The 56,990-nt window shown below is 59.0% G+C and carries 54 protein-coding genes and 1 tRNA gene (2 of these 55 only partly in view); 32 read left to right on the forward strand and 23 right to left on the reverse strand.

Features of this window, described 5'->3' with window-relative positions:
- The 9 genes from NYR50_RS13240 to NYR50_RS13280 form a co-directional block, all read left to right on the forward strand.
- Positions 1-320 carry the final stretch of a DUF1868 domain-containing protein gene (locus tag NYR50_RS13240; RefSeq protein WP_418136242.1) on the forward strand. The gene continues 400 nt to the left of window position 1, outside the view, so the window shows 320 of its 720 coding nt (coding positions 401-720); its start codon lies off the left edge, out of view; it ends in the stop codon at positions 318-320.
- 193 nt (positions 321-513) lie between these two features.
- Positions 514-699, forward strand: coding sequence for a 50S ribosomal protein L32 (gene rpmF / locus NYR50_RS13245; RefSeq protein WP_003507205.1), 186 nt, complete (start codon positions 514-516; stop codon positions 697-699).
- Between the two features lie 185 nt (positions 700-884).
- Entirely contained in the window at positions 885-2,687 is a 1,803-nt protein-coding gene (locus tag NYR50_RS13250) for a sensor histidine kinase (protein WP_418137305.1), read from the forward strand.
- Complete coding sequence (locus NYR50_RS13255; RefSeq protein ID WP_418136243.1) at positions 2,684-4,030, forward strand: sigma-54-dependent transcriptional regulator; 1,347 nt, start codon at positions 2,684-2,686, stop codon at positions 4,028-4,030. Before NYR50_RS13250 ends, NYR50_RS13255 begins: the two co-directional genes overlap by 4 nt.
- A gap of 199 nt (positions 4,031-4,229) precedes the next feature.
- On the forward strand, positions 4,230-5,213 hold the full coding sequence (locus NYR50_RS13260) for a tripartite tricarboxylate transporter substrate-binding protein (RefSeq protein ID WP_174006316.1): 984 nt from the start codon (positions 4,230-4,232) through the stop codon (positions 5,211-5,213).
- A 99-nt stretch (positions 5,214-5,312) separates the two neighbouring features.
- The gene (locus NYR50_RS13265) at positions 5,313-5,774 is read left to right on the forward strand and encodes a tripartite tricarboxylate transporter TctB family protein (RefSeq protein WP_418136244.1); all 462 of its coding nucleotides are present in this window, start codon (positions 5,313-5,315) and stop codon (positions 5,772-5,774) included.
- A 9-nt stretch (positions 5,775-5,783) separates the two neighbouring features.
- Positions 5,784-7,289 (forward strand): tripartite tricarboxylate transporter permease, encoded by a 1,506-nt coding sequence (locus NYR50_RS13270; protein WP_418136245.1) that lies wholly within the window; start codon positions 5,784-5,786, stop codon positions 7,287-7,289.
- A gap of 148 nt (positions 7,290-7,437) precedes the next feature.
- Positions 7,438-7,650 (forward strand): SlyX family protein, encoded by a 213-nt coding sequence (locus NYR50_RS13275; RefSeq protein ID WP_013635242.1) that lies wholly within the window; start codon positions 7,438-7,440, stop codon positions 7,648-7,650.
- 13 nt (positions 7,651-7,663) lie between these two features.
- Positions 7,664-8,215: a DUF924 family protein gene (locus tag NYR50_RS13280; protein ID WP_418136246.1), complete on the forward strand. Its 552-nt coding sequence runs from the start codon at positions 7,664-7,666 to the stop codon at positions 8,213-8,215.
- A 67-nt stretch (positions 8,216-8,282) separates the two neighbouring features.
- Here NYR50_RS13280 and dnaJ read toward each other — a convergent pair whose 3' ends face one another.
- The 3 genes from dnaJ to NYR50_RS13295 all read right to left on the reverse strand — a co-directional run bounded on the left by dnaJ (position 8,283) and on the right by NYR50_RS13295 (position 11,804).
- Positions 8,283-9,416 (reverse strand): molecular chaperone DnaJ, encoded by a 1,134-nt coding sequence (dnaJ, locus tag NYR50_RS13285; RefSeq protein WP_006309945.1) that lies wholly within the window; start codon positions 9,414-9,416, stop codon positions 8,283-8,285.
- 90 nt (positions 9,417-9,506) lie between these two features.
- Positions 9,507-11,408, reverse strand: coding sequence for a molecular chaperone DnaK (dnaK, locus tag NYR50_RS13290; protein WP_418136247.1), 1,902 nt, complete (start codon positions 11,406-11,408; stop codon positions 9,507-9,509).
- A 306-nt stretch (positions 11,409-11,714) separates the two neighbouring features.
- A tRNA-Ser gene (locus NYR50_RS13295) sits at positions 11,715-11,804 on the reverse strand.
- Positions 11,805-12,026: 222 nt separating this feature from the next.
- Here NYR50_RS13295 and NYR50_RS13300 point away from each other — a divergent pair.
- From NYR50_RS13300 to deoA, 10 genes are all read left to right on the forward strand, one after another.
- Complete coding sequence (locus tag NYR50_RS13300) at positions 12,027-12,344, forward strand: hypothetical protein (RefSeq protein ID WP_418136248.1); 318 nt, start codon at positions 12,027-12,029, stop codon at positions 12,342-12,344.
- Positions 12,345-12,416: 72 nt separating this feature from the next.
- Positions 12,417-13,067 carry a peptide-methionine (S)-S-oxide reductase MsrA gene (gene msrA / locus NYR50_RS13305; RefSeq protein WP_174006334.1) on the forward strand — a complete coding sequence of 217 codons (651 nt, stop codon included), beginning with the start codon at positions 12,417-12,419 and terminating at the stop codon, positions 13,065-13,067.
- A 214-nt stretch (positions 13,068-13,281) separates the two neighbouring features.
- Positions 13,282-14,274 carry a BMP family lipoprotein gene (locus NYR50_RS13310; RefSeq protein ID WP_006309949.1) on the forward strand — a complete coding sequence of 331 codons (993 nt, stop codon included), beginning with the start codon at positions 13,282-13,284 and terminating at the stop codon, positions 14,272-14,274.
- Positions 14,275-14,356: 82 nt separating this feature from the next.
- The gene (locus tag NYR50_RS13315) at positions 14,357-15,862 is read left to right on the forward strand and encodes an ABC transporter ATP-binding protein (protein ID WP_418137306.1); all 1,506 of its coding nucleotides are present in this window, start codon (positions 14,357-14,359) and stop codon (positions 15,860-15,862) included.
- Between the two features lie 7 nt (positions 15,863-15,869).
- Positions 15,870-16,973, forward strand: a complete 1,104-nt coding sequence (locus NYR50_RS13320; RefSeq protein ID WP_418136249.1) for an ABC transporter permease — start codon at positions 15,870-15,872, stop codon at positions 16,971-16,973.
- A gap of 6 nt (positions 16,974-16,979) precedes the next feature.
- Positions 16,980-17,951 (forward strand): ABC transporter permease, encoded by a 972-nt coding sequence (locus NYR50_RS13325; protein ID WP_006309952.1) that lies wholly within the window; start codon positions 16,980-16,982, stop codon positions 17,949-17,951.
- Positions 17,952-17,955: 4 nt separating this feature from the next.
- Positions 17,956-18,360, forward strand: coding sequence for a cytidine deaminase (locus NYR50_RS13330; protein ID WP_418136250.1), 405 nt, complete (start codon positions 17,956-17,958; stop codon positions 18,358-18,360).
- Positions 18,360-19,160: a purine-nucleoside phosphorylase gene (locus tag NYR50_RS13335; protein ID WP_174006342.1), complete on the forward strand. Its 801-nt coding sequence runs from the start codon at positions 18,360-18,362 to the stop codon at positions 19,158-19,160. Before NYR50_RS13330 ends, NYR50_RS13335 begins: the two co-directional genes overlap by 1 nt.
- A gap of 2 nt (positions 19,161-19,162) precedes the next feature.
- The gene (gene deoC, locus NYR50_RS13340) at positions 19,163-19,936 is read left to right on the forward strand and encodes a deoxyribose-phosphate aldolase (protein ID WP_418136251.1); all 774 of its coding nucleotides are present in this window, start codon (positions 19,163-19,165) and stop codon (positions 19,934-19,936) included.
- The gene (deoA, locus tag NYR50_RS13345) at positions 19,933-21,249 is read left to right on the forward strand and encodes a thymidine phosphorylase (RefSeq protein WP_418136252.1); all 1,317 of its coding nucleotides are present in this window, start codon (positions 19,933-19,935) and stop codon (positions 21,247-21,249) included. The genes deoC and deoA overlap by 4 nt, the downstream gene beginning before the upstream one ends.
- On the opposite strand, the gene NYR50_RS13350 is transcribed toward deoA, so the two are convergent.
- The 9 genes from NYR50_RS13350 to cyoA all read right to left on the reverse strand — a co-directional run bounded on the left by NYR50_RS13350 (position 21,242) and on the right by cyoA (position 30,044).
- Positions 21,242-21,763, reverse strand: coding sequence for a TIGR02281 family clan AA aspartic protease (locus tag NYR50_RS13350; RefSeq protein WP_418136253.1), 522 nt, complete (start codon positions 21,761-21,763; stop codon positions 21,242-21,244). The two genes, deoA and NYR50_RS13350, sit on opposite strands and share 8 nt — an antisense overlap.
- A 134-nt stretch (positions 21,764-21,897) precedes the next feature.
- Complete coding sequence (gene upp / locus NYR50_RS13355) at positions 21,898-22,527, reverse strand: uracil phosphoribosyltransferase (protein ID WP_004439188.1); 630 nt, start codon at positions 22,525-22,527, stop codon at positions 21,898-21,900.
- Between the two features lie 95 nt (positions 22,528-22,622).
- Positions 22,623-23,600, reverse strand: coding sequence for an adenosine deaminase (locus NYR50_RS13360; RefSeq protein WP_418136254.1), 978 nt, complete (start codon positions 23,598-23,600; stop codon positions 22,623-22,625).
- Positions 23,597-24,817, reverse strand: a complete 1,221-nt coding sequence (locus NYR50_RS13365; RefSeq protein ID WP_418136255.1) for a phosphopentomutase — start codon at positions 24,815-24,817, stop codon at positions 23,597-23,599. Before NYR50_RS13365 ends, NYR50_RS13360 begins: the two co-directional genes overlap by 4 nt.
- A gap of 113 nt (positions 24,818-24,930) precedes the next feature.
- The gene (locus NYR50_RS13370) at positions 24,931-25,692 is read right to left on the reverse strand and encodes an SURF1 family protein (RefSeq protein WP_418136256.1); all 762 of its coding nucleotides are present in this window, start codon (positions 25,690-25,692) and stop codon (positions 24,931-24,933) included.
- Positions 25,693-25,869: 177 nt separating this feature from the next.
- Complete coding sequence (cyoD, locus tag NYR50_RS13375) at positions 25,870-26,262, reverse strand: cytochrome o ubiquinol oxidase subunit IV (RefSeq protein WP_418136257.1); 393 nt, start codon at positions 26,260-26,262, stop codon at positions 25,870-25,872.
- Positions 26,262-26,888: a cytochrome o ubiquinol oxidase subunit III gene (cyoC, locus tag NYR50_RS13380; RefSeq protein ID WP_174006369.1), complete on the reverse strand. Its 627-nt coding sequence runs from the start codon at positions 26,886-26,888 to the stop codon at positions 26,262-26,264. Before cyoC ends, cyoD begins: the two co-directional genes overlap by 1 nt.
- Before the next feature lie 5 nt (positions 26,889-26,893).
- Positions 26,894-28,897, reverse strand: a complete 2,004-nt coding sequence (cyoB, locus tag NYR50_RS13385) for a cytochrome o ubiquinol oxidase subunit I (RefSeq protein ID WP_174006372.1) — start codon at positions 28,895-28,897, stop codon at positions 26,894-26,896.
- 73 nt (positions 28,898-28,970) lie between these two features.
- Positions 28,971-30,044 (reverse strand): ubiquinol oxidase subunit II, encoded by a 1,074-nt coding sequence (gene cyoA, locus NYR50_RS13390; protein ID WP_174006375.1) that lies wholly within the window; start codon positions 30,042-30,044, stop codon positions 28,971-28,973.
- A gap of 305 nt (positions 30,045-30,349) precedes the next feature.
- On the opposite strand from cyoA, the gene NYR50_RS13395 reads away from it, so the two are divergent.
- The 3 genes from NYR50_RS13395 (at position 30,350) to NYR50_RS13405 (ending at position 39,348) form a co-directional block, all read left to right on the forward strand.
- Positions 30,350-31,672, forward strand: a complete 1,323-nt coding sequence (locus tag NYR50_RS13395) for an MFS transporter (RefSeq protein ID WP_174006378.1) — start codon at positions 30,350-30,352, stop codon at positions 31,670-31,672.
- Positions 31,673-32,077: 405 nt separating this feature from the next.
- A complete protein-coding gene (locus NYR50_RS13400) occupies positions 32,078-37,582 on the forward strand; it encodes a glutamate synthase-related protein (RefSeq protein WP_418136258.1) in 5,505 nt (1,834 codons plus the stop codon).
- Positions 37,579-39,348, forward strand: a complete 1,770-nt coding sequence (locus tag NYR50_RS13405) for a sulfite reductase subunit alpha (RefSeq protein WP_418136259.1) — start codon at positions 37,579-37,581, stop codon at positions 39,346-39,348. The genes NYR50_RS13400 and NYR50_RS13405 overlap by 4 nt, the downstream gene beginning before the upstream one ends.
- Positions 39,349-39,386: 38 nt before the next feature.
- Here the strand turns inward: NYR50_RS13405 and NYR50_RS13410 are convergent, their stop codons facing one another.
- The 5 genes from NYR50_RS13410 to fabA form a co-directional block, all read right to left on the reverse strand.
- Positions 39,387-39,980 (reverse strand): TadE/TadG family type IV pilus assembly protein, encoded by a 594-nt coding sequence (locus tag NYR50_RS13410; RefSeq protein WP_418136260.1) that lies wholly within the window; start codon positions 39,978-39,980, stop codon positions 39,387-39,389.
- Entirely contained in the window at positions 39,977-40,573 is a 597-nt protein-coding gene (locus NYR50_RS13415) for a TadE/TadG family type IV pilus assembly protein (protein WP_092770224.1), read from the reverse strand. The genes NYR50_RS13410 and NYR50_RS13415 overlap by 4 nt, the downstream gene beginning before the upstream one ends.
- 184 nt (positions 40,574-40,757) lie before the next feature.
- Complete coding sequence (gene fabI, locus NYR50_RS13420) at positions 40,758-41,564, reverse strand: enoyl-ACP reductase FabI (RefSeq protein WP_174006393.1); 807 nt, start codon at positions 41,562-41,564, stop codon at positions 40,758-40,760.
- Between the two features lie 6 nt (positions 41,565-41,570).
- Complete coding sequence (gene fabB / locus NYR50_RS13425; RefSeq protein ID WP_174006396.1) at positions 41,571-42,794, reverse strand: beta-ketoacyl-ACP synthase I; 1,224 nt, start codon at positions 42,792-42,794, stop codon at positions 41,571-41,573.
- Between the two features lie 75 nt (positions 42,795-42,869).
- Positions 42,870-43,385, reverse strand: a complete 516-nt coding sequence (gene fabA / locus NYR50_RS13430; RefSeq protein WP_035219583.1) for a 3-hydroxyacyl-[acyl-carrier-protein] dehydratase FabA — start codon at positions 43,383-43,385, stop codon at positions 42,870-42,872.
- Positions 43,386-43,702: 317 nt separating this feature from the next.
- Between fabA and irrA the strand changes: the two genes are divergently transcribed.
- Positions 43,703-44,122, forward strand: a complete 420-nt coding sequence (gene irrA, locus NYR50_RS13435) for an iron response transcriptional regulator IrrA (RefSeq protein ID WP_006309975.1) — start codon at positions 43,703-43,705, stop codon at positions 44,120-44,122.
- Positions 44,123-44,197: 75 nt separating this feature from the next.
- On the opposite strand, the gene NYR50_RS13440 is transcribed toward irrA, so the two are convergent.
- Positions 44,198-44,836 (reverse strand): trimeric intracellular cation channel family protein, encoded by a 639-nt coding sequence (locus NYR50_RS13440; RefSeq protein WP_006309976.1) that lies wholly within the window; start codon positions 44,834-44,836, stop codon positions 44,198-44,200.
- 78 nt (positions 44,837-44,914) lie between these two features.
- Here NYR50_RS13440 and NYR50_RS13445 point away from each other — a divergent pair, with 78 nt between their 5' ends.
- Positions 44,915-45,433, forward strand: coding sequence for a hypothetical protein (locus NYR50_RS13445; RefSeq protein WP_010972625.1), 519 nt, complete (start codon positions 44,915-44,917; stop codon positions 45,431-45,433).
- A gap of 12 nt (positions 45,434-45,445) precedes the next feature.
- Here NYR50_RS13445 and NYR50_RS13450 read toward each other — a convergent pair whose 3' ends face one another.
- Positions 45,446-46,156 carry a YoaK family protein gene (locus NYR50_RS13450; RefSeq protein ID WP_080811218.1) on the reverse strand — a complete coding sequence of 237 codons (711 nt, stop codon included), beginning with the start codon at positions 46,154-46,156 and terminating at the stop codon, positions 45,446-45,448.
- A 206-nt stretch (positions 46,157-46,362) separates the two neighbouring features.
- On the opposite strand from NYR50_RS13450, the gene NYR50_RS13455 reads away from it, so the two are divergent.
- The 8 genes from NYR50_RS13455 to NYR50_RS13490 all read left to right on the forward strand — a co-directional run bounded on the left by NYR50_RS13455 (position 46,363) and on the right by NYR50_RS13490 (position 53,674).
- Positions 46,363-47,304 carry an ABC transporter substrate-binding protein gene (locus NYR50_RS13455; RefSeq protein ID WP_418136261.1) on the forward strand — a complete coding sequence of 314 codons (942 nt, stop codon included), beginning with the start codon at positions 46,363-46,365 and terminating at the stop codon, positions 47,302-47,304.
- Positions 47,305-47,426: 122 nt separating this feature from the next.
- On the forward strand, positions 47,427-48,200 hold the full coding sequence (locus NYR50_RS13460; protein WP_006309981.1) for an ABC transporter permease: 774 nt from the start codon (positions 47,427-47,429) through the stop codon (positions 48,198-48,200).
- Positions 48,200-48,985 (forward strand): ABC transporter ATP-binding protein, encoded by a 786-nt coding sequence (locus NYR50_RS13465; protein ID WP_418136262.1) that lies wholly within the window; start codon positions 48,200-48,202, stop codon positions 48,983-48,985. Before NYR50_RS13460 ends, NYR50_RS13465 begins: the two co-directional genes overlap by 1 nt.
- Before the next feature lie 34 nt (positions 48,986-49,019).
- Positions 49,020-49,757 (forward strand): histidine utilization repressor, encoded by a 738-nt coding sequence (gene hutC / locus NYR50_RS13470; protein ID WP_418136263.1) that lies wholly within the window; start codon positions 49,020-49,022, stop codon positions 49,755-49,757.
- A 193-nt stretch (positions 49,758-49,950) separates the two neighbouring features.
- Positions 49,951-51,105, forward strand: a complete 1,155-nt coding sequence (gene exbB, locus NYR50_RS13475; RefSeq protein ID WP_418136264.1) for a tonB-system energizer ExbB — start codon at positions 49,951-49,953, stop codon at positions 51,103-51,105.
- Between the two features lie 6 nt (positions 51,106-51,111).
- Positions 51,112-51,621 carry a TonB system transport protein ExbD gene (gene exbD, locus NYR50_RS13480; protein WP_174006429.1) on the forward strand — a complete coding sequence of 170 codons (510 nt, stop codon included), beginning with the start codon at positions 51,112-51,114 and terminating at the stop codon, positions 51,619-51,621.
- Positions 51,618-52,541 carry an energy transducer TonB family protein gene (locus NYR50_RS13485; RefSeq protein WP_418136265.1) on the forward strand — a complete coding sequence of 308 codons (924 nt, stop codon included), beginning with the start codon at positions 51,618-51,620 and terminating at the stop codon, positions 52,539-52,541. Before exbD ends, NYR50_RS13485 begins: the two co-directional genes overlap by 4 nt.
- Before the next feature lie 143 nt (positions 52,542-52,684).
- Positions 52,685-53,674: an Ldh family oxidoreductase gene (locus tag NYR50_RS13490; RefSeq protein WP_174006436.1), complete on the forward strand. Its 990-nt coding sequence runs from the start codon at positions 52,685-52,687 to the stop codon at positions 53,672-53,674.
- A gap of 220 nt (positions 53,675-53,894) precedes the next feature.
- Here the strand turns inward: NYR50_RS13490 and NYR50_RS13495 are convergent, their stop codons facing one another.
- From NYR50_RS13495 to NYR50_RS13510, 4 genes are all read right to left on the reverse strand, one after another.
- Positions 53,895-54,140, reverse strand: a complete 246-nt coding sequence (locus NYR50_RS13495; RefSeq protein WP_418136266.1) for a transcriptional regulator — start codon at positions 54,138-54,140, stop codon at positions 53,895-53,897.
- Between the two features lie 466 nt (positions 54,141-54,606).
- Entirely contained in the window at positions 54,607-55,647 is a 1,041-nt protein-coding gene (locus tag NYR50_RS13500; protein WP_418136267.1) for an AraC family transcriptional regulator ligand-binding domain-containing protein, read from the reverse strand.
- Positions 55,648-55,734: 87 nt separating this feature from the next.
- Positions 55,735-56,334: a phosphonate metabolism protein/1,5-bisphosphokinase (PRPP-forming) PhnN gene (gene phnN, locus NYR50_RS13505; RefSeq protein WP_418136268.1), complete on the reverse strand. Its 600-nt coding sequence runs from the start codon at positions 56,332-56,334 to the stop codon at positions 55,735-55,737.
- Positions 56,331-56,990: the 3' portion of an alpha-D-ribose 1-methylphosphonate 5-triphosphate diphosphatase gene (locus NYR50_RS13510; protein ID WP_006309991.1), read on the reverse strand. The gene runs 477 nt beyond the window's last position; 660 of the gene's 1,137 nt are visible here — the last part of the coding sequence; the start codon falls outside the window, past its right edge; its stop codon occupies positions 56,331-56,333. Before NYR50_RS13510 ends, phnN begins: the two co-directional genes overlap by 4 nt.

Below are 56,990 nucleotides of genomic sequence, written 5' to 3' on the forward strand. Positions count from 1 at the left end.
CGGGTCTGCGCCCGGTCGGACTGGTCATGAAGGGAGCGACTGCTGAGGACGATAGCATCGTGGCTCTTTGGCGCGATACATTCGCCGATTTTTTCGGCTACCGTCATCCCGATCATGACACCTATGAGTTCCATATCACCCTGTCCTACATTGTCAGTTGGTTTGAACCCGAGTGTCTGTCGCGCTGGCAGGCGATGCTCGATGAGGAACTGGAAAAACTGCGCGTCGCAGCGCCCGTTATACAGATGCGCCCGCCGGCTTTTTGTGAATTCAAGGATATGAACCACTTCAAGGAACTTGTCGTTTTCGATAAGAGATGAGGTGTGATTTGCAGCAACCCGATGCGGTTCTGCATATCGATTCCGCTGAATCGGAAAAAGATGCGCGGCAGGGCTGGTCAAAGCCCGTTTGGGCATGTATAAGCGCGCCAAATTTCCGATATCGAGACATCCGACATTCGGCCTTTGGTTCTGGCCGGTTCCGTTGTTTCGCCGCTTAAGTGGAGTAACAAAAATGGCTGTACCAAAAAGAAAAACAAGCCCGTCCAAGCGTGGCATGCGCCGCTCGGCTGACGGTCTCAAGTCTGCAACCTACGTTGAAGACAAGAACTCCGGCGAACTGCGCCGTCCGCACCATATCGATCTGAAGACCGGTATGTATCGCGGCCGTCAGGTTCTGACGCCGAAGGAAAGCGCATAAGCTTTTCCGACATTATCTTTGCAAAAAACCGGTCCTCGTGGCCGGTTTTTTGTTTTCAGGACTGTCCGGCTGCCTTTCCGTTCACTTGGAAAATTCCGCCACTCCTCCTACACTCGTTTAGGGAGTGCGGGTTTGAGACCTGCGGCAGGAGGGGAGTTTCGGTGAAATATCGCTGGATTTTGTTGATGTTTCTCGGCCTCGGTCTCGGTTATGGCGCCGTGACCAGAGGTGGCGGCATCATCGCGGAAAGCTATTTCGGCGAAATGTCCGATCAGGGCCACACGACGCTCCGGCTCGCCGTCTCGGCACTTGGCGGGCTCCTGAGCCGCTATGAGCCGCTTCCCGCGCTGATTGCCGATCACGACGACATCGAGGAACTGGTCGCGCATCCCAAGGATGAAGCCCTGCGCCAGCGTGCCAATGTCTACCTCAAATCCATCAACACCCTGCTGGAATCCTCCGATATCTATATCATCACGCTGGATGGGGAGACGATCGCGGCCAGCAACTACGATGGGCCAACGAGCTTCGTCGGCGAGAATTTCAGTTACCGGCCCTATTTTCAGGATGCCGCCAAGGGCCTCAAGTCCCGCTTTTTCGCGCTCGGCACCACCTCCCACAAGCGCGGTTATTATTTCTCCGCGCCGATTCTGTTCAATGAAGAAATCAAGGGCGTCATCGTCTTCAAGGTCGATATTGAAGGCATAGAGGCGTCATTCGGGGATGGCGAAAACCGTATTCTGGTTTCGGACCCGGAAGGCATCATCTTCATGACCGGCACGCCGCAATGGCTTTATTCCGGCCTGATGCCGCTGACGCCGGAGAGGCTGGCCCGCACCGAAGCCTCCCGTCGTTATGCCAATGCGACCCTCACGGAACTACCGCTTAAAAACGGCAATTTCGGCGCACACCAGCTGATGACGATCGCCCAGAATGATGGTGATAGGGAATATATGGTCCTGTCGCAGCCGATGCAGGATGCCGGCTGGACCGTCAGCGTGCTGATGGATACGGGCTCGCTGCGCACGCAGGTCAAGACCGCGATGATTGCGATCATCCTCTGTCTGTGCCTCGCTGCGGCGCTGATTGCCGCCATGCTGCAGAGACGGCGGCGTCTGCGCGAACGCCTGACCCATCAGGCGGAAGCGCAGGCGGAGCTGGAGCGCCGGGTGGAGGAGCGCACGGCCGATCTGGCACGGGTCAATCAGGAAATCAAACACGAGATCGCCGAGCGACGCCAGACCGAAAAGCAGCTGCGCAAGATGCAGAATGATCTGGTACAGGCGGGCAAGCTGGCGGCACTTGGGCAGATGTCGGCGGCCCTGTCTCACGAATTCAACCAGCCGCTGGCAGCCGCCAAGAACTATGCCGAAAACGCCTCACTTCTGGTGGAGCGCGGGCGTCTGGAAGAGGTGACGGAAAATCTCAGGCGTATTTCCGGCCTGATCGACCGTATGGCGTCGATCAGCAAACATCTCAGAAACTTTGCCCGCAAACCCAACGAGAAAACGGCAGCGGTGGGTCTGGAAACCGTCCTTCGCGATACGCTCGAAATCGTCGGCCCGCGGCTGAAGGCCGCCGATGCAATGCTGGATGTCGATCTTGGCCCGGTGCCGCTTGCGGTGAAAGCTGGTCCGGTGCGCCTGCAGCAGGTCCTCGTCAACATCATCTCCAATGCTGCCGATGCCGTGGAAGGGCGCGAAGATCGCCGCATCTCGCTACAGGCGGTACAGCACGGTCAGGCGGTATCGATTTTCATCCGCGACCATGGTCCCGGCGTGCCGGCGGCGATTTCGGAGCGCATCTTCGATCCGTTCTTCACCACCAAGGGTGTGGGTCGTGGCCTCGGTCTCGGCCTCTCCATCTCCTACAACATCATCAAGGATTTCGGCGGCCAGCTGCGGGTGCGAAACCATGAAGAGGGCGGGGCGGAATTCGAGATCGAATTGCCAGCCGCCACCTGGCGCGTGGAGGTCGCTGCGGAATGACCATGTCGCGGGTTCTGTTGATCGATGACGAGGAGGAACTGCGCTTTTCTACCGCGCAGGCACTGGAACTTTCCGGTTTTGCCGTCACCATGCTGGCTAGCGCCGAACACGCGCTCGAACTGATCGGCTACAGCTTCGATGGCGTCGTGGTCAGCGATATCCGCATGCCCGGCATGGATGGCATGACGCTGCTGCAGAAGGTGCGGGAGCTTGACCCGGAAATACCCGTTATCCTGATGACGGGCCATGGCGATGTGCAGCTTGCCGTCAACGCCATGCGCAACGGCGCTTATGACTTCATCGAGAAACCCTTCACCCCGCAATATCTCGCCGGCATCATCAAGAGGGCAAATGACCGGCGCGCACTGGTACTGGAAAATCGCCGCCTGAAGGCGGTGGCCGGCAAACATGACGATCTCGAAACACGCCTGCCCGGCAGAACCCAGGTCATGGTCGATCTGCGCTATCGCATCCGCGCCATCGGCGCGACAGACGCCGATACGTTGATCGTGGGTGACACTGGCGCCGGCAAGGAGGTGGTGGCGCGGGCGCTGCATGATATCAGCACCAGAGCCAACCGGCCCTTCGTCGCGATCAATTGCGCCGCCCTTCCGCAGACGCTGATCGAAAGCGAACTGTTCGGCCATGAGGCCGGTGCTTTTCCGGGCGCACTGCGCTCCCGTTATGGAAAGTTCGAACATGCCCGCGGCGGCACCATCCTGCTGGATGAGATTGGCTCCATGCCCTTCGAATTGCAGGGGCGCTTCCTGCGCGTCTTGCAGGAGCGGGTGATTACCCGTCTCGGCTCCAATGAAACCGTCGAACTCGATGTCCGCTTCATCGCCACCAGCAAGGTCGATCTGGAGCAGGAAGTCGCGGCTGGCCGGTTCCGCGCTGACCTTCTTTATCGCCTGAATGTGGCGACGCTTCTCGTGCCTTCGCTTTCGCAGCGGAGTGCGGACATACCGCTGCTCTTCCTGCATCTGGTGCGGGAAGCCGCTGCCCGTTACGGGCGGGAAGATATGGACGTGCCGCAGCATCTGCTTTCCGCTGTTTCGCTGCGGGAATGGCCGGGCAACGTGCGGGAATTGCGCAATGCCGCGGATCGTTTCGTGCTCGGTCTGGAAAGCGATGTGTCTGAGGCGTCGCTGGCGTTTCATGATGACGGCACCTCGACGCTGGCGCCACGGGTTGCCGCTTATGAAAAAAGCCTGATCGCGCATGCCATCGCCGCACATGGTGGAAATTTGAAATCCGTCTATGAGAGCCTCGGCATTTCACGCAAAACGCTTTACGAAAAAATGCAGAAATACGGGTTGCATCGGCACATGACTGAGGTCTGATGGGTGGTTTTCCACCCATGGAAGAAGCCCTATGGGTTGAAATCCACCCATTGCCATTCCACGACAGCGATAAAAGTGAACCTTGCGATGAGAGCACCGTTGCTGAACGGCGATCCCCGACCGCAAATATCGTCACCCCGGCCGCCATGGAGGAGCATGCGCGGCTGAAGTGGCGATCATTTTCATCCGGGAGGAATCGATGAAAATACTGAACACAGTTACCGGCCTTGCTGCCGCCGCTGCCGTTTCCCTTTTTGCGCTGTCCGCATCCGCTCAGAACTATCCCGAGCGTAATATCACTATGGTCGTGCCCTTTGCCGCCGGCGGCCCGACGGACACGGTCGCGCGCCTTGTCGCAGAATCCATGTCGAAGGATCTTGGCCAACAGATCATCGTCGAAAATGTCGGCGGCGCGGGCGGCACGCTCGGAGCAGGTCGCGTGGCATCGGCTGATCCGGACGGTTATACCGTCCTTCTGCATCACATCGGCATGGCCACCAGCGCCACGCTTTATCGCAAGCTCGCTTACGACACGACGAATGCATTCGAATATGTCGGTCTCGTCACCGAAGTGCCCATGACCATCCTGTCGCGCAAGAACCTCGAGACCACGGACCTCAAGGGCTTGATCGACTACGCCAAGGCGAACAAGGATAAAGTCACCGTCGCCAATGCTGGCATCGGCGCCGCCTCGCATCTGTGCGGCATGCTGTTCATGAGCGCCATCGAGACGCCGCTCGTCACAGTCCCTTACAAAGGCACAGGCCCGGCTATGACCGACCTGCTCGGCGGCCAGGTCGATATTATGTGCGACCAGACCACCAACACCACCAAGCAGATCCAGGGCGGAACCGTGAAAGCCTATGCCGTAACGACGGCCAAGCGGCTCGACGTCCTGCCGGATGTGCCGACGGTTGTCGAAGCGGGCTTGCCGAAGCTTGAGGTGGGTATCTGGCACGGTATCTACACGCCGAAGGGTACGCCTGCCGAAATCAACGAGAAGCTCTCCAAGTCGCTGCAGGTGGCGCTGAAGGACAAGAATGTCGCGGCCCGTTTTGCCGAACTCGGCACCACGCCCTCGTCGGAGAGCGATGCGACGCCGGCGGCGCTCAAGGCCAAGCTTGAAAGCGAAATTGCTCGCTGGAAGCCGGTCATCGAGTCCGCCGGCCAATATGCCGACTGATGAACGCGGAACGACCGGCGGTCTTTCGCCGCCGGTCTCCAGCGATCATTTCAACAGGCTGACCGGTGTTATGCCGGCCGTGATGGAGGGGCATCTTTCATGAAGTCTTTATTTAATGACCCTGCCGAGGCAATTTGCGGGGCAATTTTCATGGGGCTCGGCGTCTTTTTCGCCTTGCAGTCCTATGGGCTGGAAATCGGAACCGCCTTTCGTATGGGCCCCGGCTATTTCCCGATCGTTCTGGCAATCATCCTGATCGTGCTCGGCGGCATCATATTCCTGCGGTCGGCCCGCCCGGCCGGTGAGGGGATCGGAGCAATCGCCTGGCGCGGCATATTTTTTATTCTGCCAGCGCCGATCTTTTTCGGTTTCACTGTCCGGGGTCTTGGCTTTGTGCCCGCACTGTTTTTCAGCGCGCTCATCGCCTCCTTCGCCTCGCACAAGATGAGCCCGCTCATGGCGGTCATTCTTTCCGCGGCCATCACGGTCTTTTCCGTTGCTGTTTTCAATTATGGTCTCGGCCTGCCGTTCCAGCGCTTTGGCCCCTGGCTTAAATTTTGAGGTGCTGCGATGGATCTGCTCAATAATCTTGCTCTCGGTTTCACCACCGCCTCATCGCTGGCAAACCTGTTTTTCTGCTTGATCGGCGTGCTGCTTGGCACCCTGATCGGCGTGCTGCCCGGTATCGGCGCGACGGCGACCATCGCCATGCTGCTGCCGATCACGTTCCAGCTCGAACCCGTCTCGTCGCTGATCATGCTCGCCGGCATTTATTATGGCGCGCAATATGGCGGCTCCACCACCGCCATCCTGATCAATATGCCCGGTGAATCGTCCTCAGCCGTCACCGCCATCGATGGCTATCAGATGGCACGCAAGGGCAAGGCGGGTGCCGCACTTGCCATTGCCGCCATCGGCTCGTTCTTTGCCGGCACGGTCTCCACCTTCCTCGTGGCGATCTTCGCACCGCCCTTGACGGCGATTGCGCTGGAATTCGGCGCGGCGGAATATTTCTCGCTGATGGTCGTCGGCCTCGTGTCATCGATCGCCCTTGCCCATGGCTCCATCGTCAAGGCGCTGGCCATGGTCGTGCTTGGCCTGCTGCTCGGTCTTGTCGGCACGGATATTTATAGTGGCACGCCGCGCTTCACCCTCGGCATTCGCGAATATGCCGATGGCTTGAATTTCGTGGCGGTGGCGGTCGGTGTCTTCGGTATCGCCGAAATCCTGCGCAACCTCGAAAACGAGCGCACCCGCTCGGTGCTGATCGCCAAAGTCAGCAGCCTGATGCCGTCGAAGGAGGACTTCAAAGCCATGATCGGTCCGGTGCTGCGCGGCACCGCCATCGGTTCTGCACTCGGTATTCTGCCCGGTGGTGGCGCCATCCTCGCGGCATTTGCATCCTATACCGTCGAAAAACGTGTCTCCAAGAACCCGGAAGAATTCGGGCATGGCGCGGTGGCCGGTGTTGCCGGTCCGGAATCGGCCAACAATGCCGGTGCCCAGACGTCCTTCATTCCGCTGCTCACCCTCGGCATCCCCGCTAATCCGGTGATGGCGCTGATGATTGGTGCGATGATCATCCAGGGCATCGTACCGGGTCCGAACGTCGCGACGGAACAGCCGGCGCTGTTCTGGGGCATCATCGCCTCCATGTGGATCGGCAACCTGATGCTCGTCATCCTGAACCTACCGCTGATAGGACTGTGGGTTAAGCTCTTGACGGTGCCTTATTACGTGCTGTTCCCCATCATCATGGCCTTCTGCGCCATCGGGGTCTACAGCGTCAATTCCAACGTCTTTGATCTCTACGCCGTCGCCTTCTTCGGTTTCATCGGTTACGTGCTGGTGAAATTGCGCTGCGAACCTGCCCCGCTGCTCCTGGGCTTCGTGCTCGGGCCGCTGCTAGAGGAGAACCTGCGGCGCGCGATGATCCTGTCGCGCGGCGATGCGACCACTTTCGTCACCCGGCCGATCAGCGCCACTCTGCTTTTCATTGCGCTCGCGGTGCTGATCGTCGTCTTTCTGCCGAGCGTCAAGAAAAAACGCGAAGAGGTTTTCGTAGAAGAAGACTGAGAATTCCAGCAACTCCAGATGCCGGCGATGGAAACATCGCCGGCTTTTTTGTCTCTGCTTTGGCGGTGACGAATTCGCTTCACGAAAGCGACATATGGTTGACTCATGAGCCTTTAGGCCCAAGGAAGGGCGGGAAAGAGAGGTCGATATGACGTCGGAAACCGAAAAACGGATTATTGCGCTCGAGGAAACCATCGCGCATCAGGCAAAGACCATCGAGGAACTGTCCGACCAGTTGACGGAACAGTGGAAGGTCGTGGAGCAGACCCGCGCCAAGCTCGACCGCTTGACGGAGAGGTTCCTGAGCCTTGAGGAACAATCGCTGGACGCGCCTGCCATCACCCGCCCACCGCACTACTGACAGGGAGCACCCGATGAAAAACGACACAGCCGCACTGGCGGCCGAAATCGTCAATTTCTGGAAAAAGGCCGGGCCGGACAAATGGTTCGATAAAGATACCGCTTTCGACAATCACTTTCATGACCGTTTTCGAGACCCCCATTTCGCTGCCGCAAGGCGTGAACTGGATGGCTGGCTCGCGGGTGCAGAAAGCAGCCTCGCTTTGATGCTTCTGCTGGATCAGTTCCCGCGCAACTGCTTTCGCGGCACCGCTCATATGTATGCCACGGACCCGCTGGCGCGGTTCTTTGCCGACGAGGTCATCCGCCGTGGTCATGATCAGGCGGTGAGCGAGGATTTACGCGTTTTCTTCTATCTGCCGTTCTCGCATGCGGAAGATATCGCGGCTCAGCAGCGCGCCTGTGATCTTAACCAGCCGCTTGGCGGTCTTTATCTCCACCATGCCGAAGAACATCGCGATATCGTCGAGCGTTTCGGCCGCTTTCCGCATCGCAACGGGATATTGCTGCGGGAAACGACGCCGGAGGAACGGCAATATCTGGAAGAGGGCGGTTTTTCCGGCTGAACCCAAAACAAAAACGCCGCCAGTCCCGAAGGATGGCGGCGTTTCTGATGTTTAAGACCGGCGGCGATCAGCCGTCGAAGAATTCCTTCATCCGGGCAAAGAAGCCCGTCGATTCCGGATTATTCTCCTTGGAGGAAAGCTGCTCAAACTCCTGCAACAGCTCACGCTGGCGTTTGCTGAGCTTCTGTGGCGTCTCGATCTGAATCTGGATGTAGAGATCACCCGTCTGCGCTGAACGCAGCACCGGCATGCCCTTGCCCTTCAGACGGAACTGCTTGCCCGGCTGGGTGCCTTCCGGAACCGTGACGCGCGATTTCGTGCCATCAAGTGTCGTGACATCGAAAGTGCCGCCAAGCGCTGCCGTGGTCATCGAGATCGGCACGGTGCAATAAAGATCGGCGCCGTCGCGCTGGAAGAACTCATGCGGACGCACGGACAGGAAGATATAGAGATCGCCCGCCGGCCCGCCGCGCATACCGGCTTCGCCTTCGCCCTGCAGGCGAATGCGCGTGCCGTCCTCGATGCCCGAGGGAATGTTGACGGACAGCGAACGCTCTTCCGTCACACGACCCTGACCATGGCACTTGCCGCAGGGGTCGGAGATCGTCTGCCCGCGGCCGTGGCAGGTCGGGCAGGTGCGTTCCACCGAGAAGAAGCCCTGTGCCGCGCGCACGCGGCCGGAGCCCTGGCAGGTTGCGCATGTCTTGGGCTGCGTGCCAGGCTTGGCGCCCGAGCCGGAACAGACGTCGCAGGTAATCGAGGTCGGAACCCTGATCTGCGCCGTCTTGCCGGCAAAGGCTTCTTCCAGCGTGATTTCCATATTGTAGCGAAGGTCGGCGCCGCGCTCGCGTCCGCCGGAAGAGCGGCGCGCACGGCCACCGCCCATCATCTCGCCGAAGATGTCTTCGAAAATATCGGAGAAACCGCCATTGGCGAAACCGCCACCGCCCATTCCGCCGCCACCCATACCGCCATTTTCAAAGGCGGCGTGGCCGAAACGGTCATAGGCCGCGCGCTTCTGCGGGTCCTTCAGCGTTTCGTATGCTTCGTTGATTTCTTTGAATTTCCGTTCGGAATCGGCATCATCAGGGTTTTTGTCCGGATGGAACTTCATCGCGAGTTTGCGGAAGGCGCTTTTCAGCTCTTTTTCGTCCGCGGTCTTGCTGACGCCAAGTGTTTCGTAAAAGTCTGCTTTCGCCATTAAGATAACAAGCCCCGCAAATGGATTTCCGGCTGCACGTCGGCAGCCGGATGTCTTGCATATGGTGTGAGGATTAGGGAAGCCACGCGATTATGCGGACTTCTTGTCGTCCTTGATTTCTTCATAGTCGGCATCGACGACGTCATCCTTGCCTTCTGCGGAAGCATCACCGGCCTCGGCCTGCTGTGCTTCGTAGATGGCCTGACCGAGCTTCATGGAGACTTCCATGAGGGTCTGGGTCTTGGCCTGAATGTCGTCTGCGTCAGGCTCAGCGGCTTCGACAGCGGTCTTCAGGCTGGCAATGGCGTCTTCGATCGCCTTGCGGTCGCTCTCGGAAACCTTGTCGCCATATTCCTTCACCGACTTTTCGGTGGAGTGAATAAGGCTTTCGGCCTGGTTTTTCGCTTCGACACCCGCACGACGCTTCTTGTCGGCCTCGGCATTGGCTTCGGCATCCTTCACCATCTTTTCGATGTCGGCGTCGGAGAGACCACCGGAGGCCTGGATGCGGATCTGCTGCTCCTTGCCGGTGCCCTTGTCCTTGGCGGACACCTGCACGATGCCGTTGGCGTCAATATCGAAGGTCACTTCGATCTGCGGAACGCCACGCGGCGACGGCGGCAGGCCGACGAGGTCGAACTGGCCGAGCAGCTTGTTGTCCTGCGCCATTTCACGCTCGCCCTGCGAAACGCGGATGGTCACGGCCGACTGGTTATCTTCGGCGGTCGAGAAGGTCTGGCTCTTCTTCGTCGGGATCGTCGTGTTGCGATCGATCAGACGGGTGAAGACGCCACCCAGCGTTTCGATGCCGAGCGACAGCGGGGTCACGTCGAGCAGCAGAACGTCCTTGACGTCGCCCTGCAGGACGCCGGCCTGGATGGCGGCGCCCATGGCAACCACTTCATCCGGGTTCACACCCTTGTGCGGCTCCTTGCCGAACAGCTGCTTGACGACTTCTTGAACCTTCGGCATGCGGCTCATGCCCCCGACGAGAACGACTTCATCGATCTCGGCCGCGGTAACGCCGGCATCCTTCAGTGCCGCCTTGCAAGGAGCAACAGTGCGCTGCACCAGATCGTCAACCAGGCTTTCGAACTTGGCGCGGGTGAGTTTCAGCGTCAGATGCTTCGGACCGGAAGCGTCCGCCGTGATGAACGGCAGGTTGATTTCGGTCTGCTGCGAGGACGAAAGCTCGATTTTCGCCTTTTCGGCAGCTTCCTTGAGGCGCTGCAAAGCGAGCTTGTCGTTCTTCAGGTCGATGCCCTGATCTTTCTTGAACTCGCCGGCCAGATATTCGACCAGGCGCATGTCGAAGTCTTCACCGCCAAGGAAGGTATCACCATTGGTCGACTTCACTTCAAAGACGCCGTCGCCGATTTCCAGAACGGAAATATCGAACGTGCCGCCACCAAGGTCGTAAACGGCAATGGTCTTGCCTTCCTTCTTGTCGAGGCCGTAGGCGAGTGCAGCCGCTGTCGGCTCGTTGATGATACGCAGAACATCGAGACCGGCGATGCGGCCAGCATCCTTGGTGGCCTGACGCTGGGCGTCGTTAAAGTAGGCCGGAACGGTGATGACGGCCTTCTCGACCTTTTCGCCGAGATAGGATTCAGCCGTTTCCTTCATCTTCTGCAGGATCATCGCGGAAATCTGCGAAGGGGAATAATTCTTGTCCTGAGCCTTCACCCAGGCGTCGCCATTGTCGCCCTTGACGATTTCGAAGGGGACGAGTGCCTTGTCCTTCTCAACGGTCGGGTCTTCATAACGGCGGCCGATAAGGCGCTTGACCGCAAACAGGGTGTTGGTCGGGTTGGTGACTGCCTGACGCTTGGCCGGCTGGCCGACAAGGCGTTCGCCATCGTCGGAAAATGCCACCATCGACGGCGTGGTACGCGCGCCTTCTGCGTTTTCAATTACTTTCGTGTCCTTGCCATCCATCACTGCGACGCAGGAGTTGGTCGTGCCAAGGTCGATACCGATTACTTTTGCCATGCTCTTCTCTCCTTGAAGCGAGCTGTCTGAACCCCGTGAGGCATTCCTGTGACAGCACCTTGACTTGGATTTGCAGCCTTCGCTGCTGTTATGCGGCGTATATAAGGAGCGATTTTTCCTGCTGCAAGGCGCAAGAGAGGGGGAAGCGCAGCAAAAAGCGCAGGAAACCGTTGTCTGTGCAGAAGCATAGCCATCAAGGCCGATGGAAACGGGAAAACGCGGCGTGAGACGACGTTAAGTGAGGACCCTTGTCGCAACACATGGCAGAGACTTGCAATGGTCAGACTCGGCAATGGCAAGGAGAAATGGCGGACAGGGTGGGATTCGAACCCACGGTACGCTTTCACGCACACACGCGTTCCAGGCGTGCGCCTTAAACCACTCGGCCACCTGTCCTTTTTTCAAATCTGCATGTTTTGAAGAAATGCAAATCACTGGAACGGCGCGATATATACCGATGAATTCGCAGGGATCAACACGAATCTGACAGTTTTTTGAAATGTCGGCAATTTCCTGCCTTTCGATGCGGTTGCAAACCGGTTTTCCCGGCTTTATCGATGCATTATATGTTTTAAAACGTGGCTATCGAAACGATGGGCCGTAGCCGAGGTGCGCCTGATGAAAGCTTTTTTGCGGTTTTTGAGCTTTCTTCTCCTTATTGCGGCGATTTTTCTCGGCGTGCTTGACTCGATCCGCTCGGTTTCCACATCCTCGGTCAACATTACCGGCATCCTGTCGGTCTGGAACTATCTTCTTCCTGCCTCGCGCACCATGGTGGAAGCGGCCTTGGCTCACTATATTCACCCTGAAGCGTGGCGCTTCGTTGAAAATGCCCTGTCGGTAGTGCCTGCATTTGCCTTTTTCCTGGCGTTATCCCTGCTTTGCTGGATGGCCGGTTACAGGAAGCTCAAAGTGATGAGACGCTCGTCAGTCTGACAAGGTGAAAAGCCAGCGCCTCGTAGATGTGAACCCTTGAGACGCGGCGGAACCGGCCGCACGGAGGACCGAATGTTCCTGTTTGATACGCTTTCAAAAAAGACGACGATGCCGACCGAGGAAACGGCTCTGCCCGGCCGTGAAGAGGCACTTGCGGTGCCGGAAACCCATTTCGTGAACGGCCGGACTTTGAAGGGGCCTTATCCGGATGGTTCGGAAATCATCTATCTCGGCTTGGGCTGCTTCTGGGGCGCAGAGCGGCTGTTCTGGAAAACGCCGGGCGTGTGGGTGACGGCGGTGGGTTATGCCGGCGGCTTTACCCGCAACCCAACCTATCAGGAAACGACGACCGGCCAGACCGGCCACGCCGAAGTGGTGAAGGTGGTCTACGATCCGACCGTGATCTCGCTGTCGGGCTTGCTCAAGATATTCTTCGAGGAGCACGATCCGACTCAAGGCATGCGACAGGGCAACGATGTCGGCACGACCTATCGTTCCGCCATTTATGCGACGACGGAAGGCCAGTTGCAGCAGGCGCAGAAGGCTCGGGATGCTTTCCAGCAGGCTCTGGATGAGGCCGGCCACGGCCACGCCATCACCACCGAAATTGGCCCGCTTGAAACATTTTATTATGCCGAGGACTATCATCAGCAATATCTTGCCAAGAACCCGGGCGGCTACTGCGGCTTGAGGGGAACCGGCGTAAGCTGCAATATAGGCTAGATTTTTTGCAGCTAGCCCGGGTGGAAAGACTAAAAAAACGCCAGATCAAAGTTTTTCCACCGGGTCAAAAAAACCGGATGAATTTTTCATTGAGCCATGCAAGGATATCAGGCAAGCACAGCCGGGATAACGGCTGGCGGTTCCGCAGACATTCCCGGTTAAAGGGATTGCGGGAGGACCCTTAAAATATCAATTGCAACAACAGGGCTGCACAATGAAAAAATCCCTTCTGACGCTTTTTGCGCTTGCCGCAATGTCGGCTTCCGCGCTCGCCGCGGATATCAAGCCGGCGCTGGTTTATGGCACGGGCGGCAAGTTCGACAAGTCGTTCAACGAGGCCGCTGCGGCCGGCGCTGAAAAGTTCAAGGCGGAAACGGGCATCGATTTCCGTGACTTCGAACCGACCAGCGACACGCAGGGCGAACAGGCCATCCGCAACTTTGCCAGCAAGGGCTTCAACCCGGTCGTTGCCGTATCCTTCGCCTGGACCTCGGCCATGGAAAAGGTCGCAGCCGAGTTCCCCGATACCAAGTTCGTGATCGTTGATTCCGTCGTAGAGCTGCCGAATGTCCGCTCCGTCGTCTACAAGGAGCATGAAGGTTCCTACCTCGTTGGTCTTCTGGCCGGCATGGCGTCCAAGACCGGCAAGGTCGGCTTCATCGGCGGCATGGATATTCCGCTGATCCGCAAGTTCGCCTGTGGTTATGCGCAGGGCGCCAAGGCTGCCAACGACAAGATCGAAGTCTTCCAGAACATGACCGGCACCACCGGTGCTGCCTGGAACGATCCGGTGCGCGGCGGTGAACTCACCAAGAACCAGATCGACCAGGGCGCGGACGTGATCTACGCGGCAGCCGGCGCGACCGGTATCGGCGTGTTGCAGACCGCTGCCGACAACAAGAAGTTCTCGATCGGCGTCGATTCCAACCAGAACCATCTGCATCCGGGTTCCGTTCTGACCTCGATGGTCAAGCGCGTCGATCTGGCCGTCTACAACGCCTACAAGGACGCCAAAGACGACAAGTTCACCCCCGGCATCGTTGCGCTGGGCGTCAAGGAAGACGGCGTGGCTTACGCGCTTGATGACAACAACAAGGCCCTTATCACGCCGGAAATGACCGCCGCCGTGGACAAGGCTAAAGCCGACATCATCGCCGGCACCGTCAAGGTTCATGACTATATGGCGGACAATTCCTGCCCGAAATGATATGATATGTGTCTGGGGTGCATGATGAATTTTCATCTTGCGCCCTTTTCATATCCAGCCTTCGGAGAGGTTAGGTTTGAGTATGGACCCTGCAATCGAGCTCGTGGGCATCGACAAGAAATTCGGTGCCGTTCACGCCAATAAAAATATCAATCTGAGCGTTTCCAAGGGTACGATCCACGGCATCATCGGGGAAAACGGTGCTGGAAAATCGACCCTGATGTCGATCCTCTACGGTTTTTACCAGGCCGACGCGGGTGAAATCCGCGTGAATGGTAAGCCCGTTACGATCCGTGACAGTCAGGCCGCGATCAGTGCCGGCATCGGCATGGTGCATCAGCATTTCATGCTGGTGGAAAATTTCACCGTGCTGGAAAATGTCATGCTGGGTGCAGAAGGCGGCGCACTGCTGGCCAGGGGCCGGGCAGGAGCGCGCAGGGAACTGAAGCGTCTTGAAGACGACTACGGGCTGGAAGTCGATCCCGATGCGGTGATCGAGGAACTGCCGGTCGGTCTGCAGCAGCGCGTCGAAATCCTCAAAGCCATGTATCGTGGCGCCGAAATCCTGATCCTTGATGAGCCGACCGGTGTCCTGACCCCGGCTGAGGCGGATCACCTGTTCAAGATCCTTGGCGTTCTGCGCGAGCAGGGCAAGACCATCATTCTCATCACCCACAAGCTGCGTGAAATCATGGCGATCACGGATTCCGTCTCCGTCATGCGCCGCGGCGAAATGGTGGCGACCCGCAATACATCCGAAACGAGTGTCGAGGAACTGGCCGAACTGATGGTTGGCCGCCGCGTGCTGCTGCGGGTAGAAAAGGGCGAGACGACGCCGGGCGATGTGTTGCTGTCCATTCGCAATCTCACCGTCAAGGACAGCCGTGGCGTCACCATGGTGGATGATGTCTCGCTCGATGTCCGCGCCGGTGAAATCGTCGGCATTGCCGGTGTTGCCGGCAATGGTCAGTCAGAACTGCTGGAAGCTATCGCCGGCATCCGCAAGCCCCATTCCGGCGAAATCTGGGTGGACGGACAGAAGGTGGACCGCCCCGATCCGGCGATCCTGCGCAAGCTTGGCCTCGCCCATATCCCGGAAGACCGCCACCATATGGGGCTGGTGCTGAAATTCGAGGAATATGAAAACTCCATCCTCGGTTATCACCATGACGAGCGTTACGGCAAAGGACCCTTCCTTAACCCGGAGGCCATTCGCAAGGATGCGGTCGAGAAGATCGAGAAATACGATATCCGTCCGCCGAACCCGCAGCTGAAGACAGCCAATTTTTCCGGCGGCAACCAGCAGAAGATCGTCGTCGCCCGCGAAATCGAACGCGACCCGAAGATGCTGATCATCGGCCAGCCCACCCGCGGTGTCGATATCGGTGCGATCGAATTCATCCATCGCCGCATCATCGAGATGCGCGATGCCGGAAAGGCGATTTTGCTGGTCTCGGTCGAACTCGACGAAATCCGTTCCCTTTCAGACCGGATCATGGTCATGTTCGCGGGCCGTGTCGTTGGAGAAAAAACGGCGGAAGCCGAAGAACAGACGCTGGGCCTGATGATGGCCGGTATCGCCGCATGAGGCATGAATGAGCACCGCTTCCACCCCCCTGCCAAACTGGATCAGCTACGGCCTGTTGCCGCTGCTGAATGTCGTCACCGCCTTCCTGATTTCCGGCCTCGTCGTCTGGTCAATTGGGGAAAACCCGCTGGCGGCGCTTCGCCTGCTGATCGAAGGCGCGCTCGGCCGAGGTGACGCCATTGGCTTCACGCTATTTTACACGACGAGCTTCATCTTCACCGGCCTCTCCGTTGCCGTTGCCTTCCATGCCGGTCTGTTCAACATCGGCTCCGAAGGTCAGGCCTATGTTGGTGGTCTGGGTGCGGCGCTGGTGGCGCTGGCGCTTGACCGTTACGTGCCCTGGTATGTGACGATGCCCTTCGCCGTCATCGGTGCTGCGGTTTTTGGTGCCGCCTGGGCCTTTATTCCGGCCTGGCTTCAAGCCAAACGCGGTAGCCATGTCGTCATCACCACCATCATGTTCAACTTCATCGCTGCGGCCTTGATGGTTTATCTTTTGGTGAATGTGCTGATCGTGCCGGGCAAGATGGCGCCGGAAACGCGCACCTTCTTGCCCGGTGGCCAACTGCCGAAGCTCGACTGGCTGATAGCGTGGTTCGGCCTCAAGCTCGGGCCGGCCCCGTTCAACGTGTCCTTCCTCATAGCTTTGTTCATGTGTTTTCTTGTCTGGGTGCTGATCTGGCGCACCAAGCTCGGTTATGAAATGCGCACGCTGGGCGTCAGCCCGTCGGCAGCCATCTATGCCGGCATTCCCTATTCACGCACCGTCATCATCGCCATGCTCATTTCCGGCGGCTTGGCGGGCATGATGGCGCTGAACCCGGTCATGGGCGCGTCCGCCCGCCTGCAGGTGGAATTTGTCGGCGGTGCGGGCTTTGTCGGCATTGCTGTGTCGCTGATGGGGCGAAGTCATCCGCTCGGCATCATCTTCTCGGCATTGCTGTTCGGAATTCTTTATCAGGGCGGCGCAGACCTTTCCTTCGAGATGCCCAACATTACCCGCGAGATGATCGTGGTCATCCAGGGTCTGGTGATCCTGTTCGCCGGCGCGCTGGAATATATGTACCGACCCACGATCGTCCACATCTACCAGCGTCTGGCAAAAGGGTGAGCTGACATGGATTTCTTCGATATGCTGGTCAGCATTCTCGGCTCGACCGTCCGCCTCACCATTCCGCTGCTCTTCACCGCACTTGCCGGGCTGTTTTCCGAGCGCGCCGGCGTGTTCGATATCGGGCTTGAAGGCAAGATGCTGGCGGCGGCCTTTGCTTCCGCCTGCGTCGCGTATCTGACCGCAAACCCGTGGGCCGGTCTTCTGGCCGGCATTGGCGTCTCCATCCTGTTTTCGCTGATCCATGGCTTTGCCGTCATCACCAATCGCGGCAACCAGATCGTGTCCGGCGTGGCGCTGAACTTCATCGCCGCCGGTCTGACGGTGGTTCTGGGGCAGGCCTGGTTCGGACAGGGCGGCCGCACGCCGCAATTACCGGGGGAGGGCCGTTTTGCGCCGATCATCCTGCCCGGTGCGGATGCGATGCGCGAAGTGCCCTTCATCGGCCCGCTTTATGCCAATGTCATTTCCGGCAACAATATCCTGACCTATCTCGCATTCCTCGCGGTGCCGCTCTCCTGGTGGGTGCTTTATCGCACCCGTTTTGGCCTGCGCCTGCGGGCTGTCGGTGAAAATCCGGGTGCTGTCGATACGGCCGGCATTTCGGTGACATGGATGCGTTACCGCGCGGTCATCGTTGCCGGTTTCCTCTGCGGTTTCTCCGGTGCCTATCTCGCCGTTGCACAATCGGCTGCCTTCATCGCCAACATGTCAGCCGGCAAGGGTTATATTGCGCTTGCCGCGCTGATCTTCGCGAAATGGAAGCCGGTGCCGGTCATGTTCGCCTGCCTGCTGTTCGGTTTTCTCGATGCCTTCGCCAATTTCATGCAAGGCAAATCTGTGCCTGGCATCGGCGAGGTGCCGGTGCAGATCTTCCAGGCAATGCCCTATATCCTGACCTGCATCCTGCTTGCCGGTTTCATCGGCGTCGCCAAGCCCCCCAAGGCCGGTGGCGTTGCCTATGCGAAGGAGCGCTAGACCCATGTCTTTTAACCCCAAGTCCCACGAATTGTTCGAGGCTGCGGTGGAGGCCATGGCCTTCGCTTATGCGCCCTATTCGAAATTTCCGGTCGGCGCGGCGATCCGCGCCGAAGATGGAAAAATCTACAAGGGTGCCAATATCGAGAACATCTCCTTCCCGCAGGGCTGGTGCGCCGAGCCATCCGCCATCAGCGCCATGATCATGGGCGGAGCGAAAAAGATCAGCGAAGTGGCCGTGATCGCTGAAAAGCTGCCGCTCTGCTCTCCCTGCGGCGGCTGCCGGCAGAAGATCGCGGAATTCGCCACGCCGGAAACGAAGATTTATCTGTGTGACGAAACCGGCGTCCAGAAGGTCATGACCATGGAAGAGCTTTTGCCCTCTGTCTTCAAGACCGAGCTGCTCTGATGACAGATGGTTTGATCGATATTCTGGTGGAGCGCCTGAACGGCCTGATGCCGCGCGTCGCCATCGTCCTTGGTTCCGGGCTGGGTTCGCTGGTCGAGGAAGTCAGCGATCCGATCCGTGTGCCCTATGCCGATCTTCCCGGGTTTCCAGCCGGTGGCGTTTCCGGCCATGCTGGAGAACTGGTGGCCGGTTATCTCGGTGGCGAGCCTGTGATGATGCTCTCCGGCCGGGTGCATTATTACGAAAAGGGTGATCCGGCCGCCATGCGCGCAGTCATCGAGGCGCTCGCCGGCCTCGGCGTGCAGTCGCTCATCCTCACCAATTCGGCGGGTTCTGTCAGGCAGGATATGCCGCCCGGCTCCGTCATGCAGATCACTGACCATATCAATTATTCCGGCATGAACCCGCTGATTGGTGAGGAAAGCGATCGCCGCTTCGTCGGCATGACGACGGCTTATGATCCGGATTTGATGCTGGCCATGCGCAATGCCGCGATCCGCGCGACGGTGCCTTTGTTCGGCGGCGTCTATATGTGGTTTTCGGGGCCGAGCTTCGAAACGCCGGCGGAAATCCGCATGGCGCGGGTGCTCGGTGCCGACGCCGTTGGCATGTCCACCGTGCCGGAAGTCATCCTTGCGCGCTTTTTCGGGATGCGCGTTGCCGCCGCATCGGTTATTACCAACTACGGTGCTGGCATGACCGGCGCGGAACTGAGCCATGAAGAAACCAAGGATATGGCTCCCGTGGGCGGCAAAAGGCTTGCCGCCATCCTAAAGGAAATGATCGCAGGAGGAGCGTGACCATGGAACTCCAGCGTCCGCGCGAAGCGGCTGCCCTCACTTTGTCCTTGCTGGACCTGACCAATCTTAGGGAAGACTGCACGCCGCAGCAGATCGCAACCCTCTGCCAGCGGGCGCATACGGATTATGGCAACACCGCCGCCATCTGCATCTGGCCGCGTTTCGTCGCACAGGCCAGAGCGGCGTTTGGAAAGGACCACGCGATCCGCATCGCAACGGTCGTGAATTTCCCCTCCGGCGATCTCGATGTCGCGACCGTGGTTGCGGAAACGGAAGCCGCGATCGCAGATGGTGCCGATGAAATCGATCTGGTCATCCCCTATCGTAAATTCATGGCAGGCGATGAATTGGCGGTTAGCGAAATGGTAGTGGCCGTGCGCAAGGTCTGCGTCGCACCCGTGCTGCTCAAGGTCATTCTCGAAACCGGCGAGCTGAAGGACAAGGCGCTGATCCGCCGTGCCTCGGAAATCGCCATTGCCGAAGGGGCGGATTTCATCAAGACCTCGACCGGCAAGGTCGCCGTCAATGCCACGCTGGAAGCGGCCGACATCATGCTGCAGGCGATCCGTGACAGTAAAAAGAAGGTGGGCTTCAAGCCCGCCGGCGGCATCGGCACGGTTGAGGATGCCACACTTTACCTGCGGCTGGCGGAAACCATCATGGCGCCCAACTGGGCCATGCCATCCACCTTCCGTTTCGGTGCCTCGGGCGTTCTCGATGATGTGCTGAACGTGCTGGCCGGCGGCGATCCGGCCAAGGCCGCCAGCGGGTATTGAGCTTGATCCCGCAGGAAATCATCCGCCGCAAACGCGATGGCCTGTCGCTCGCGCCACAGGAGATTGCCGCTTTCATCAGGGCGTTGTCGAAAGACGGCATTTCGGAGGGGCAGGCTGCTGCCTTTGCCATGGCGGTGTTTTTCCGTGGCATGAACCGCGACGAGATGGTGGCGCTGACGCTTGCCATGCGCGACAGCGGCGATGTCCTCTCCTGGCGCGATATTGGACGGCCGGTGGCGGACAAGCATTCCACGGGCGGTGTCGGTGACAATGTCTCCCTGATGCTGGCTCCCATCGTTGCCGCCTGCGGTCTTGCCGTGCCGATGATATCAGGCAGGGGCCTTGGCCATACCGGTGGCACGCTCGACAAGCTGGAAGCAATCCCCGGTTATGATGTCATGCCGGATGAGGCCCTGTTTCGCCGGACGGTGCAGTCGGTGGGCTGCGCTATCATCGGCCAGACGGGCGATCTCGCCCCCGCCGACAAACGCCTCTACGCTATCAGGGACGTGACGGCGACCGTCGATTCCATTCCGCTGATTACCGCTTCCATTCTTTCGAAGAAGCTCGCGGCCGGGCTTGAGACGCTGATTCTCGACGTGAAAGTCGGCAACGGCGCCTTCATGCAAAGTCTGGAGGATGCCCGCATTCTCGCCCGCGCGCTGGTCGATGTGGCTGTTGGCGCGGGCCTGCCGACGACGGCGCTGATCACCGACATGAACCAGCCGCTCGGCGATGCAGCCGGCAATGCCGTCGAAATCGTCAATTGCCTGGAGTTTCTGGCCGGTCGCAAGGCCGGCACCCGTCTGGAGAAGGTGGTCCTATCCTTCGCCGCAGAAATGCTGGTGCAGGCTCGCAAAGCCGCGACATTGGAGGAAGGCGAGGCGCTGGCGTCGGCGGCTCTCTCCTCCGGCCGCGCCATGGAGGTGTTCGCGCGGATGGTTTCGGCACTGGGCGGCCCGTCGGATTTTATCGACAATCCATCCCGTTACTTGGCCTGTGCTCCGATCATCCTCCCGGTTCCCGCTGCACGAAGCGGCTGGCTCGCATCCTGCGCAACGCGCGATCTCGGCATGGTTGTCGTCGAACTCGGTGGCGGCAGGACAAAGCCCTCGGACACCATCAATCCGGCGGTCGGTATTTCGGATATTCTGCCGCTCGGCGTAAGGGTGGAGAAAGGCGAACCGATCGCCGTCGTTCACGCAGCCTCCAGCGAAGACGCGGAACGCGCAATCAGAGGAATAGAGGACTGCTACGGGATTGCGGATAGCGTCCCGGAAATCGCGGCGCCCATCCTTGAGCGGATCACCTGACCAGCCGCATTTCGCCGCCGGAGACCTTGAAGGACGATAGTTGCTTCAAGAAGCTCATGCCGATCAACATGTTGCTGAGCGCGCCATCCTTCAGCACCATGGCATCGACATTCTGAACGCGGATCGCGCCGATTTCCACCCGGTCGAGTTTCACATGAGCCGCCATGGTTTGGCCATTGGCAGTCGAGATCGCATATTTGAAATCGAGGCTGTTGACGCCGTAGCCGAGCCGGCGGGCAATCGTCTCGTTGATCGCCACCATGGAGGCACCTGTATCGACAAGTCCGTCGAAGGATTTGCCATTGATGCGGAAGGTGGCATTGAAGTGACCGCGCGTATCCGCTTTCAGACTGACGCTGCCCAGCGAAACCGGTTGCGGTCTCGAAGCTTCGGCGGTGGTGCCGGATTTTGCCGCGCCGGTGTCCGGGCGCGGCTGAAATTTTTCCATCAGCGCCGGAATCTGCGTGGCGCTGACCGAAAGACCGACAAGCAGAAAAATCGCACGCGCCAGCAAGTGACTGCTCCTCATGGGCAAGGGTTAACCCTGAGCAGCATAGGCGCAAAACATGCTGAAATCTTAAAAGAAAAAGCCATCCGCCGCGTTGCCCGCGGTGAATGGCTCAAACGGTTAAGCAAGGATAAACGGCGTTATTTGGTGCCGTACATGCGGTCACCGGCATCGCCGAGGCCGGGAACGATATAGCCTTTTTCATTCAGGTGCCGGTCGATTGCGGCGGTGTAAATCGGCACATCGGGATGCGCTTCACGGAAATTCTTGATGCCCTCTGGAGCTGCCAGCAGACACAGGAAACGGATGTTCTTCGCGCCACGTTCCTTCAGCTTTTCCACGGCGGCAATGGAGGAATTACCAGTCGCCAGCATCGGATCGACAACGATGACCAGGCGGGCATCGAGGCTTTCGGGCGCCTTGAAATAATATTCGACGGCTTCGAGCGTATCGTGGTCACGATAGACGCCGACATGGGCGACGCGTGCAGACGGAACCAGCTCCAGCATGCCTTCCAGAAGACCATTGCCGGCGCGCAGGATGGAGGCGAAAACCAGTTTCTTGCCTTCCAGAACCGGTGCCTGAATGGTCTCGAGCGGCGTATCGATGGTCTCCATCGTCATTTCAAGGTCGCGCGTCACTTCATAGCAGAGCAGCGTCGAAATTTCCCTGAGCAGACGGCGGAAGCCGGCCGTGGAAGTTTCCTTCTTGCGCATGATGGTGAGTTTGTGCCGCACCAGCGGATGTTCGATGACTGTGACGCCGTCCATGAAACTGGCCTTCCTTTTTGTCTTATGCCCTGTAATTCACCGAAAGCACGTTTTTCGCAAGCCTTCTTCGCGGTTTTACCCTGCCAACAACCGTCTCAGGCATCATCCAGTCTAGCAAGCAGCCGCTCGCGCGTTGCCTCGTCCACGAAGGCGCATTCCAGCGCGGTGCGGGTCATGCGGTTGATCTCGGCATCGCTGAAACCGAATGCGTCCGCAGCCAGCGCATATTCCCGCGCAAGCGAGGTGAAGAAGAACGGCGGGTCGTCGGAACTGATGCAGACGCGCACCCCGGCATCGCTCAAAGTTTTCAACGGGTGGCTGGCGAAATCGGGATAGACGCTGAGAGCAATATTCGAGCCGGGGCAGACTTCGAGAACCGTCCCCGTCTCGACCAACCGCGAGATGAGAGCGGCATCTTCGATGGCGCGCACGCCGTGGCCGATACGCGACGGTTTGACCAGATCGAGCGCGTCGGCAACGCTTTCCGGCCCGCAGACTTCACCGGCATGGATCGTCAGCCCAAGACCCGCATCGCGGGCGATATCGAAAGCGCGGGCGTAGTCTGCAACCCGGCCCATGCGCTCTTCGCCCGCCATGTTGAAGCCAGTGACCAGCGGATGCTGGGCGCGCGCCGCATATTCGGCCGCTGCGATCACCCGCTCGGGGCCGAAATGCCGCTCGCCGGTGACGATGATGCGGGTTTCGATGCCGGTCTTTTCTTTGGCGATACGGATACCTTCGGCAATACCGGCGAGATAGGCGTCCGCGCCAAGCCCGATGCGGTCGCCATGATCGGGCGAGATGATCAACTCGCTGTAGATCGTATTGGCCTCGGCCAGTTCCGTCAGATAGGTTTCCGTCAGGACCGCGTAGTCCTCGTCGGACTTGAATACCTGCGCCACCGCATCGTAGCATTGGATGAATTCCGCAAAATCCGACCAGACATATTGGCCGTCGCGCAGAAAGCCGCTGGTGTCTATGCCGTATTTCTCCGCCTGTTTCACAACGAGGGCAGGCGGTGCTGCACCTTCGAGGTGGCAGTGAATTTCCGCTTTCAGCAAATGCGATGTCAAATGAAGCTCCTGCCGTGTGAACCGGCCTCAATGCCAAGATGGTGGGCGATGCTTTCGCCGATATCGGCGTAGCTTGAACGAATACCGACATCGCGGGAACGGATGCCTGGCCCGAATGCCATGATCGGCACCCTTTCGCGCGTATGGTCCGTGCCCCGCCAGGTGGGATCGCAGCCATGGTCGGCGGTGAGAAGCGCTATATCGCCAGGTGCCATCTTGCGATGGATTTCCGGAATACGCGCATCGAAGGCCTCAAGCGCCGCCGCATAACCGGCAACGTCTCGGCGGTGGCCGTAAAGCATGTCGAAATCGACGAAATTGGTGAAGACGAGATCGCCGTTTTCAGCCTCGTCGATGGCCTGCAGCGTCGCATCCATCAAGGCGGCGTTGCCGTTTGCCTTGATGACGCGCGTCACACCCTGATGGGCATAGATGTCGCCGATCTTGCCGATCGCATGTACCTTGCGGCCCGCCTCCACCAGCCGGTCGAGCAGGGTCGGCTCCGGCGGCGGGACGGAGAAGTCCCGGCGGTTACCAGTGCGTTCGAAGGTCGCGACGGTCTCGCCGATGAAGGGGCGGGCGATGACGCGGCCTATATTCAGCGGATCGAGCAGTTTGCGCACCGTCTCGCAGAGCGCGATAAGCCGATCCAGACCAAAGTGGGTTTCATGCGCGGCAATCTGGAACACGGAATCGGAAGAGGTGTAGCAGATCGGCTTGCCGCTCCTGATATGTTCGTCACCGAGCGCAGCGATGATCTCGGTACCGGAAGCATGGCAATTGCCGAGGATTCCGGGAATATCGGCTTGCTTGCAGATCGCCTCAACCAGCTCCGGGGAAAAGGCGTCGCCCTCCGTCGGGAAATAACCCCAGTCGAACGTCACGGGTGTACCCGCGATCTCCCAATGGCCTGAAGGCGTGTCCTTGCCCTTGGAGATTTCACTGGCCGAGCCGTGCAGCCCGAAAATCCGCTCCGGCGGTTCCATGCCGGCGGGAATGTCGCCGCTTGCCTGTCGTGCGATCTCCAGGAGACCGAGCGAACACATGTTCGGCAGCTTCAGCGGACCGGCCCGAAGCCCGGCTCTATCCGCCGCACCTGCCGCGCAGAATTCCGCGATATGACCGAGCGTATTTGCACCCAGATCGCCATAACGCTCCGCGTCAGGCGCGCCGCCGACACCGAAGGAATCCAGAACGAGAAGAAATGCTCTTGCCATAACTCACCGAAACGAAAATGCGCCGACGGGCATGTCAGGCCGAACTCCCGTTATAGATCAGCAAAACGTAAAGAAGGAAGTGCTTTTGTGAACCATATGGTAAAACCAGCGGTTCACTGGGTATCAGGTTTTGCTTTCGGTGCGTTGAGGTTGCGCATCACATACCAGCCCGCAGCAACCACCATCGCCGCCAGAATATACCAAGTGATAGCGTAAGAGAGGTGGTTATTGGGAAAGGCGAGCATGGTCTTGCCGCCAACCGGCAGGCCACCCGGATTGGGTGTCGCATCCGCATCGACATAGAAGGGCGCGACGTCTGAAAGCCCGGAAGCCTGCGTGATCTCAGGAATATTGCGGGAATACCAGCGGCCATTCGCCGGATCATTGGTTCTGAGGAAAAGCCCGCCTGTTTCCGGCGCGCGCATCAGCCCGACGATCTCGACGTTTCCGGTCGGTTCACCTTCCGCGCGCGAGGACGGGTCGCGCCGGCCGGACGGCACGAAACCGCGATTGACGATGATGCTTGAACCATCGTCGCGCCGAAGCGGGGTCATGACCCAGTAACCGGGGCCGAGATCGGTGACGGTGTAGACCTGAACTTCCCTGTCATTCAGCAGGGTGCCGGTTAGTTTCACGCGACGATATTCGTAGTCCGAGGGAGTGCCGAGGGCCGGCCATTCGCTGGCGGCAGGGGCATCGACTGGCTCGGCATGGGCGCGGGCGTCAACGCGTTGGATCAGGTCGAGTTTCCAGAAAAGGCGCTGAACCTGCCATGTTCCAAGCGCCAGCAGGCAGCCCGTTAGGGCAATGGTCAAAAATAGGACGACGATTGCCGCAGGGCGGATGCGCCGGTTCTGGGGTGCGATTTTGCTCATGTCACGGTCCTTGCAAAGCGTCACCGGCAGAGAGATCGTCTGCTCCGGCGGGCCTCATTGAACCCGCATGCGCTTGCTCCAGCAAATAACCCCATAAATCGCGCCGATTCATGGGGTTATGTGTTGGCGCGGAAAGCGGCCTGCCGGGCTTCCGGCAGGCCGCGGATTTATGGCTGCTCAGGGCAGGTTCTTCACATCCTCGATGTGCAGCGGCATCATGTTCTTGTTCATGTTGTACATGACCCACAGCGAACCGGAGAGCGTGATTAGCAGCACCACCACGGTGAAGATCAGCGCCATGAAGGTCCAGCCGCCTTCGGACTTGGTGTCCATGTGCAGGAAGTAGATCATGTGCACGAAGATCTGGATGACACCGAGACCGATGATCGCGATGACCAGCAGCGTCTTGTTCTCAAGAACGTCGCCCATGACCAGCCAGAAGGGGATCGCCGTCAGGATGACCGACAGGACGAAGCCGATCATGTAGCTTTTGAACGTCCCGTGACTGGCGCCATCATGGTGATGGTCGTCGCCATGCGCGTCGTGATGTGCGTGTGCTTCGGAACTCATCAAAGAACTCCCATGAGGTAAACGAAGGAGAAGACGCCGATCCAGATGACGTCAAGGAAGTGCCAGAACATCGACAGGCACATCAGGCGGCGCTTGTTCGCCGGGATGAGGCCATGTTTGCCGACCTGGACCATCAGCGTGACGAGCCAGATGACGCCGAACGTAACGTGCAGACCGTGCGTGCCGACCAGCGCGAAGAAGGCGGACAGGAACGCCGAACGCTGGGGGCCTGCGCCTTCCGCGATCAGGTGATGGAACTCGTAAAGTTCGACAGCAAGGAAGGCGAGGCCGAAGAGGCCGGTCACGCCAAGCCATATCAGCGTGGTTTTCACCTTCTTCTTTTCCATTTCCAGCATGGCGAAGCCATAGGTGATGGAGGAGAAAAGCAGGAAGCCGGTATTGATGGCGACCAGCTTCAGGTCGAACAGGTCGGCGCCAGAAGGGCCGGCCGCATAGTTGCGGCCGACAACGGCATAGGTGGCAAACAGCGTCGCGAAGATGAGGCAGTCGCTCATCAGATAAAGCCAGAAGCCCAGCGACGTGCCGTTCTCCGGGTGGTGGTCTTCCTTCAGGTAAAAGACCGGTGGTTCAGCGCCGGCGGCGCTTTGTGCAGGTGCATGAGCCATATTCGTTACGCCTGTTCCGCAAGCAGCTTTGTACGCTCAGCCTCGACAGTCGAAACGTCGGAAGCCGGAATGTAGTATTCGCGGTTGTAGTTGAAGGTATGGGCAATCGAGACTGCGATGATGGCGAGCATCGAAAGAGCCGCAAGCCACCAGATGTGCCACACCAAAGCGAAGCCGAGGACGACACTGATGGCGCTGATGATGACGCCCGTGCCGGTATTCTTCGGCATATGGATCGGAATGTAACCTTCCAGAGGACGGCTGTAACCGCGCTTCTTCATGTCCGCCCATGCGTCCACGTCATGAATGACCGGCGTGAAGGCGAAGTTGTAGGCGGGTGGCGGCGACGAGGTCGACCATTCCAGCGTGCGGCCGTTGAAGGGATCGCCGGTGACGTCACGCAGCTGGTCGCGCTTCAGGTAGCTGACGATGAGCTGGATGATGAAGGCGGCGATGCCGAGCGCAATCAAGAAGGCGCCGAAGGCGGCGATCACGAACCAGATCTGCAGCGAATTGTCCTCGAACTGGCTGACACGACGGGTAATCCCCATCAGGCCGAGCACGTAAAGCGGCATGAAGGCGAAATAGAAGCCAATGAACCAGAACCAGAAGGACAGCTTGCCCCAGAACGGATCGAGGCGGTAACCGAAGGCTTTCGGGAACCAGTAGACGATACCCGCAAGTACACCGAACACCACGCCGCCGATGATAACGTTGTGGAAGTGGGCGATGAGGAACAGCGAGTTGTGCAGCACGAAGTCCGCCGGCGGAACGGCGAGAAGAACGCCGGTCATGCCGCCGATGACGAAGGTGATCATGAAACCGATCGTCCAAAGCATCGGAACGTCGAAATTGATGCGGCCCTTATACATGGTGAAGAGCCAGTTGAAGATTTTCGCGCCCGTCGGGATCGAGATAATCATCGTGGTGATGCCGAAGAAAGCGTTGACGCTCGCGCCGGAACCCATGGTGAAGAAGTGGTGCAGCCATACGATATAGGCAAGGATGGTGATGACGCCCGTCGCATAAACCATCGAGGCATAACCGAAGAGGCGCTTGCGGGAGAACGTCGCAACGATTTCCGAGAAGACGCCGAATGCCGGCAGTACCAGAATGTAAACTTCGGGATGGCCCCAGATCCAGATGAGGTTGACATACATCATCGGGTTGCCGCCGAGATCGTTGGTGAAGAAATTCGTACCAACGTAACGGTCTAGCGTCAGGAGCGCGAGCGTGCCGGTCAGGATCGGGAACGAAGCCACGATCAGGATGTTCGAACACAGTGATGTCCAGACGAAGATCGGCAGGCGCATCATGGTCATGCCGGGCGCGCGCATCTTGATGATCGTCACGATCAGGTTGATGCCCGAGAGCGTCGTTCCCACACCGGCGATCTGCAGACCCCAGATATAATAATCGACCCCGACTCCCGGACTGCCATCGATGCCGGACAGCGGCGGATAGGCGAGCCAGCCAGTCTGCGCATATTCACCGATGAAGAGCGAGATCATGGTGATGACGGCGCCGGCCGTGGTCATCCAGAAGGAGAAGTTGTTGAGGAAGGGGAACGAAACGTCGCGGGCGCCGATCTGCAGCGGCACGACGAAGTTCATGAGACCGGTGATCATCGGCATGGCCATGAAGAAGATCATGATGACGCCATGGGCGGTGAAGATCTGGTCGTAATGGTGCGGCGGAAGATACCCTTCCGATCCGCCCGACGCGATCGCCTGCTGGACACGCATCATGATGGCGTCGGCAAAGCCGCGCAAAAGCATGACGAGTGCGAGAATGATGTACATGATACCGATCTTCTTGTGATCGATGCTCGTGAACCATTCCTTCCAGAGATAACCCCACAGCCGGAAATAGGTGAGGGCGCCAACAACGGCGATGCCACCCAGAGCCACAGCCGCGAAAGTGGCGACAAGAATGGGCTCGTGAAGCGGGATGGACTCCCATGTCAGCTTCCCGAACAGGAACGACGTTTGATCGGAATTGACGATCATTTTCAGCCTCTTGCGATTCTAAGACGTAAGGTCGGCGCAGCCAGGCCGCGCCGAAGAATGCCGGGACGTATCGTCAGCCAGCGACTTGTTTCGTTTCCGGCAGCGCCGCGGGTTCGAAAGTCTGACCTTCGATCGCAGCCGGAGTGGATTGGGGTCCGCTGGCGACACCGTAAGGTGAAAGCGGCGTACAGACGACGGAGTTCAGCGCCTTAGCGATGTCGATGCCTTCCTTGCCGCCACCGCCCTTGGCGTCGATATGCATCATGTCACGCATGCAGAGCTTGTTGGGCTCGACGCAGCGGTTGAGGATGGCATCGTAAAGCTGCGGATCGACGGAAGCGAAATATTGCACCGGTTCACGTTCCGAAGGCTTGGCGAATTCCAGATATTCCTGGCGGCCGAAACCCTTGCCGCCTTCTTTCACCTTGGCCACCCACTGGTCGAAGCCCTGCTGGCTGAGACCATGGAACTTGAAGCGCATGTGCGAGAAGCCGGGGCCGGAGAAGTTGGCCGAGAACCCGTCGTAAACGCCTTCCTTGTTGATGACCGCGTGCAGCTTGGTCTGCATGCCGCCCATGGCGTAGATCTGGCCGGCGAGAGCGGGTACGAAGAAGGAGTTCATCGCGGTCGTGCCGGTGATCTTGAAGTTGATCGGAACATCGACCGGAGCGGCAAATTCGTTGACGCTGCCGATACCGAGTTCGGGATAGAAGAACAGCCACTTCCAGTCCATGGCCACCACTTCGACCGTGATCGGCTTGATATCGGCGGTAACCTGACGGTTCTCGTCGATGCGTTCCAGCGGGCGATAGGGGTCGAGACGGTGGGTGGAAATCCACGTTACGGTGCCGAGCATCAGGATGATGGCGACGGGAGCCGACCAGATCACCATTTCAAGGCGCGTGGAGTGATGCCACTCGGGATCGTAATCTTCAGCTTTCGCCGACTCGCGATACTTCCAGGCGAAAAACAGCGTCAGGGCAAGGACCGGGACGATGATCAGCAGCATCAGGACCGTGGAGGTGATGATAAGATCACGCTGCTGGATGGCCACGTCGCCCGAAGGATTCAGGACGACCAGATTGCAGCCGCTGAGCAACAGCAGGGCCGGGATTGCCAGAAGGGCGGATGGGAGTTTTTTGATCATGCGCACGTTCTTTGAACTCGTACAGTTTGGATTACGCCGCGAATAATTGCCGAAGATCATTTTTGAAATGAGGTATATTGTCGCGGTGCAGCGAAGCCTTCGCGATGCACCATATGTCGGGCAGTACTGCGTTTAGAGGCGAGCGGCTGCATTATCGCACGGTCGGCGCTCTCGGCAACCCTTTATTGTCAAACTTCAATTGACGTTACGTAGGGTGCGTGTGACAATCCGCCGCATCGTAACGCAACGGAAGAGGAGCCCGAGCGTTACAGGGAATGGTTCGTCCATGACGCAGGAGGGATATTATGAGTTATACCAATGCTGCTCCATCCTTTGGGCAGGCACCGGAGGCAAACGGGGCTGGTCCCACGAGCGTCGATCCGGATCGCATCACGATTGCGGTCATTCTTGCCAGAATGACTGAATTCTTTGACTTTTTTATCTATGCTATCGCCTCTGCGCTTGTTTTCCCCCACGTCTTCTTTTCCTTCGTTGATCCTCTGACGGCCACGCTTTATTCCTTCGCGGTATTCTCGCTTGCCTTTATCGCAAGACCGATCGGCTCGCTGATATTCCTCCAGATCGACCGCAAGTTCGGCCGGGCGGTGAAGCTGATGGCGGCGCTCTTCACGCTCTGTGGTTCCACCATGGCGATCAGCTTCCTTCCTTCTTATGACGAAGCGGGCATGCTTGCGCCCTGTCTTCTGGCCGTGTTCCGTATCGGTCAGGGCCTGGGCCTTGGCGGCGCCTGGGACGGTCTTGTCTCGCTGCTTGCCATGAATGCACCGCAGAAGCAGCGCGGCTGGTACGCCATGATGCCGCAGATCGGTGCGGCCATGGGCTTCGGTCTCGCCAGTGCCTTCTTCATCGTGTTTGTCACGCAGCTCTCTAATGCCGAGTTCCTCGCCTGGGGCTGGCGTTTCCCGTTCTTCGTGGCGCTGGCGCTCAATGTTCTGGCGCTCTTTGCCCGCCTGCGCATGATCGTCACGCCGGAATTCCAGGCCATGCTGGAGCAGCATGAGCTGGAACCGCGTCCGATGTTCAGGATGTTGCGCTCGCAGTTTCCGGTTGTTCTCACGGGTGCCTTCGTGCCGCTGGCAAGTTTTGCGCTCTTCCATCTCGTCACGGTTTTCCCGCTGAGCTGGGTTTCCCTCAATACCAGCCAGCGTGTTTCGGACTTCCTGTTCGTGCAATTCGTCAGCGCCATCATCTGCGGTGGCATGATCGTGGTATCCGGCATACTGGCCGACAGGATCGGTCGGCGGAAGCTTCTGGCCATCGCCGCAGCTCTCATTGGTCTCTTCAGCCTCGTGGCACCCGTTCTGCTGAGTTCGGGCGATATCGGCCGTTATCTCTTCGTCCTGATCGGCTTTTCGTTGCTGGGCCTTTCCTTCGGCCAGGCGGGCGGTGCGCTCGCCTCCCGTTTCAGCCGCGAATACCGCTATACCGGCGCGTCGCTCACCTCGGATATTTCCTGGCTTATCGGTGCTGGTTTCGCACCGCTCGTCGCTCTCGGATTTTCGTCCAAATTCGGACTGTTCGCGGTCGGAATTTACCTGATGTCAGGTGCTGTCTGTACGCTTGTTGCCCTCTGGTTCAGCCGGACGCTGGAAATGCCTTCGGAGTGATCCAGGTAATTTAACAATCCCTGCAGCCATCGCGCCGCGGAATCCTGTCGGATTTCGCGGCGTTTTTGTTTTTTTATTGCGCGAAGCCGATTTTAATCTTGACTCGCTGCATCATGAAATATTATGTAAGCAATACTGACATAATTCAGTGTGTCTCATTGCCGGAACGCCGGTCATCAGGGAACGCGATGCGAACGACGACGATCATTATTTGCGAGAAAGCGGCCATTGCCGCCACGCCGTTTGCCGGCCGCAAAACGACCGTTCGCGCCATTAAACGCCGATAACCAAAAAAGAGGAGCAGCCAGGTCGCCTGCGGCTCCGCCCGCAGAATGCCGGCTGGCGCGCCGGGTTTCGGGAAAAGAGGGCGATGCCGCGCGAAATGCGCAACGAGAGGAGAGTGCCTTGAGTGTGACGGAGCAAAAATTCGGCCTTTACGATGCGGCTTTCGAAAAAAGCAGCTGTGGCGTCGGTTTCATCACCCGCAAGGATGGCGTGCAGACGCATGATGTGCTCAAGCGCGGTCACGAGGCGCTCTGTGCCGTGCCGCATCGCGGTGGCATGTCGGCGGAAGGCGTGGGCGACGGTGCGGGCGTGTCGCTGGACCTGTCGCTCTCCTTTTTCCGGGAACTGACAGGCGACGATGCCCTGCAAGCCGACCGGTTCGGCGTCGGCAATTTTTTCCTGCCGCAGAACCCGGCCTTCCACGGCGAGGCCGTCGGCATTATCGCCAGCGCTCTCAAAGAACAGGGCTTCTCGGTCCTGCTCGTCCGCGATGTGCCCGTCAATGACGCGGCCATCCGTCCCGCCGCAATCCCTTACCAGTTACCGATCCGCCAATGGGTCTTTTCGGCTCCGGTGAAATGCGCAACCCTTGCCGAATTCGACTGGCGCATCCACAAGGCGCTGCTCGCCATCGAGGCGCTCGCTTACACCGTGCCGGAGCTTGCCGGTTTTTACCCGCTGTCGCTCAGCGCGCGCACGCAGGTCCTTAAGGGGCGTCTGAACTCTCAGGAGGTCATGCCCTATTTCTGCGACCTCACCGATCCGCGTCATGAAGTGCATACGATGTATTTCCACACGCGGTTTTCCACCAATACCGATCCGCACCCCTCCATGGCGCAGCCCTTCCGCCTGATGGCGCATAATGGCGAGCTTAACACCGACAAGAAAAACCGTCTTTCGGAAGCGGCCGTGGCGCTGGCGAAGAATGCCAGCATCATCAGGCCCAAGGGCCAGTCGGACAGCTGCCGTCTGGACCAGACATTGCAGGCGCGGGTAATGGAAGACGGTCTCGACCTCGTCACCGCTGTGGTCTCGATGATGCCGCCTGCCTGGGAAAACGACGACACGCTCTCGCCGGGCGTGAAGGCGATGCTGGAATATTTCTCGCTCTATGAAGAAAAGAATGACGGCCCGGCCGCGCTGATCTTCGGCGATGGCACCATTATCGGCGCGCGTCTCGATCGCCTTGGCCTGCGCCCGCTGCGCACGGTCGAGACGGAGGAGTATCTCTGTGTCATGTCGGAGGCGGGGCAGATCGCCTTTCCGGCGGAAAGCGTCATCCGCCGCGGTCGCATCGAGGCGGGCGGCATGCTTTATTACGATCACGCCGAGCGTCGTGCCTTTTCCACGGTCGAGGCCCTGGAGCTTCTCGCCTCGCAGCGGGACTATTCGTCGCTGCTGTCTAATGCGCGCGTGATGCTTGGTGATTTGCCCGAGGTGCCCGCCGAAAGGCAGGGTTCGCCACTGCGCTATAATGGCGATCTGGAGCGCCACCAGCGTTATGTCGCCTATTCGCACAATCAGGAAAGCTTCAAGTTTCTGATGGACCCGATGCTGGCCTCCGGCGCGGAAAAGATTTCCGCGATGGGTTACGGCAATGCCATCAATGCGCTTTCCGATCAGGAAGGCGGGGTGGCCAAATATTTCTCGCAGCGTTTCGCGCAGGTCACCAATCCGCCGCTCGACAGCATTCGTGAGGCCGACGGTATGACGCTGCGGGTGGCTCTCGGCGCAAAGCCGAACAGCGGCGCGAAGAAGGTCCGCCAGATCGTCGTTCGCTCCCCCATCCTGAATCACCTCGACATGCTGCGCATTCGCGAACAGCCCGAGACACCCGTTCGTCGTTTCGAAATGCTTTATATGCCGGTCTTCGATGCTGCGGAGGCCAACGAAGCGGCCTTGCAGCAGGCAATAGACGGCGTCTGCGATAAGGTTGCGGCTTTCGCGGCTGAGGAGGGCGGCATTGCCGTCATCACCGATCGTCACGTCTCGGCAAGCCATGCCGCTCTGCCGATGATCATGGTCGTTTCCGCCATCAATCAACGGCTGATCGAGGAGGGCCTGCGGCTGCGCGTTTCCCTGATCGTCGAAAGCGGGCAGTTCTCCTCCTCGCATCACATCGCAGCCGGCCTCGGCTTTGGCGCTTCGGCCGTCTATCCGCTCGGCGTGCAGTTCCGCGCCGAGGAGAAATTCGGTGCCGATGCCGATAAGGCATTCAAGCGTTTTGCAAAAGCGGCTGAAAAGTCGCTGATGAAGACCATGGGCAAGGTCGGGCTGTGTACAGCGGAAAGCTATATCGGCGGCGAATTCTTCGAGCCCAACTTCCTTGATACCAGCGATCCGGTCCTGAAGCGTTATTTCCCGAATGTGAAGACCCCGGTCGGTGGCGTCACCTTCGCCGTCATCGCGCAGGCTGTCGCCGACTGGCATCACAAGGCATTGTCGGTGAAGGGTGAAAACGACATTCCATTGCTCGGTCTCTTCAAGGAACGCGCCGAAGGTGCTGGCCATTCCTATGGCACGACGGCCGTTCGTGGCTTCGTTGATATGACGGAGGAAAAGATCGGTTTCGACAAGGGAACTGAAAACGAGGAGGCGCTGCGCCTGCTGCCGCTCACCCGGCTGGAGGATGCCTTCGGTCTCAACGATGCTGCCTATTATCACAACAGCTTCGACCGGCTGACCCCGGAGGCGATCGATAAATTCGAGGTAACGCCCGGTTACCGCTCCTTTGCCCGTATGATGGCGGAAGAAAGGGCACGCCGCCCGGCCGCCCTGCGCGATGTTCTGGAACTACCGGCCGACGTGACATTCGCCGGTTCGGCCGAAGAATTCCGCCGCGAAATGGGCCGTTTTTCCAGGCATGGCAATAACAGCTTCATGGTGCGCGGATTGCGCTGCGAAGAGGCAGGAGAAGGCGCGTTCCGGCTGCAGCTGACCGGCCCGCACGATCATGAACTTGCCCGCCTCGCCGCCCTTGGCCAGTCGCTGCTCGACCGTTTTGGTGACGACATCGCCGGCCACTGGCTGGAAGGTGGCGCGCTCATGGTTCAGGCGAAGGGTGAGGCCTTCGCCTATCTGTCGCTGATCCGCACCGCACCGGACAGCATTCCGCTTGAGACCGTGCAAAAGGCAAGCGAGATCACCAAGACCCTCGCCTCGGGCGCCATGAGTCACGGCGCGCTGGTCGCCGCTGCCCATGAAGCGGTAGCGCATGGCACCAACATGGTTGGCGGCATGTCCAATTCGGGCGAGGGCGGTGAGCACATTTCCCGTTACGGCACCATCCGTGCCTCGCGCATCAAGCAGTTCGCCTCCGGCCGCTTCGGTGTCTGGGCCGGATATCTTGCTGATCCAATGCTGGAGGAAATCGAGATCAAGATCGGCCAGGGCGCAAAGCCCGGAGAAGGCGGACAGTTGCCGTCTCCCAAGGTGACGGTGGAAATCGCCGCCGCACGCGGTGGCACGCCCGGTGTCGAACTCGTTTCGCCGCCGCCGCATCACGATACCTATTCGATCGAAGATCTGGCCCAGCTCATCCACGATGCCAAGGCGGCGCGCGTGCGCGTCATCGTCAAGCTCGTGTCGTCGGAAGGCATCGGCACGATTGCAGTCGGCGTCGCTAAGGCGGGGGCAGATGTCATCAATGTTGCCGGCAATACCGGCGGCACGGGTGCTGCAGCCGTCACCAGCTTGAAATATACCGGTCGCGCGGCGGAAATCGGCATCGCCGAGGTGCATCAGGCGCTTTGCGCCACCGGCCTGCGCGCCAAGGTGCTGCTGCGCTGCTCCGGCGCCCACCAGACGGCGAGCGACGTGGTGAAGTCGGCCCTTCTAGGCGGCGACAGCTTTGAATTCGGCACCACGGCGCTGATGATGCTGAAATGCGTCATGGCGAAGAACTGCAACATCAAATGCCCGGCCGGCCTTACCACCAATCAGGAAGCCTTTAACGGCGACCCGAGGGCGCTGGCGCAATATCTCATGAACATCGCCCATGAGACGCGCGAGATTCTGGCCGGTTTGGGCCTGCGCTCCTTGCGGGAAGCACGCGGTCGTTCCGATCTTCTTCACCTCCTCGATCATCCGGCGAGCGTCGGCCAGCTTGACCTCCGGGCAATGCTTGCCGTGGTCGAGGAGGTGAAGATCGACAGCCCGGTCTATATGGAAAAGGACTTTGCGCTGGACGACGCCTTCATCGATCTCGTGCGTTCGGCGCTGATCGACAGCGGGCGGGAGAACATCGAGCTTGGCGGCAACCGTTTCCTCAACAATTGCAACAAGAGTGTCGGCGGCCAGCTTGCTGTCGATATCGAACGTATGCTGAACCACGAACTTTCCGATGAGCAGCTGGATGCGCTGCCGGCCGTCAAGCGGGATAGCCGCGGCCGCCGTTTTCTGGAAGCGGGTTCAGTGCGCATCGATACGTCAGGTTCCGCCGGTCAGTCCTTCGGCGCTTTCTGCAATGACGGCATGGTCATGGTCCATACCGGCACCTGCAATGACGGCGTCGGCAAGAGCGCCTGCGGCGGCACCATCGTCGTGCGCTCGCCCGGCGGCGGTTCGCAAGGGGCTGGTGGCAATGTGCTGGTCGGCAATTTTGCGCTGTTCGGCGCCACCGGCGGCCGCACCTTCGTGGAAGGACAGGCGGGCGACCGTTTCGCCGTGCGTAACTCCGGTGCGACCGCCGTGGTCGAAGGCGTGGGCGATTTCGCCTGCGAATACATGACCCACGGCGCGGTCCTCAACCTTGGCAGTTTCGGCAAGGGGTTCGGCAACGGCATGAGCGGCGGCTTCGTTTATCAATACGATCCCTATGGCGATCTGCCGAAGAAGGTCAGCCATGATTCGATCCTGCTCGGCTCGATCACGGGTGAGGATGAACAGGCTGCAATCCACAATCAGGCCGTCCAACAGCTTCTGACCCTGCATGTCGCGGAAACCGGCTCTGCCAAGGCCGCGTGGCTGTTGGAAAACTGGGAAAGCGAACAGCACAATTTCGTCTACGGCATGCCGCGCGCCCTGCTGCTTTATCAGGACAGCGACAAAATTCTGAAAGCCAAGCCCCGCAAGGAGCTGCTGGAGGAACTGGCCTCTGCACTTTCCGGCTATCAGCTACGCAAGTTCAAGCTTGCCTATCGTGACCGCAAGGCCGTGCTCGACGGAACGGTGCCGGGTTATGGTGAGACGGACACGGAGGACATGTACGCGCTCATCAACAATTATACCGTGTTGAGCATGGCGCAGGCCATCGCCTTGCAGCGGTTGCCGATGGCATCGGGCCCTTCTGATCCCGCCATCGAAAAAGCCGTGCGCAATCTCATCCTCACGGAAGATTACGCGCTGATGCAGCGTCTCATGAAATATGCACGCGAGGCGTTGTCCGACCATAGCGACGAGCAGCTTGCGGTGATGATCGCCGCCAAACGCCTCGATGATTACAAGCAGGCGCTGGCGCGCCGGAATATCTGGTCGGTGGACAGCCCCGGCACCTATGGCTGGATCATTCAGCAGAACCGGAAAAACATCGAGAAGATCGGCCGTTTGCCGGGCTTCGAGGAGCTTTTCGCGGCGCGCGCCATTCCGGACCTTGCCACCGCATCCAGCCATAACAGGGCAGCATGATGAAGATACCTTACATTCCACAGGACGCGCCCTTCAATGGCGATCAGCGCGTGTGGCTCGCCGGCTTTCTGGCCGGGCTCCACTCCCGCAGCGCCATCGGTCTGGAGACATCGGTGGCCGCTGGGGCCCCTAAGGTGGCGGCCAACGTATTGAACGTTCTCGTTGGCACCCAGACCGGCAATGCAGAGGCTTTGGCAATGGATATCGCCGCCGCTGCACGCGCCCAGGGCATGCAGCCGGTGGTGACGGCTCTGGATGACGTCTCCATGGACAGCCTCGGCTCCATGAAGCGGGTCATCGTCGTCACTTCCACCTATGGCGAAGGTGAAATGCCTGACAATGCCCAGCTGTTCTGGGAGGTGCTTGCTGCTGACAGCGCGCCGCGGCTGGACGAGATGAATTTCGCCGTACTTGCCTTGGGTGATACCGGTTACGACGGTTTCTGCCAGGCCGGCAAGCTTATCGATACACGCTTTGAACAGCTCGGCGGCAGGCGCATGAAGACGCGTATCGACTGCGATATCGATTTTGAGGATGCAGCTGCTGCGTGGATCGGCGAGGCCCTGCCGCTTGCGCTGGCCGTCGATGGCGGCAAGGAAGCCGCTGTCACCATGCCCGACATCGCCGCGCAGCCAACGCGGGCAAAATCGGGCTGGAGCCGCAAGAACCCCTATCCAGCGACGGTAAGCGTTAATCGCCGCCTGTCCGGTCCCGGCTCGTCCAAGGAAATCCGTCACTACGAATTCGATCTCCGCGAAAGCGGGCTCGATTATGAGGCGGGTGACGCGCTTGGTGTTGTTCCGCTTAACGATCCGAAACTGGCCGGCGCGCTGCTCGGCCATTTCGAAGCGGTCGCAGACAGCCAAGTCGCCGGGCTGGACCGGCCGGTTGGCGATGCGCTTCTCAACATCTACGAGATTTCAACGCCCTCACGCGAACTGGTGGCTGAAATCGGCAAGCGCGCGGGGCATGAAGAACTTTCCCATATCCTTGCGAATGGCGACAAGGAGCAGCTTGCCGCCTTTCTCTGGAGCAAGGATATTCTCGACCTGCTCAATCTGGGCGGAAAGCCACTCTTCGAGCTTGCCGAATTCGTCACCTTCCTGAAACCCTTGCAGCACCGCGCCTATTCCATCTCCTCAAGCCCTCTGCTTGCGAAAGACAGCGTGCATCTGACGATCGCCAGCGTGCGGTATCGCGCCGAGGGCCGGGAGCGTGGCGGCGTATGCTCCACCTATCTCGCAGATCGGGTGGAGGCAGGGCAGAGCGCCGGTATTTTCGTTTCGCCCAACAAGGCATTCCGTGTCCCGCAGGACGACAATGCGCCCATTATCATGGTTGGACCGGGCACGGGTATTGCGCCGTTTCGGGCCTTTTTGCAGGAACGGCAGGCACGCGGCGCCAGCGGCAAGAACTGGCTGTTTTTCGGCGACCAGCACCGGCAATCGGACTTCATCTATGAAAACGAACTTGGCGACATGAGCCGCGATGGCGTGCTGACGCGTCTCGATCTTGCCTTTTCGCGGGATCAGGCGGAAAAAATCTATGTCCAGACCCGCATGCGCCAGAACGGCAAGGCGCTTTATCAATGGCTGGAGGAGGGCGGTTATTTCTACGTCTGCGGCGATGCGACCCGTATGGCCAAGGATGTCGATGACGCCCTGCACAGCATCATAAGCGATGAGGCCGGCATCTCCGCCGAGGCCGCAAGCGACTATGTCAACCGGCTAAAGCGCGAAAAACGCTATCTGCGCGACGTCTATTAGGCCCGGCCGGAAAAGGGACCGCCGGAGCACTGATTGCTTCAGCAATTGGTGCAGGCGGTCTCGGCGTCACGCTGCTTGAAGAAATAATCCCTGCCGATCGTGATCGACTTTGTGCCGGATGAGGCGACGTCAGGCATGAACATCAGTAATTCATGCGGAACGGAAAGTTCGACATGAATGAGGAAGCTGTCTTGCACCAGCAGGCGCGTCGGAACGGTGACCACTGATCCCACCGCATACGGTCTCTGATTCTTCTCATCCCATGACCAGGTGATTTTTGCCTGTTTTTGCGCGTCGATCTTGATGCCGCTGATCTTCAGTTTCAGGCCCTTGGTACTGTAGGGCGCAAAAACCGCGGCTGCGACATCCTGCATGCCTGTGAGGTAGGTTTTGTCGACGGAACCTGTTTTTGATATCAGGTCGTTGATGGTGGCGGCCGCACTGCTTGCCCGCTTGTAGGTATTGTAGCCGATCGTCAACTCGAAAGAGGTCAGATAAAGCGCGAGCAATATCGGGAAGACGATGGCGAATTCCACCGCGCCCACACCCCGGCTATCTCTGGCAAAGCGTGAAACGAGCGCGATCAGACGTCGCCTGCCGCTTGCCGCGACCAAGACAAGCCTTTCCATCATGAACCCCCGCCTGTGATGTATTTCTCGCTCATGAACGCACTCGTCGCGACGATGAGGAAATGGGAGGGCATCGATCCGTCGGCCGGGCGTATTTTGGTGAGATAGGGGCGGATAATATCGGCGACCACACGCCAGCGATAATAGACGCGCAACATGTTGATGGTTTCCGGTCCGCCCGGCTTGAAGCCGAATTGAGCCGTATCGAGATCGTAATAGTCGCCATAGGCTTTCAGGGGTATCGTGGTCGGAATATCCTTGAAGGCAGTAAAGGAGCGAAGGTCGACATACAGTTTCTGTTCTTTCTGGATCTCATCTGCCGAGCAGGTGATCATCACAGAAACTTCGTTGCAGAAACTCCTGCGAAAATCCTCTTTCGAAATCGAGCTGCTGATCTGCCCGGTGCGCAGACGCCGCGACATGGTCTCGGTGGCGTTGGCGACGACCTGTTCCGCCATGAGGGCGATGAAGGTCTCGATGATCGCAAAAACGACGAGGAAATAAGGAATGGCCAGGATCGCGAATTCGATGGCTGCTGTCCCGTCGCGGGAGAACCCGAATTTTTCCAGCAATGGCTTCAGTCTGGCCAGTCGCATGAGGTGGTGTCGATCTCTAAGAATATGCGGCAAGCGCAACCGTTGAATTTGTTGCGGACCATAACCACACCATGTTTAAATTCAGTTACTTCGATAAACTATACTTTAGTGAATTCCAAAATTGAGACGGCGCATAAAAAAGCCCGGCACATGGCCGGGCTTTTGTCGAATATCAGAAGGCGGCTTATTCCGCGTCTGCCTTGGACAGAACCTCAAGCGTGGGCGTCGAGGTGATGTTGTAACCGCAATCCACGTAATGACATTCGCCGGTTACGCCGCGCGACAGGCTGGACAGGAGGTAGAGCGCCGATCCGCCGATGTCATCAATATCAGCCGTCCGTCGTAACGGTGCGTTTTTCTGGTTCCATGCGTAGATTGCGCGCGCATCCGAAATGCCGGCACCCGCCAGCGTGCGGACCGGACCAGCCGAGATGGCGTTGACGCGGATATCGCGCGGGCCGTAGTCGGCAGCGAGATAACGCACGGACGCCTCGAGAGCCGCCTTGGCGACGCCCATGACGTTGTAGTTTGGAATGACGCGCTGCGAACCATTATAGGTCAGCGTCAGCATGGAGCCGCCATTGGTCATAAGTTCAGCGGCGCGCTTGGCGATTTCCGTGAAGGAGAAACAGGAAATGACCATGGTGCGGCTGAAATTGTCTCGGGTCGTGTTGGCGTAGAGACCTTTCAGCTCGTTCTTGTCGGAAAAGCCGATGGCGTGCACGACGAAATCCAGCACGCCCCATTTTTCGCGGATCGTCGCAAACAGCGCGTCCACCGAAGCGATATCCTCGACATCGCAAGGTACGATGAAGTCCGAGCCCAGTTCCGCGGCGAGCGGTTTCACGCGCTTGCCAAGCGCTTCACCCTGATAGGTGAAGGCCAGTTCCGCGCCCTGTGCCGCAAGTGCCTTGGAAATACCCCAGGCGATCGAGTGATTGTTAGCGACGCCCATGATGAGGCCGCGCTTACCTTGCATGATGCCGTTCATGGGCAATTATCCGTTATGACGCTGGAAGACGAGCGTGGCGTTGGTGCCGCCGAAGCCGAAGGAATTGGAAAGGATGGTGTCGATCTTGGCGTTGTCGATGCGGCTGCGAACGATCGGAACGCCGGCAAATTCCGGATCGAGTTCGGAAATATGCGCGCTTTCGCCGATGAAACGTTCCTGCATCATCAACAGGCCGTAGATCGATTCCTGCACGCCGGCAGCACCCAGCGAGTGGCCGGTGAGCGACTTGGTCGACTGGATATGCGGGATCTTGTCGCCGAAGACTTCGCGGATCGCGCCGATTTCCTTGCTGTCGCCGACGGGCGTGGAGGTCCCGTGGGTATTGATGTAGTCGATGTCGCCTTTCACGGTGGACAGCGCCTGCCGCATGCAGCGGATCGCGCCTTCGCCGGAAGGAGCCACCATGTCGTAACCGTCAGAGGTTGCGCCATAACCGACGATCTCGGCGTAAATCTTGGCGCCGCGCGCCTTTGCATGTTCCAGTTCTTCGAGAACCAGCACGCCTGCACCGCCGGCGATCACGAAACCGTCGCGATTGACATCATAGGCGCGCGAGGCGACGTCGGGTGTTTCGTTGTATTTGGACGACATTGCGCCCATGGCGTCGAAGAGGTTGGACATCGACCAATCGAGATCCTCGTGGCCGCCCGCAAACATCACGTCTTGTTTGCCCCACTGGATCATCTCGGCGGCGTTGCCGATGCAATGCGCCGAGGTGGAGCAGGCCGACGAGATCGAATAGTTGACGCCGTGGATCTTGAACCAGGTCGCGAGCGTGGCCGAGGCGGTCGACGACATGGCCTTCGGCACGGCGAAGGGGCCGATGCGCTTGGGGCTGTTGTTCTTCAGCGTAATATCGGCTGCTTCGACTATGGTGCGGGTGGAAGGACCGCCTGAACCCATGATGATGCCGGTGCGTTCATTGCCGCTGATATCGCTCTCTTCGAGACCGGAATCGGCGATCGCCTGCTTCATGGCTACATGGTTCCACGCACCGCCCTGCGACAGGAAGCGCATGGCGCGGCGGTCGACCAGATCGGTTGGGTCGAGAGAGGGCTTGCCCCAGACCTGACATTTGAAACCGTGCTCGGCAAAATCCGGCGAAAATGAAATGCCGGACTTGGCTTGGCGCAGCGACGCGGTGACCTCAGCGGCATCACCGCCGATGGAGGAAACAATACCGAGGCCGGTGACAACAACTCGTCTCATGAAAGGGACCTTTTCTTAAGATTTCGGCTGGACGACCGAAGCCGCCCGGCGTTTGTCTGAACTATTCCGTCTGTGTCAGGCGGTCTTTTCCTTGGACAGGCCTACGCGCAGGTCCGTCGCCTGATAAATGGTTTCGCCATCCGCCTTCAGCCAGCCATCGGCGGTTCCGAGAACCAGACGGCCACGCATCACGCGCTTGAAATCAATACCATACTGAAGCAGCTTGGTGTTAGGGCGTACCATGCCCTTGAACTTCACTTCGCCTGTGGAAAGCGCCATGCCGCGGCCTTCTTCGCCCAGCCAGCCGAGGAAGAAACCGGTCAGTTGCCACATGCCGTCAAGGCCGAGGCAACCCGGCATGATCGGGTTGCCCTGGAAGTGGCAGGGGAAATACCAGTCGTCGGGGCTGACATCGTATTCGGCGCGGATGAAACCCTTGTCGAAGGCGCCGCCGGTTTCGGAAATTTCGGTGATCCGGTGAACCATGAGCATGGGGGGCAATGGGAGCTGGGCATTTCCCGGGCCGAACAATTCGCCGCGACCGCAGGACAGGATCTCCTCGTAGTTGTAACTTGATTGCCTGGTTGCCATACCGCTTTCACTTCCCCAATCACTGGTGTTGAACGACTTCACTAGAGCAAGTTAGGTTCAAAATGAAGCGCTGCAAGGGCAGAGGCCGCTCCGGCCCCAATCTTTGTCTTCAGAACCTTCTTTGCAGAAGTCATTACCTCAATATGCCGTCCGCATACAGGAACCATCAGGCTGGAACCAGAGGAAATTTGCAGGAATGGCCGGTTTGCAGCCATTTGCGACACTTGGCGGCGCTGAAACTATTGAAAGCATTCCCTGCAAAAGATATATGCTATTGCAATTGACGGGTTTCATACGTCTGTTTGGAATGGGATTGCATGGCATTTGACGCCACATTGGATATCGGAACGAGGCTGCGGCGCTCTGGGCTGCGGCCAACGCGCCAGCGCGTTGCTTTGGGTGATCTTCTTTTCGCAAAGGGCGATCGCCACCTGACGGTCGAGGAACTGCATGACGAGGCGGTCACCGCCGGCGTGCCCGTTTCTCTCGCCACGGTCTACAACACGCTGCATCAGTTCACTGAAGCCGGCCTGATCCGCGTTCTTGCCGTGGAAGGTGCCCGCACCTACTTCGATACAAACGTTTCGGATCACCATCACTTCTTCGTGGAAGGTGAGAACGAGGTTCTCGATATTCCCATCAACAATCTCCAGATCGACAATCTGCCGGAAGCGCCAGAGGGCATGGAAATCGCCCACGTGGACGTGGTCATCCGCCTTCGTCGCAAGCGCGGTTGACGTTTTTGTCTGGTATAGAATGTGAAAATGGCGCCCATGGGCGCCATCTCTGTTTTCAGCGGTCATTTCTATATATCACTTCATGACGTCTTCCGGCCGTCTGCCCGGTTTGCCCTTATAGGGCGGGAAGGTCCATCCGAAGATCAGCGCGCCGGATCGGACGCAGAAGGCCGTCAGGAAACCCGCCGCTGATGCGGCATAGAGCGGTGCGCCGAAGAAATAGACGACAATGAAGATGGAAGAGCCCAAAAGCGCGCAGGTGATGTAGATTTCCGGGCGCAGCAGAACCGATGGCTCTCCGGCCATAATATCGCGCAAAACACCACCGAACGTCGCCGTCAGAACACCTGTGACGATGGCGACGGTTGCCGAGCCGCTTGCAGCGAGACCTTTGGCTGCTCCCATCACGCAATAGGCGGAAAGGCCGAGCGCATCGAGCCAGATCAATACCCGATAACGGGATTCGAAAAGATGCGCGGTGAAAAACAACAGAACCGCGACCGAGACACAGACGAGAATATAGGTGGGGTTTATCACCCAGAACACCGGCGTTCTGCCCAGCACGAGATCGCGAACCGTGCCGCCGCCAATGCCGGTCGCAGCCGCGAAGAACAGGAAGCCGATCAGGTCGAGCTGCTTGCGCGAGGCGGCGAGCGCGCCGGTTGCGGCAAAGACGGCGACACCGGCATAATCGAGAAAACCCAGCAGCGTCATGAAAAGGTTCCCCCCAGAAAGACGGCCCGCAAACACGTCAGTGTCGCGCAAGCACTAAACTCTAGGCTGACCGCCCGGATGATCGCAACATCCATAACCGAAACGGATGCAAAGGAAAATGCCGTGCGAATCGCTCTCGTTGCCGCTCTTCAGGCGCTGGTCCTCTTGATGTTTCCGGTAGCGCTCTCGGCGCAGCAGCAGCTGGTGAGCGACCCGGAGATTTACGAGAAGGATCATTTCCGCAATGAGTGCAAGGTGGCGGCCTTTGGCGATGATTTCGTCACGCGGCTGGATATCAACAATGACGGCCTGATGGATGCCGTCGTCAATCACGGCGTTCTGGATTGCGACGGAGAAAAGGGCCGTAGCTGCGACGACGAAGGATGCCCCTATAATTTCTACGTCCAGGTCAAAGAGGGCGGTTATCTGATGATCGCCACCGCCCGGATCTACAGCTATGATTTCATCAAGCGGTTCGGCAACATGGTTTTTGTCCTGAAGATGCATCCGCGTTATTGCGAGCGCACCGATAAGGAACCCTGCCTGATGACGGTGCGGGTCCGCGGCACGAAATTCGTCACGATTTCGCGCAAATGACGGTGCGGTCCGTCAAGGCGCGATGCGCCTGATCCGGACCCTTTGATTATAGCGGTGGCGCAGCGAACGCGGAATGACCAAGGTGGCGATGGCGACCGCAAAAACGGTTGCCGCAACCACCCACAAGGCACCGGACTGCAGCGTGGCGCCCAATACGGCCCCGGAGATTGCCCCGCTGATCATGCCGAGCCAGGGCACGATCTGAATGCCCCAATCGAGACTTCGCTCCCCCAGAAGAAAGCGACCGATGCCGCGGCCGAAACGGGAAAGAGCGCCGGTAACATAGGTGAGGCCGATCGGCAGGCCCTCAATATGCTCGACGGCCGCGTTGACCATGCCCATGGCGAAAACCACAAGATAAAACTGCGTCAGAGCGAAAGCGTCGCCGCACAGCAAGGCGGCAATCGCCACCAGCAACCCCACGCCCACAAGAACGGCAAGGATGCTCCGGTCGAATTTATGCGCAACCACGATGCCCCCGGCATTGCCCGCCACAAAAGCGACGATCGCGAAAAGCAGTTTCGCGGCATGGGAATAAACGCCCGCTTCCAGTGAGATGGCCGCACGGGTGGTGTTACCGGTCATGAAGGAAACGAAATCGCCGGACAGATGAAGACCCACCGCATCCGTCATTCCGGCGATGAATGAAATGGCGGCGACAAGCGCAATACCGGTGCCGGTGCGCCTTGCCCTGATGATGTTACGGCGTCTCTGTCTGGTCATGGAAAGACTCGATATGGAAAACAGCGGGCCGATGCGCCTGGCTGTGTTATCCTATGTCTAGAATGCCGGGCGGTCCGTTTGCAATCTTTCTGGAAGCGTTTCAGTACCTCTATTTTGTCTAGACAAATGTAAAATCCCTGCCTAGCATGCCTCAAATAAAGCGAAAAAAATATCGCACAAAAATAAATCAAAAAGGGGTTCCGATCATGAAAAGAACATGGGTTATCGCCGCAATCGCGACGCTTGTTTCGTCCGCTTCCGCTTATGCCGAAACGGCCGTGACCATCGGCATGTCCGGCTGGACCGGCTTTGCACCGCTGACGCTTGCCAAGCAGGCCGGCATTTTCGAAAAGAACGGCCTGAAGGTCGATATCAAGAAAATACCGCAGGCCAGCCGCCATCTCGCTCTCGCGTCAGGTGACATCCAATGCGCGGCCACCACGGTGGAAACATGGATCGCCTGGAACGCCAATGGCGTGAAATCCACCCAGATTTTCCAGATGGACAAATCGCATGGTGCCGATGGCATCGCGGTGCGCAGCGATGTCTCGAAGGTCGCGGACCTCAAGGGCAAGACCGTCGCCGCTTCCGCGCCGGGCACCTCGCCTTATTTCTTCCTTGCCTGGATCCTCAAGGAAAACGGCCTGACGCTGAAGGATGTGAAGGTCGTCAACCTTGAGCCGGGACCGGCCGCACAGGCTTTCGTCGCCGGCCAGAATGATGCGGCCATGACCTATGAGCCCTATCTCTCTACCGTGCGCGCCGCCCCCGACAAGGGCAAGATTCTCGCCACGACGCTGGACTATCCCTCGGTCATGGATACTTTCGGCTGTACGCCGGACTTCCTGAAGGCCAATCCGCAGGCGGCCAAGGCCTTGGCGGACAGCTATTTCCAGGCGCTGGAACTTATAAAGGCCGACCCGGAAAAGTCCTATGCGACGATGGGCGCGGATGTGAAACAGGCGGGCGAGGCTTTTGCCGCTTCGGCAAAATTCCTCGAATGGCAGGACAAGGCCGCCAACCAGAAGTTCTTCGAGGGTGAATTCAAGACGTTCTCCGAAAAGTCGGCGGATCTGCTTCTTGAAATCGGCGTGATAAAGTCGAAACCCGATCTTTCGACACTTGCGGATACGTCTTTCATCAAGTGAGAGAAAAGGCGGCCGCATCCCTTCGGGGAATGGTGCCGCCAATGACAAGGGTGAGAGCGTTGATTGTGCGTCACTGATGGCGCGGCGAAAGTGCCGCGCCGGTTTTCCGGACAGGCGGTAGAATGCAACCTCTTCAACCCATCAAGAACAGCACGAGGATCATTCTCGGCATCCTGTTCTTCGTGCTGTTTTTCTCGGCCTGGGGCTTTGCCACGCTCGGCGGTTTCGTGTCGCCGACCTTTCTGGCCGACCCGATCACCATGCTCAAGGACGGCATCTATCTGCTGACCGATCAGGGTTTTGCCGGCGATATCGGCATGACCATCTGGCGCGTGGTGGGCGGTTTCGTCCTGGCATCGCTGATTGCCGTGCCTGTTGGTATCGCTATGGGCGCTTATAAGCCGATCGAGGCGCTGCTAGAGCCTTTCGTGTCCTTTGCGCGTTATCTTCCGGCCTCCGCCTTTGTGCCGCTCCTTATTCTCTGGGCCGGCATCGGTGAAATGCAGAAGCTGCTGGTGATCTTTATCGGTGCTGTTTTCCAGATCATCCTTATGGTGGCCGTGGCGGTTGCCGGCACAAGGCGTGATCTGGTGGAGGCCGCCTATACGCTGGGCGCGAAGGACCGTGGTGTGGTGCGCCGTGTTCTCATTCCCGCCAATGCACCTGACATTGCCGAAATCCTCCGCCTCGTTCTCGGCTGGGCCTGGACCTATGTCATCGTTGCGGAACTGATCGGCGCCTCCTCTGGCATCGGTTACATGATCATCAACAGCCAGGCGCTGATGGCGACCGGGCAGATCATCTTCGGCATCATCGTCATCGGTGTCATCGGCCTTATCTCGGATTTCGCGTTCAAATCGCTGAACCGGAAGCTTTTCGCCTGGAGGCTTGCCTGATGAGCGAACTCGTTATCAAGGGCGTCAGCCGCACTTTTCCGGGCGTGCAGGGCGGCGAGCCGACGCTGGCCCTGCAGCCGACCAATCTGGAAATCCCACGCAATGATTTCGTCACCATCCTCGGGCCATCGGGATGCGGAAAATCGACCTTGCTGCGCATCATCGCCGGCCTCGATCGCCCGACGACGGGCGAGGTGCTGCTGTCCGGCAAGGCGGTGACCGGTCCGGGCGCGGATCGCGGCATGGTGTTCCAGTCCTACACCTTGTTTCCCTGGCTGACGATCCGTGAAAACGTCGCCTTCGGCCTGCGCGAACGCGGCGTTGCGGAGAGGGAAAAATGGGAGATCGTCGATAGTTACATCGACAAGGTCGGCCTGCGCGGTTTCGAAAACCACTGGCCGAAACAGCTGTCCGGCGGCATGCAGCAGAGAACGGCGATTGCCCGTGCCTTGGCGAATGGCCCGAAAATCCTGTTGCTCGACGAGCCTTTCGGCGCCCTCGACAACCAGACGCGCGGCCTGATGCAGGAATTGCTGCTCGGCATATGGGAACGTGAGCAGAAGACGGTCATTTTCGTCACTCACGATATCGAGGAGGCGGTCTTCATGGCCTCGCGCGTCGTGACCATGTCCGCAAGGCCGGGCCGCATCAAGTCGATCACGCCGGTCGACCTGCCGCATCCGCGGCACTACACCATCAAGGCCAGCCCGGAGTTTTCCGAGCTGCGGGCGAAACTCACGGAGGAAATACGCAGCGAGGCGATCGCCGCCGCTGCCCATGGCTAGCTGATCCGGCAAAGGGGAGGAGAGACGTATCGGGATGAGGAGCACAGGCGCCGATCTTCAGGAAAAATCGCTGCACGAGCGCATCCGTAACGATGTCGAGCGCCACATCATGTCGGGCGAATGGCCGCCGGGATATCGTATCCCCTTCGAACACGAGATGACCCGGCAATATGGCTGTTCGCGTATGACGGTGAACAAGGCTCTTGGCGAACTGGTACAACGCGGCCTGATTGAAAGACGCCGGCGTCTCGGCACCTTCGTTCGCCAGCCCCATGCGCAATCCGCCGTGTTGGAAATCCACGATATCGAGCGGGAGGTGCAGGCGCTCGGTCTCGTTTATGGCTACTGTCTTGATAAACGACGGCTGCGCCCTGCGGGCAAGGAAGATGGCGCGGCCATGGCGCTTGCCGCCGATGCCCCGGTTCTGGAACTGACCTGCACGCATTTTGCCGGCGGCGTTCCCTTTTGTCTTGAGGAACGTATTATCAATGTCACCGCCGTTCCCGAGGCGGAACATACTGATTTTTCAAATGTTGGGCCGGGAACCTGGCTGCTGAAGATGGTTCCCTGGAGCGCTGCCGAACATCGCATCAGCGCCGTTTCCGCGGATCGCAAAAACGCCGCGGCACTGGGTATAGCCTCCGGTGCGGCCTGTCTGGTCATCGATCGCCGCACCTGGCATGGGGCGGAATACATCACCCGCGTCCGGGTTACCTATCCCGGAGACCGGCATGCGCTGGTTGCGCAGTTTTCACCTTCCCAAAACAGCTGAAACTGCTTGGGGCGATCAATTTTTTGCAAAGAAGAGTTTACGGGTCGTCTTTTGACAATATAATAGTTGTCAAAAGAACTCAGGTTTATTATCGGAACGTCAAGCCTACACGACGGCGTCCGTTGATGGCCCCGGTTTTCAGGACCGGTCAATCTGCGGATGAGTTCATCGACGGAAATCCGGGATAAAAATTATGTCAGCTGAGACCTTCACTTCTTCCGCGTCCTTCACCAAGGCAAACACAACACGGCATGCCTCTCTTGCCATGGCTGTCACCTTGCTGACGGGCCTGAGTGCCGGTGCGGTTTTTGCTCAGCCGGCCCCTGAAACCCAGATTCAATCCGCGCCACAGACGGAAACGGTTCAGCCTTCACAGGCGCCGGCAGCTCCCGCAACGCCGAGCGCACCAACCGCCGAGCCTTCAGCCGCCGCGCAGCCCTCATCGCCGCAGCCTGCGCCTGCTCAATCCGCGACCGATCCCGCGCCGGCGTCCCAAGGCACTGCGCCGCAGCCGGCGCAGACCGAGCAACCCGCCCAGACCAACCAGACGGCCTCGCCGAGTGAAACCTCCACCCCGGTAGAAACCGTTAACGCCGAGCCTGCCAGCGCCGAACGTCGCACGGATATTCCGCACAACCTGTCCCCTTGGGGCATGTTCATGGCGGCGGACTGGGTCGTCAAGGGCGTCATGATCGGCCTCGCCTTTGCCTCACTCGTCACCTGGACGGTCTGGGTGGCGAAGTCGATAGAGCTTGCAGGCGCACGCGTGCGTGCCGGCTCGACGCTGAAGGTCATTCGCCGGGCAAAAACACTTGCCGAGGCCACCGATGCTGTCGAAAACAAGGGTGGACCTGCCGCCCTGATGTTGCGCATGGCAACCCACGAAATGCAGCTCTCCGATGCGGTGGTCGAGCACACCGATGGCGGCGGCATCAAGGAGCGCGTTTCCTCGGCGTTGTCGCGGATCGAAACCCATGCGGGTCGCCGCATGTCACGCGGAACGGGTGCCCTGGCGACCATCGGTTCCACCGCGCCCTTCGTTGGCCTCTTCGGCACGGTCTGGGGCATCATGAATTCCTTCATCAGCATTTCGGAATCGCAGACCACCAATCTCGCGGTCGTGGCACCCGGTATTGCGGAAGCGCTTCTCGCCACCGCGATCGGCCTTGTCGCCGCCATTCCGGCCGTGGTGATCTATAACGTCTTCGCCCGCTCGATTACCGGATACCGTCATCTGCTGGCGGATGCCGCAGCCGGCGTGGAGCGCCTCGTTAGCCGCGACCTCGATTTCCGCCGCATTCCGCCGGGCAGCACCAGCAAGCCGGCCGTGTCGCTGGTTGGACGGTGATCGGTCATGGCTGGCGGTATTCGCGAAAATAGCGGAGACGATCTCTCCGAGAACCATGAAATCAACGTCACGCCCTTTATCGACGTGATGCTGGTTCTGCTCATCATCTTCATGGTGGCCGCACCGCTGGCGACCGTCGACGTGAATGTCGATCTGCCCGCATCCACCGCCAAGCCGGCGGAGCGCCCGGAGGAGCCGCTTTATCTGACGGTCAAGGACGATCTCTCGCTCAATCTCGGCAATGATGCGGTTGCCCGCGAGGCCCTGGCGGCAGCGATCGACCGCCAGACGAGTGGCAAGAAGGATACGCGCATCTTCCTGCGGGCTGACAAAGCTGTTGATTACGGTCACTTCATGGAAATCATGAACCTCCTGCGGGATGCGGGTTATCTGAAGATCGCCCTTGTCGGGCTGGAAAACGCAGCTGCTGCGTCTCAGCCTGCCGGTTCCGCACAGCCTGCGGCCCAACCCTCTGGCCAACCCGCCGCGCCGGCAGGGCAGGGAACGGCGCCATGACCGCAAACGGCTACCCGCAGGCCCGCCATTCCCGTCTTGGGGAAGTGACGCTGTGGTCTGCCGCGGCGCTGCTCATGCTGAGCGTTCATGCCGGTTTTGCCTATTATCTGATGCGGGAGCCCGAGGAACAGGATGCCGGCGGACAGCCGCCTGCCGCGATCATGATTGAAATGGCGGCGATACCGGAAGCCGTCAAAACCGAGGAAACGACGCAGGCGCAGGATGTCGAGGACACCCAGGAGGTGAAGAGCGACAGCAGCGAACCGGTGGAGGAAGCTGCTCCAGAAGAGCCGCCCCCGCCGGAACCGGTTGCGGAAACGCCGCCGCCAGAGCCCGTGCAGCCGCCCGAACCGCCTGTCGAGGAGATCGTCGAACCGCAGGAAATTCCCGAGCCGGTGAAGCCGATCGATCCCGTGCAGGAACAGATGATGGCGGAACTCGAAAATGTCGAGGTTCCCTTGCCCGTCATGCGGCCACCACCACCACCGGTCGAAAAGAAGGTGGAAAAGAAAGAGCCGGAAGAGAAAAAGAAGGTCGAGCGCCAGCGTCCCAAACCGCAGCAGGCATCGGAGTTACGCGAAACGGCCAAGGCGGAAGCCCAGCAGTCCGACCGGACGGCAGCGTCACAAAACAACGCCGGTTTCTTCTCGTCGTCATCGAGGTCAAATGCCGATTGGGGTGCAAAAGTCCGTTCGGCGATGCAGCGGCGACTGGTTCGCTCGGCTGGAAAATCGGGAATGGCCATCACGGTGTCATTCAAGATCGACAGTGGCGGCTCTGTCGGTGGCGCGAGGATACTTTCATCTACGGGCGACTCCGCGATGGATCAGAAGCTTTTGGCCGTTGTACAAAAGGTTTCCGTCTCACCGCCCCCCCCAGGCGCAAATACGAGTTTTACCCTGCCTATTCTTTTCAAGTAGGGCTGGAACGGCATGAGGCCATCCCGACTCTGAAGAGGACGGGATGGCCGGTTCATTTTCCATGTTGATTTGCAGCGACCCTATACCGCAAAGTGGGGCACATACATCCCATCGCATGCGAGCCAACAGGAATCACGAAAATCATGAAACTCTCAATTGCAGAGGCGGAGGATCTTGTATCCTCTATCTTTGAGCGCAATGGCGTTCTGCCGCAAAATGCCCGTTCTGTGGCAAAGGCGCTGGTCGCCTCCGAGGCGGCTGGTCAGGGCGGTCACGGTTTTCGCCGTATTCCCGTTTATGTCCGTCAGGCGCGGGTTGGAAAGGTGGACGGCCATGCGCGTCCCGTGGTGAGGCGCGTGAAGCCGGGCGTTCTCTCGATCGATGCTAACCATGGTTATGCCTATCCGGCGATCGACTGCGCTCTTGAAGAATTGCCTGAAATGGCTCGGCAGCAGGGCATTGCGCTGGCAGCGATCCATCGCTCCCATCATGCAGGTGTCATGGCTCTGACGGTCGAGCGTTTTGCGGAAATGGGCCTTGTCGCGCTCATGTTCGCCAATGCACCAGCCTCCATGGCTCCCTGGGGCGGCCACACGCCGCTCTATGGCACCAACCCCATCGCCTTTGCGGCGCCCATCGGCGGTGCCGATCCGCTGGTCATCGATCTGGCTCTTTCCAAGGTCGCGCGCGGCAAGATCATGGCGGCACGACAGAAGGGTGAAACCATTCCCGGCGACTGGGCGCTCGACAGAAACGGCCGGCCAACGACCGATCCAGAGGAGGCTATTGCCGGAACCATGGTCCCCGCGGGTGAAGCCAAGGGTGCTGCTCTGGCACTGATGGTGGAGATCATGGCAGCTGCGGTGACCGGTGGAAATTTCGCATTCCAGGCATCGTCCCTTCTGGACGACAAGGGTGCGCCGCCCTCCCTCGGCCATACGATCATCGCCATCGACCCGGTATCCTCTGGCGGTGCGGCCTTTACCGAGCGGTTGGCCCTCATCGCGGGTGAGATCGAAAAGCAGGAAAATGTGCGCCTGCCCGGTCGCCGCAGCCAGGGCATCCGCAAGCAGGCGCTCGAAAGCGGCATTGTGATCGAAAGCGATATTCTCGCCGAAATCCAATCGCTTTGAACCGATAAGAAAAACCCGGCGGATCGAATATGATCCGCCGGGCAAACCGGATGTGGCTGCTTCGCATTTGCGTCGATTGGGCCGGACATCATGTCCAGCCCGCTTTTGGTCCGCCATCCCGCCATTGATATGGAAGGATTTGACGCAGAAAGCCGCTCATTCGGTTTTCAGCTTACGAGAGGGGACGTTTCGCGTAAGCCTGGATAAAGCAGAGGGTTGATCATGCGTCCTGTTCGATCAGGCCGCGCAGCAGGGCAATGCTGACGGCATTCAGCAGATTGGCGGCACCCAGCCTGTTTCGCACCCGCTCCAAAGTATCCTTCACTTCCGTTTCGTCCGCGCCGGTTATCAGGGCGACGTGCGACGGATGTTTACCCCGTGCGACAAGCCCCAGATATTGTCGCTCACGATCCGAGAGGACAATATCGCGCGTCTGACGATGTTCATGTGGCATTTTTGAAGACATTTTCTTTCAGCCTCAAAAGAGATGGACCTGTTCCGAATGCGTGATCATCTGGTGATCTCGCCCCCGAAACTGGCTCGTTAACCGCTCTGCCTACACGCGAACAAAAACGTCAATTTCGCCAAGAGGTTTCATCTCGCATCAGGAATTATGCAGTAAAAAGCCGCTTTCGCAGCCAGCCGATCCCGGTGGAGAGGTCATTTCGGAACATTGAAGGGACTGCTGCACCAATTGCCGAGACCACAATCAGGGGTCTTGCGCAGAATGCAGTTTCAAAGCTCTGGAATGTTTTCCGTCATATCCCGGGAATATGCGGCGCTCTCATAAGCGATGTGCCACGCCAATAAAATAACACCGGGCGCCAAGTTTTGTATTTCTATTGTTACGTTTCGGCACATCTTCCAAAAAACGCCGACATATTTCTCAAGTTTTATGCGTATTTTCGAAATATTGATGCCGAAAATACCTATCAGCCGGCGGAATGATGCGCGTGGTTCCTGCGAATATCCGTCGGTGTCGCCCCGAACCAGCGCGAAACGGAACGCGAAAAAGCACCGGGTGTGGAATAACCAAGCCTGTAACTGATGTCGGATACCGGAAGATCGCTTTCGACAAGGAGTTTGAAACCGGCGTTTTTGCGAATGGCGTCCTTTATCTCGTTGAGATTGGTGCCAAGCTCGGCGAGCCGCCTTTGGAAACTCCGTTCCGACAGGTTGAAATAGGGCGCGATCTCTCCGAGTGAAAGTTCTGCGTCCGACAGCCGCATCTGCATATAGCGTTTCACCTGATCGATGAAATGGGTCGGGTCCGCCGATGTTTCAGGCCGCAACATCCGGCATTGCAAGTTCATCAATTCGAACAGGCGCTCATCCGCATTCGGATTGGCCACATCCAGAAGCGATGCCGGAAGTCGCATCGTGTGGATGGCCTGGGAAAAACTGATCCGTCTCGTCAGTCTCTCTTTAAACAGCTGAATATTAATGGGTTTCTGTCGCTCCAGACCGATTTCGATCTGGTTCACGCGCTCTCCGAGAATATCGCGTAGCCGCTGCATCAGAACGGCAAGTGACAAATCCACATATTGATCGCGTTTGGCGATCCCAGGCGCGAAGGACCATGACAGGGTCACCTGCGCAGCATCAGTCACCATGGTGAAATTGCTGTTGTTGGTGGCGTAATAAACATGGTCCTGAAGAAAACGCAGGAACGAGCGAACCGTCGGAGCGCTGATCAGCCCATAACCGAACGCACCGGATGCACCGGCTGGAAAGGTGGCAGCGCATTGCAGGCCGAAGGCGTCATCGCCGGAAATCAAGGCGCAGGTTTCTAGCAGACGGGAAAATCTGTCGAGGCTGATGCGTTCCGTCAGGCTGCTGAATGTGGCGGGATCGATATCCAGGGCCTTGCAGATGGGAACGATATCGATGCCCCGTGAGCGGGCATAATTACTGACGCCGGCGGCCAGACCGGCGACCACAGATATCTCGTCACTGACCCTTTTTTCGGGCATCCCTCGCCTTGGCGTACCATGTTTGGAAATTGTCGCCTGATGGTAAGCCTTGAAAGCGTGTTTGTCGAGCAGCCCGACTGCGGCATTTTAAGGGTGGCTGGAGCCGGCGCTTTGCTGCAGCACCTGCATGATTGTCTTGCCGGCATCTTCGATTGCGCCGCTATTATCGACCGTCGTGACATCGAAATCCCCGGCAACGGTCAGCGAGCTGCGTTCCAGCCGGCGCAGGATATCGTCCCGGCTTTCCCGTCCACGCTGTTCCAGTCGCTTCGTCAGCACATCCGGCCGCGCAACGATGTTCACGACCTTCAGACGGGAAAAGGCGGTACCGAAATGGGGAAGCGCCGAGCGCGAACCATTGGCGATGACAACGTCTCCCGCTTCGAGATGGCGATAAACGGCGGCCGGAATGCCGTATTTCAGACCGTGCGCCTGCCAGGAGACCGCGAAGGCACCTGCGTCTTCCAACTGGTTGAACTCGTGCATCGAAACGGCATCATGGTTTTCACCGCCCGCATCGCAGCTGCGGGTAATGACGCGGCGCGTGAAATGGAAACCCGGGCGGCCGGACAGCTGTGCCGCCGCATAGTCCATCAGCGTGTCCTTGCCGGCCCCGCTCGGGCCGACAACCACGATCATCGTGCCGGGCGACAATGTGCGCCGGCTATCGTCTCCATCGGTGGTCATGCCACGCGCTTGCCCTGGCGCCAGACAGAACGGGCGACCGGCACACCATCCTCGCGATGAACCCGCACCAGATCGGCCCGCAACCCGGTCGCGATACGGCCACGGTCGACAAGGCCGACCGTGCGTGCCGGCGTGGCGGTGACCATGCGCAGTGCTTCCGGCAGGCTGATAGCTTCCACCTGATCAGCGAGCAGGAACGGTGCGAAGAGCAGGCTGAACGGCACGTAGTCGGAAGAAAGAACATCCAGCACGCCGATCTCGGCCAGATCGCGGGCGGCGATGTTGCCGGAATGGGACTTGCCGCGAACGATGTTCGGCGCACCCATCAAGACACTCATGCCGGCGCTGTGCGAGGCTTTAGCAGCCTCGACGCTGGTGGGGAATTCCGCCAGTTTAACGCCGTGACCGATGGCTTCGCCCACATGCGCTTCAGTCGCGTCATCATGGCTTGCGACGGTGATGCCGCGCTTGGCGCAGCTGGCCGCCAGATAATCGCGGTGCTTGGCGGAATATTCGGCCGATGCAGCCTGTCGGCGGCGCACGAATTCGGCAAAAGCCTCGTCGCTCAAGCCGCGCTTCTTCTGATAATAGAAGATATACTGGTCCATCGACTGGAACTGGCGCTGACCCGGGGAGTGATCCATCAGCGAAATCAG

Origin of the sequence: Agrobacterium sp. El2ro-1b, from assembly GCF_048298475.1 — a bacterium.
Lineage (GTDB): Bacteria > Pseudomonadota > Alphaproteobacteria > Rhizobiales > Rhizobiaceae > Agrobacterium > Agrobacterium fabrum.

Coding starts and splice junctions, on each gene's coding strand:
- NYR50_RS13465 (WP_418136262.1), top strand. CDS start 48,200: ATGAGCGAACTCGTTATCAAGGGCGTCAGCCGCACTTTTCCGGGCGTG.
- NYR50_RS13255 (WP_418136243.1), top strand. CDS start 2,684: ATGACCATGTCGCGGGTTCTGTTGATCGATGACGAGGAGGAACTGCGC.
- NYR50_RS13365 (WP_418136255.1), bottom strand. CDS start 24,817: ATGGCAAGAGCATTTCTTCTCGTTCTGGATTCCTTCGGTGTCGGCGGC.
- dnaJ (WP_006309945.1), bottom strand. CDS start 9,416: ATGGCGAAAGCAGACTTTTACGAAACACTTGGCGTCAGCAAGACCGCG.
- NYR50_RS13320 (WP_418136249.1), top strand. CDS start 15,870: ATGAGCACCGCTTCCACCCCCCTGCCAAACTGGATCAGCTACGGCCTG.
- NYR50_RS13260 (WP_174006316.1), top strand. CDS start 4,230: ATGAAAATACTGAACACAGTTACCGGCCTTGCTGCCGCCGCTGCCGTT.
- deoC (WP_418136251.1), top strand. CDS start 19,163: ATGGAACTCCAGCGTCCGCGCGAAGCGGCTGCCCTCACTTTGTCCTTG.
- NYR50_RS13460 (WP_006309981.1), top strand. CDS start 47,427: ATGCAACCTCTTCAACCCATCAAGAACAGCACGAGGATCATTCTCGGC.
- NYR50_RS13410 (WP_418136260.1), bottom strand. CDS start 39,980: ATGATGGAAAGGCTTGTCTTGGTCGCGGCAAGCGGCAGGCGACGTCTG.
- phnN (WP_418136268.1), bottom strand. CDS start 56,334: ATGACCACCGATGGAGACGATAGCCGGCGCACATTGTCGCCCGGCACG.
- NYR50_RS13455 (WP_418136261.1), top strand. CDS start 46,363: ATGAAAAGAACATGGGTTATCGCCGCAATCGCGACGCTTGTTTCGTCC.
- NYR50_RS13405 (WP_418136259.1), top strand. CDS start 37,579: ATGATGAAGATACCTTACATTCCACAGGACGCGCCCTTCAATGGCGAT.
- NYR50_RS13335 (WP_174006342.1), top strand. CDS start 18,360: ATGACAGATGGTTTGATCGATATTCTGGTGGAGCGCCTGAACGGCCTG.
- NYR50_RS13325 (WP_006309952.1), top strand. CDS start 16,980: ATGGATTTCTTCGATATGCTGGTCAGCATTCTCGGCTCGACCGTCCGC.
- NYR50_RS13275 (WP_013635242.1), top strand. CDS start 7,438: ATGACGTCGGAAACCGAAAAACGGATTATTGCGCTCGAGGAAACCATC.
- NYR50_RS13250 (WP_418137305.1), top strand. CDS start 885: ATGTTTCTCGGCCTCGGTCTCGGTTATGGCGCCGTGACCAGAGGTGGC.
- NYR50_RS13310 (WP_006309949.1), top strand. CDS start 13,282: ATGAAAAAATCCCTTCTGACGCTTTTTGCGCTTGCCGCAATGTCGGCT.
- NYR50_RS13500 (WP_418136267.1), bottom strand. CDS start 55,647: ATGCCCGAAAAAAGGGTCAGTGACGAGATATCTGTGGTCGCCGGTCTG.
- NYR50_RS13450 (WP_080811218.1), bottom strand. CDS start 46,156: ATGACCAGACAGAGACGCCGTAACATCATCAGGGCAAGGCGCACCGGC.
- NYR50_RS13415 (WP_092770224.1), bottom strand. CDS start 40,573: ATGCGACTGGCCAGACTGAAGCCATTGCTGGAAAAATTCGGGTTCTCC.
- exbD (WP_174006429.1), top strand. CDS start 51,112: ATGGCTGGCGGTATTCGCGAAAATAGCGGAGACGATCTCTCCGAGAAC.
- rpmF (WP_003507205.1), top strand. CDS start 514: ATGGCTGTACCAAAAAGAAAAACAAGCCCGTCCAAGCGTGGCATGCGC.
- NYR50_RS13265 (WP_418136244.1), top strand. CDS start 5,313: ATGAAGTCTTTATTTAATGACCCTGCCGAGGCAATTTGCGGGGCAATT.
- fabA (WP_035219583.1), bottom strand. CDS start 43,385: ATGGCAACCAGGCAATCAAGTTACAACTACGAGGAGATCCTGTCCTGC.
- irrA (WP_006309975.1), top strand. CDS start 43,703: ATGGCATTTGACGCCACATTGGATATCGGAACGAGGCTGCGGCGCTCT.
- NYR50_RS13490 (WP_174006436.1), top strand. CDS start 52,685: ATGAAACTCTCAATTGCAGAGGCGGAGGATCTTGTATCCTCTATCTTT.
- exbB (WP_418136264.1), top strand. CDS start 49,951: ATGTCAGCTGAGACCTTCACTTCTTCCGCGTCCTTCACCAAGGCAAAC.
- NYR50_RS13330 (WP_418136250.1), top strand. CDS start 17,956: ATGTCTTTTAACCCCAAGTCCCACGAATTGTTCGAGGCTGCGGTGGAG.
- NYR50_RS13300 (WP_418136248.1), top strand. CDS start 12,027: ATGAAAGCTTTTTTGCGGTTTTTGAGCTTTCTTCTCCTTATTGCGGCG.
- NYR50_RS13495 (WP_418136266.1), bottom strand. CDS start 54,140: ATGTCTTCAAAAATGCCACATGAACATCGTCAGACGCGCGATATTGTC.
- hutC (WP_418136263.1), top strand. CDS start 49,020: ATGAGGAGCACAGGCGCCGATCTTCAGGAAAAATCGCTGCACGAGCGC.
- NYR50_RS13270 (WP_418136245.1), top strand. CDS start 5,784: ATGGATCTGCTCAATAATCTTGCTCTCGGTTTCACCACCGCCTCATCG.
- cyoB (WP_174006372.1), bottom strand. CDS start 28,897: ATGATCGTCAATTCCGATCAAACGTCGTTCCTGTTCGGGAAGCTGACA.
- cyoD (WP_418136257.1), bottom strand. CDS start 26,262: ATGAGTTCCGAAGCACACGCACATCACGACGCGCATGGCGACGACCAT.
- NYR50_RS13485 (WP_418136265.1), top strand. CDS start 51,618: ATGACCGCAAACGGCTACCCGCAGGCCCGCCATTCCCGTCTTGGGGAA.
- cyoC (WP_174006369.1), bottom strand. CDS start 26,888: ATGGCTCATGCACCTGCACAAAGCGCCGCCGGCGCTGAACCACCGGTC.
- fabI (WP_174006393.1), bottom strand. CDS start 41,564: ATGAACGGCATCATGCAAGGTAAGCGCGGCCTCATCATGGGCGTCGCT.
- cyoA (WP_174006375.1), bottom strand. CDS start 30,044: ATGATCAAAAAACTCCCATCCGCCCTTCTGGCAATCCCGGCCCTGCTG.
- NYR50_RS13315 (WP_418137306.1), top strand. CDS start 14,357: ATGGACCCTGCAATCGAGCTCGTGGGCATCGACAAGAAATTCGGTGCC.
- fabB (WP_174006396.1), bottom strand. CDS start 42,794: ATGAGACGAGTTGTTGTCACCGGCCTCGGTATTGTTTCCTCCATCGGC.
- dnaK (WP_418136247.1), bottom strand. CDS start 11,408: ATGGCAAAAGTAATCGGTATCGACCTTGGCACGACCAACTCCTGCGTC.
- msrA (WP_174006334.1), top strand. CDS start 12,417: ATGTTCCTGTTTGATACGCTTTCAAAAAAGACGACGATGCCGACCGAG.
- upp (WP_004439188.1), bottom strand. CDS start 22,527: ATGGACGGCGTCACAGTCATCGAACATCCGCTGGTGCGGCACAAACTC.
- NYR50_RS13370 (WP_418136256.1), bottom strand. CDS start 25,692: ATGAGCAAAATCGCACCCCAGAACCGGCGCATCCGCCCTGCGGCAATC.
- NYR50_RS13395 (WP_174006378.1), top strand. CDS start 30,350: ATGAGTTATACCAATGCTGCTCCATCCTTTGGGCAGGCACCGGAGGCA.
- NYR50_RS13280 (WP_418136246.1), top strand. CDS start 7,664: ATGAAAAACGACACAGCCGCACTGGCGGCCGAAATCGTCAATTTCTGG.
- NYR50_RS13445 (WP_010972625.1), top strand. CDS start 44,915: ATGATCGCAACATCCATAACCGAAACGGATGCAAAGGAAAATGCCGTG.
- NYR50_RS13440 (WP_006309976.1), bottom strand. CDS start 44,836: ATGACGCTGCTGGGTTTTCTCGATTATGCCGGTGTCGCCGTCTTTGCC.